Source organism: Aminobacter sp. LjRoot7 (assembly GCF_964252895.1).
GTDB lineage: Bacteria > Pseudomonadota > Alphaproteobacteria > Rhizobiales > Rhizobiaceae > Aminobacter > Aminobacter aminovorans_B.
In genome coordinates this window covers 112,894-169,448 of sequence record NZ_CAXUPX020000008.1, presented here as the reverse complement: position 1 = coordinate 169,448, position 56,555 = coordinate 112,894, and the positions used below count along the sequence as shown (strand labels likewise).

General features: G+C 65.3%; 52 protein-coding genes and 1 pseudogene (1 of these 53 running past the window's edge). 38 read left to right on the top strand and 15 right to left on the bottom strand.

Going from position 1 to position 56,555, the window contains the following annotated elements; all coding sequences use genetic code 11:
- From ACSQ3E_RS21645 to trxA, 6 genes are all read left to right on the top strand, one after another.
- Positions 1–1,223, top strand: the end of a protein-coding gene (locus tag ACSQ3E_RS21645) for an ATP-binding protein (RefSeq protein ID WP_436124277.1). Its footprint begins 1,327 nt before the window's first position; only the last 1,223 of its 2,550 coding nucleotides appear in the window; its start codon lies beyond the left edge, outside the window; it ends in the stop codon at positions 1,221–1,223.
- 5 nt (positions 1,224–1,228) lie between these two features.
- Positions 1,229–2,737 (top strand): tRNA (adenosine(37)-N6)-threonylcarbamoyltransferase complex ATPase subunit type 1 TsaE, encoded by a 1,509-nt coding sequence (gene tsaE, locus ACSQ3E_RS21640; protein ID WP_436124276.1) that lies wholly within the window; start codon positions 1,229–1,231, stop codon positions 2,735–2,737.
- 35 nt (positions 2,738–2,772) lie between these two features.
- On the top strand, positions 2,773–3,477 hold the full coding sequence (locus ACSQ3E_RS21635; protein ID WP_436124368.1) for a nucleotidyltransferase family protein: 705 nt from the start codon (positions 2,773–2,775) through the stop codon (positions 3,475–3,477).
- On the top strand, positions 3,474–6,599 hold the full coding sequence (gene addB / locus ACSQ3E_RS21630; protein WP_436124275.1) for a double-strand break repair protein AddB: 3,126 nt from the start codon (positions 3,474–3,476) through the stop codon (positions 6,597–6,599). Before ACSQ3E_RS21635 ends, addB begins: the two co-directional genes overlap by 4 nt.
- On the top strand, positions 6,596–10,132 hold the full coding sequence (gene addA, locus ACSQ3E_RS21625; protein WP_436124274.1) for a double-strand break repair helicase AddA: 3,537 nt from the start codon (positions 6,596–6,598) through the stop codon (positions 10,130–10,132). Before addB ends, addA begins: the two co-directional genes overlap by 4 nt.
- Positions 10,133–10,206: 74 nt before the next feature.
- On the top strand, positions 10,207–10,527 hold the full coding sequence (trxA, locus tag ACSQ3E_RS21620; protein WP_067955731.1) for a thioredoxin: 321 nt from the start codon (positions 10,207–10,209) through the stop codon (positions 10,525–10,527).
- Positions 10,528–10,597: 70 nt separating this feature from the next.
- Here the strand turns inward: trxA and ACSQ3E_RS21615 are convergent, their stop codons facing one another.
- The 5 genes from ACSQ3E_RS21615 to ACSQ3E_RS21595 are packed head-to-tail and all read right to left on the bottom strand — an operon-like array spanning position 10,598 to position 15,679.
- Positions 10,598–11,929, bottom strand: coding sequence for a bifunctional folylpolyglutamate synthase/dihydrofolate synthase (locus tag ACSQ3E_RS21615; RefSeq protein WP_436124273.1), 1,332 nt, complete (start codon positions 11,927–11,929; stop codon positions 10,598–10,600).
- A gap of 35 nt (positions 11,930–11,964) precedes the next feature.
- A complete protein-coding gene (gene accD, locus ACSQ3E_RS21610) occupies positions 11,965–12,888 on the bottom strand; it encodes an acetyl-CoA carboxylase, carboxyltransferase subunit beta (RefSeq protein ID WP_310325550.1) in 924 nt (307 codons plus the stop codon).
- A gap of 36 nt (positions 12,889–12,924) precedes the next feature.
- The gene (gene trpA, locus ACSQ3E_RS21605) at positions 12,925–13,767 is read right to left on the bottom strand and encodes a tryptophan synthase subunit alpha (protein WP_310325548.1); all 843 of its coding nucleotides are present in this window, start codon (positions 13,765–13,767) and stop codon (positions 12,925–12,927) included.
- Positions 13,768–13,769: 2 nt separating this feature from the next.
- The gene (trpB, locus tag ACSQ3E_RS21600) at positions 13,770–14,990 is read right to left on the bottom strand and encodes a tryptophan synthase subunit beta (protein WP_310325546.1); all 1,221 of its coding nucleotides are present in this window, start codon (positions 14,988–14,990) and stop codon (positions 13,770–13,772) included.
- 29 nt (positions 14,991–15,019) lie between these two features.
- On the bottom strand, positions 15,020–15,679 hold the full coding sequence (locus tag ACSQ3E_RS21595; protein WP_436124272.1) for a phosphoribosylanthranilate isomerase: 660 nt from the start codon (positions 15,677–15,679) through the stop codon (positions 15,020–15,022).
- Between the two features lie 296 nt (positions 15,680–15,975).
- On the opposite strand from ACSQ3E_RS21595, the gene ACSQ3E_RS21590 reads away from it, so the two are divergent.
- Positions 15,976–16,863, top strand: a complete 888-nt coding sequence (locus ACSQ3E_RS21590) for a LysR substrate-binding domain-containing protein (RefSeq protein ID WP_436124271.1) — start codon at positions 15,976–15,978, stop codon at positions 16,861–16,863.
- A 30-nt stretch (positions 16,864–16,893) separates the two neighbouring features.
- Here the strand turns inward: ACSQ3E_RS21590 and ACSQ3E_RS21585 are convergent, their stop codons facing one another.
- The 4 genes from ACSQ3E_RS21585 to ACSQ3E_RS21570 all read right to left on the bottom strand — a co-directional run bounded on the left by ACSQ3E_RS21585 (position 16,894) and on the right by ACSQ3E_RS21570 (position 20,225).
- Positions 16,894–17,652 (bottom strand): M48 family metallopeptidase, encoded by a 759-nt coding sequence (locus ACSQ3E_RS21585; protein ID WP_436124270.1) that lies wholly within the window; start codon positions 17,650–17,652, stop codon positions 16,894–16,896.
- A 91-nt stretch (positions 17,653–17,743) separates the two neighbouring features.
- Positions 17,744–18,184: a DUF2852 domain-containing protein gene (locus ACSQ3E_RS21580; RefSeq protein ID WP_436124269.1), complete on the bottom strand. Its 441-nt coding sequence runs from the start codon at positions 18,182–18,184 to the stop codon at positions 17,744–17,746.
- A 120-nt stretch (positions 18,185–18,304) separates the two neighbouring features.
- Complete coding sequence (locus tag ACSQ3E_RS21575) at positions 18,305–19,447, bottom strand: benzoate/H(+) symporter BenE family transporter (protein WP_436124268.1); 1,143 nt, start codon at positions 19,445–19,447, stop codon at positions 18,305–18,307.
- Positions 19,448–19,451: 4 nt separating this feature from the next.
- On the bottom strand, positions 19,452–20,225 hold the full coding sequence (locus tag ACSQ3E_RS21570; protein ID WP_436124267.1) for an alpha/beta hydrolase: 774 nt from the start codon (positions 20,223–20,225) through the stop codon (positions 19,452–19,454).
- Between the two features lie 199 nt (positions 20,226–20,424).
- Here ACSQ3E_RS21570 and infC point away from each other — a divergent pair, with 199 nt between their 5' ends.
- From infC to ACSQ3E_RS21510, 12 genes are all read left to right on the top strand, one after another.
- Complete coding sequence (gene infC, locus ACSQ3E_RS21565; RefSeq protein ID WP_109578358.1) at positions 20,425–20,961, top strand: translation initiation factor IF-3; 537 nt, start codon at positions 20,425–20,427, stop codon at positions 20,959–20,961.
- A gap of 129 nt (positions 20,962–21,090) precedes the next feature.
- Positions 21,091–21,717, top strand: coding sequence for a methyltransferase family protein (locus ACSQ3E_RS21560; RefSeq protein ID WP_436124266.1), 627 nt, complete (start codon positions 21,091–21,093; stop codon positions 21,715–21,717).
- Positions 21,718–21,926: 209 nt separating this feature from the next.
- A complete protein-coding gene (rpmI, locus tag ACSQ3E_RS21555; protein WP_018430570.1) occupies positions 21,927–22,130 on the top strand; it encodes a 50S ribosomal protein L35 in 204 nt (67 codons plus the stop codon).
- Between the two features lie 34 nt (positions 22,131–22,164).
- Positions 22,165–22,566 (top strand): 50S ribosomal protein L20, encoded by a 402-nt coding sequence (gene rplT / locus ACSQ3E_RS21550; RefSeq protein ID WP_067955711.1) that lies wholly within the window; start codon positions 22,165–22,167, stop codon positions 22,564–22,566.
- A gap of 114 nt (positions 22,567–22,680) precedes the next feature.
- The gene (gene pheS, locus ACSQ3E_RS21545; protein ID WP_436124265.1) at positions 22,681–23,766 is read left to right on the top strand and encodes a phenylalanine--tRNA ligase subunit alpha; all 1,086 of its coding nucleotides are present in this window, start codon (positions 22,681–22,683) and stop codon (positions 23,764–23,766) included.
- Positions 23,763–24,194 (top strand): ASCH domain-containing protein, encoded by a 432-nt coding sequence (locus ACSQ3E_RS21540; RefSeq protein ID WP_436124264.1) that lies wholly within the window; start codon positions 23,763–23,765, stop codon positions 24,192–24,194. The genes pheS and ACSQ3E_RS21540 overlap by 4 nt, the downstream gene beginning before the upstream one ends.
- Positions 24,191–26,596, top strand: a complete 2,406-nt coding sequence (gene pheT / locus ACSQ3E_RS21535) for a phenylalanine--tRNA ligase subunit beta (RefSeq protein WP_436124263.1) — start codon at positions 24,191–24,193, stop codon at positions 26,594–26,596. Before ACSQ3E_RS21540 ends, pheT begins: the two co-directional genes overlap by 4 nt.
- 18 nt (positions 26,597–26,614) lie before the next feature.
- The gene (locus ACSQ3E_RS21530; RefSeq protein ID WP_436124262.1) at positions 26,615–27,214 is read left to right on the top strand and encodes a nucleotidyltransferase family protein; all 600 of its coding nucleotides are present in this window, start codon (positions 26,615–26,617) and stop codon (positions 27,212–27,214) included.
- Positions 27,215–27,270: 56 nt separating this feature from the next.
- A complete protein-coding gene (locus ACSQ3E_RS21525) occupies positions 27,271–27,849 on the top strand; it encodes a cytochrome b (RefSeq protein WP_436124261.1) in 579 nt (192 codons plus the stop codon).
- 69 nt (positions 27,850–27,918) lie between these two features.
- Positions 27,919–28,497: a YceI family protein gene (locus ACSQ3E_RS21520; RefSeq protein ID WP_436124260.1), complete on the top strand. Its 579-nt coding sequence runs from the start codon at positions 27,919–27,921 to the stop codon at positions 28,495–28,497.
- 90 nt (positions 28,498–28,587) lie between these two features.
- Positions 28,588–29,574 (top strand): Gfo/Idh/MocA family protein, encoded by a 987-nt coding sequence (locus ACSQ3E_RS21515; RefSeq protein WP_436124259.1) that lies wholly within the window; start codon positions 28,588–28,590, stop codon positions 29,572–29,574.
- A gap of 108 nt (positions 29,575–29,682) precedes the next feature.
- A complete protein-coding gene (locus tag ACSQ3E_RS21510) occupies positions 29,683–30,417 on the top strand; it encodes a spermidine synthase (RefSeq protein WP_436124258.1) in 735 nt (244 codons plus the stop codon).
- A 387-nt stretch (positions 30,418–30,804) separates the two neighbouring features.
- Here ACSQ3E_RS21510 and ACSQ3E_RS21505 read toward each other — a convergent pair whose 3' ends face one another.
- Complete coding sequence (locus ACSQ3E_RS21505) at positions 30,805–31,917, bottom strand: zinc metalloprotease HtpX (RefSeq protein WP_436124257.1); 1,113 nt, start codon at positions 31,915–31,917, stop codon at positions 30,805–30,807.
- Between the two features lie 214 nt (positions 31,918–32,131).
- Between ACSQ3E_RS21505 and dnaK the strand changes: the two genes are divergently transcribed.
- From dnaK to ACSQ3E_RS21460, 9 genes are all read left to right on the top strand, one after another.
- A complete protein-coding gene (gene dnaK, locus ACSQ3E_RS21500) occupies positions 32,132–34,048 on the top strand; it encodes a molecular chaperone DnaK (RefSeq protein ID WP_436124256.1) in 1,917 nt (638 codons plus the stop codon).
- Between the two features lie 168 nt (positions 34,049–34,216).
- Positions 34,217–35,308 (top strand): acyltransferase family protein, encoded by a 1,092-nt coding sequence (locus tag ACSQ3E_RS21495; protein WP_436124255.1) that lies wholly within the window; start codon positions 34,217–34,219, stop codon positions 35,306–35,308.
- A gap of 165 nt (positions 35,309–35,473) precedes the next feature.
- Positions 35,474–36,607 carry a molecular chaperone DnaJ gene (gene dnaJ, locus ACSQ3E_RS21490; protein ID WP_436124254.1) on the top strand — a complete coding sequence of 378 codons (1,134 nt, stop codon included), beginning with the start codon at positions 35,474–35,476 and terminating at the stop codon, positions 36,605–36,607.
- A gap of 99 nt (positions 36,608–36,706) precedes the next feature.
- Positions 36,707–37,312, top strand: coding sequence for a phospholipid N-methyltransferase PmtA (gene pmtA, locus ACSQ3E_RS21485; RefSeq protein ID WP_436124253.1), 606 nt, complete (start codon positions 36,707–36,709; stop codon positions 37,310–37,312).
- A gap of 90 nt (positions 37,313–37,402) precedes the next feature.
- Positions 37,403–37,999, top strand: coding sequence for an NADPH-dependent FMN reductase (locus tag ACSQ3E_RS21480; protein WP_436124252.1), 597 nt, complete (start codon positions 37,403–37,405; stop codon positions 37,997–37,999).
- Complete coding sequence (gene pyrF / locus ACSQ3E_RS21475; protein WP_310325493.1) at positions 37,996–38,697, top strand: orotidine-5'-phosphate decarboxylase; 702 nt, start codon at positions 37,996–37,998, stop codon at positions 38,695–38,697. Before ACSQ3E_RS21480 ends, pyrF begins: the two co-directional genes overlap by 4 nt.
- A 147-nt stretch (positions 38,698–38,844) precedes the next feature.
- Positions 38,845–39,132, top strand: coding sequence for a DUF1330 domain-containing protein (locus ACSQ3E_RS21470; protein WP_395449073.1), 288 nt, complete (start codon positions 38,845–38,847; stop codon positions 39,130–39,132).
- A gap of 292 nt (positions 39,133–39,424) precedes the next feature.
- Entirely contained in the window at positions 39,425–40,696 is a 1,272-nt protein-coding gene (locus ACSQ3E_RS21465) for a polyhydroxyalkanoate depolymerase (protein WP_436124251.1), read from the top strand.
- A gap of 301 nt (positions 40,697–40,997) precedes the next feature.
- On the top strand, positions 40,998–41,627 hold the full coding sequence (locus tag ACSQ3E_RS21460; RefSeq protein ID WP_409014668.1) for a transglutaminase-like cysteine peptidase: 630 nt from the start codon (positions 40,998–41,000) through the stop codon (positions 41,625–41,627).
- A 290-nt stretch (positions 41,628–41,917) separates the two neighbouring features.
- Here ACSQ3E_RS21460 and ACSQ3E_RS21455 read toward each other — a convergent pair.
- Positions 41,918–43,359, bottom strand: a pseudogene (locus tag ACSQ3E_RS21455) (YifB family Mg chelatase-like AAA ATPase).
- Between the two features lie 395 nt (positions 43,360–43,754).
- On the opposite strand from ACSQ3E_RS21455, the gene ACSQ3E_RS21450 reads away from it, so the two are divergent.
- Together ACSQ3E_RS21450 and cml are read left to right on the top strand one after the other, a co-directional pair.
- Positions 43,755–44,795 (top strand): diguanylate cyclase domain-containing protein, encoded by a 1,041-nt coding sequence (locus ACSQ3E_RS21450; RefSeq protein WP_436124250.1) that lies wholly within the window; start codon positions 43,755–43,757, stop codon positions 44,793–44,795.
- A 332-nt stretch (positions 44,796–45,127) separates the two neighbouring features.
- Positions 45,128–46,315: a CmlA/FloR family chloramphenicol efflux MFS transporter gene (gene cml / locus ACSQ3E_RS21445; protein WP_436124249.1), complete on the top strand. Its 1,188-nt coding sequence runs from the start codon at positions 45,128–45,130 to the stop codon at positions 46,313–46,315.
- A gap of 130 nt (positions 46,316–46,445) precedes the next feature.
- On the opposite strand, the gene ACSQ3E_RS21440 is transcribed toward cml, so the two are convergent.
- From ACSQ3E_RS21440 to ACSQ3E_RS21430, 3 genes are all read right to left on the bottom strand, one after another.
- On the bottom strand, positions 46,446–46,847 hold the full coding sequence (locus ACSQ3E_RS21440) for a VOC family protein (protein ID WP_436124248.1): 402 nt from the start codon (positions 46,845–46,847) through the stop codon (positions 46,446–46,448).
- A gap of 70 nt (positions 46,848–46,917) precedes the next feature.
- On the bottom strand, positions 46,918–47,862 hold the full coding sequence (gene gshB, locus ACSQ3E_RS21435; RefSeq protein ID WP_436124247.1) for a glutathione synthase: 945 nt from the start codon (positions 47,860–47,862) through the stop codon (positions 46,918–46,920).
- 147 nt (positions 47,863–48,009) lie between these two features.
- Complete coding sequence (locus ACSQ3E_RS21430) at positions 48,010–48,663, bottom strand: TetR/AcrR family transcriptional regulator (RefSeq protein ID WP_436124246.1); 654 nt, start codon at positions 48,661–48,663, stop codon at positions 48,010–48,012.
- 105 nt (positions 48,664–48,768) lie between these two features.
- Between ACSQ3E_RS21430 and ACSQ3E_RS21425 the strand changes: the two genes are divergently transcribed.
- From ACSQ3E_RS21425 to ACSQ3E_RS21395, 7 genes are all read left to right on the top strand, one after another.
- Positions 48,769–49,410, top strand: coding sequence for a hypothetical protein (locus tag ACSQ3E_RS21425; protein WP_436124245.1), 642 nt, complete (start codon positions 48,769–48,771; stop codon positions 49,408–49,410).
- A 192-nt stretch (positions 49,411–49,602) separates the two neighbouring features.
- Complete coding sequence (locus ACSQ3E_RS21420; RefSeq protein ID WP_310325468.1) at positions 49,603–50,946, top strand: putative bifunctional diguanylate cyclase/phosphodiesterase; 1,344 nt, start codon at positions 49,603–49,605, stop codon at positions 50,944–50,946.
- Between the two features lie 250 nt (positions 50,947–51,196).
- A complete protein-coding gene (locus ACSQ3E_RS21415) occupies positions 51,197–51,964 on the top strand; it encodes an SDR family NAD(P)-dependent oxidoreductase (protein WP_436124244.1) in 768 nt (255 codons plus the stop codon).
- Positions 51,961–52,902, top strand: coding sequence for a 2-dehydro-3-deoxygalactonokinase (locus ACSQ3E_RS21410; RefSeq protein ID WP_436124243.1), 942 nt, complete (start codon positions 51,961–51,963; stop codon positions 52,900–52,902). The genes ACSQ3E_RS21415 and ACSQ3E_RS21410 overlap by 4 nt, the downstream gene beginning before the upstream one ends.
- Positions 52,899–53,534 (top strand): 2-dehydro-3-deoxy-6-phosphogalactonate aldolase, encoded by a 636-nt coding sequence (locus ACSQ3E_RS21405; RefSeq protein WP_436124242.1) that lies wholly within the window; start codon positions 52,899–52,901, stop codon positions 53,532–53,534. The genes ACSQ3E_RS21410 and ACSQ3E_RS21405 overlap by 4 nt, the downstream gene beginning before the upstream one ends.
- Position 53,535: 1 nt before the next feature.
- Positions 53,536–54,405 carry an SMP-30/gluconolactonase/LRE family protein gene (locus tag ACSQ3E_RS21400; RefSeq protein WP_436124241.1) on the top strand — a complete coding sequence of 290 codons (870 nt, stop codon included), beginning with the start codon at positions 53,536–53,538 and terminating at the stop codon, positions 54,403–54,405.
- A 162-nt stretch (positions 54,406–54,567) separates the two neighbouring features.
- Positions 54,568–55,623, top strand: a complete 1,056-nt coding sequence (locus ACSQ3E_RS21395) for a D-alanine:D-lactate ligase-like protein (protein WP_436124240.1) — start codon at positions 54,568–54,570, stop codon at positions 55,621–55,623.
- A gap of 28 nt (positions 55,624–55,651) precedes the next feature.
- Here the strand turns inward: ACSQ3E_RS21395 and ACSQ3E_RS21390 are convergent, their stop codons facing one another.
- A complete protein-coding gene (locus tag ACSQ3E_RS21390; RefSeq protein WP_310325457.1) occupies positions 55,652–56,008 on the bottom strand; it encodes a septal ring lytic transglycosylase RlpA family protein in 357 nt (118 codons plus the stop codon).
- A gap of 227 nt (positions 56,009–56,235) precedes the next feature.
- Between ACSQ3E_RS21390 and ACSQ3E_RS21385 the strand changes: the two genes are divergently transcribed.
- Positions 56,236–56,502, top strand: a complete 267-nt coding sequence (locus tag ACSQ3E_RS21385) for a hypothetical protein (protein ID WP_436124239.1) — start codon at positions 56,236–56,238, stop codon at positions 56,500–56,502.
- The last annotated feature ends 53 nt before the right edge of the window (positions 56,503–56,555 follow it).

Sequence of the window (56,555 nt, the reverse complement as noted above, 5' to 3'; positions counted from 1 at the left end):
GGCACCTGCCCGACGGCCGCACCATCCGTGTGGTTGCCAATCCGCAGCCCAAGGGCGGCGTCACCTGGGTGTTCGAGAACCTGACCGAAAGGATCGATCTCGAAAGCCGCTACACGACAGCCGTGCGTGTGCAGGGTGAAACCCTCGACAACCTGGCCGAAGGCGTCGTCGTCTTCGGGCCTGATGGTCGTATCCGCCTGTTCAATCCCGCTTTCGGCCTGCTCTGGGGCGTCTCGCCTGAAGCGCTGCGGCAGAGCACGCATATCTCGGCCATCCGCGCCGAATGCGATACCCGTGCCGATAACAGCCCGTGGGGCGATTTCGTCTCCGCCGTCACCGGCTTTGACGAGCGCAGCGACCGTCACGGCCAGACCGAGCTCAAGAACGGCTCGGTGCTGCAGCATGCCGTCATCCACCTGCCCAACGGCCAGGTGATGCTGACCTTCGTCGACGTCACCGACAGCGTCAATGTCGAGCGCGCGCTGAAGGACAAGAACGAGGCGCTGCAACGCGCCGACCAGATCAAGAACGAGTTCGTCCAGCACGTGTCCTACGAGCTGCGTTCGCCGCTGACCAACATCATCGGCTTTACCGAGCTGTTGTCGCTGCCCGGCACCGGGCCGCTGTCGCCGCGCCAGCGCGAATATGTCGAGCATATAGGGTCGTCGTCTGGCGTGCTGTTGACCATCGTCAACGACATCCTCGACCTTGCCACCGTCGACGCCGGCATCATGCAGCTCGACATCTCCGAGGTGCATGTCCACCGCGCCATCGAGGCCGCCGCCGAGCTGGTTGCCGACCGGCTGGAGGAGCACTCCATCAAGCTCGCCATCGAGGTCAAGAGCGCGCCCAAGAGCTTCAACGGCGACGAAACCCGCGTGCGCCAGATCCTCTACAATCTGCTCAGCAACGCGGTGAATTATGCGCCGGCTGCGAGCACCATCACGCTTGCCTGCCGCCAGCGCGCCGAGGGCATTGAATTCTCCGTCCATGATGACGGCCCGGGCGTGCCTCCCGAAGTGCTCGACACCATGTTCCAGCGCTTCGAATCCCGCGTCAACGGCGGCCGCAAGCGCGGCGCCGGCCTCGGCTTGTCGATCGTCAAGAGTTTCGTCGAGCTGCATGGCGGCACTGTCCGCATCGACAGCGGCAAGGATCTTGGCACCACGGTCATCTGCCTGTTCCCAGACGTGCCTGCCGGCGTCCGGGTCGCGGCGGAGTAGCACGTTTGACGACGGCCAGATCGCTGGAACGATTCCTGCCCGACGAGGCCGCCACCACGCAGCTGGGCGAGGACCTTGCCATGGCCGTGCGGCCAGGCGATGTGTTCCTGCTCGATGGCGACCTTGGCGCCGGCAAATCGACTCTGGCGCGCGGCCTGATCCGCGCCCTGGTCGGTGATCCCGTGCATGAGGTGCCGAGCCCGACTTTCACGTTGGTTCAGAGCTACGACACGCCAGTCCCTGTCCATCACTTCGACCTCTATCGCCTGTCGTCGTCGGAAGAGCTGGAAGAGCTTGGTTTTGACGAGGCGGTGAACTCGGGCGTGGCGCTGGTCGAATGGCCGGAGCGCGCCACTGATGCCATGCCGGCAACCAGCCTGCGCATCGCGTTCCAGCATGAAGGCGATGGCCGTCGCATCACGATTACAGGCGATGGCCCGGCCCTCGACCGCATTGGCCGTTCGCTCGCCATGCGCGACTTCCTCGTGGCTTCAGCCTGGGGCGACGCCCATCGCACCCGTTTCATCGGCGACGCTTCGGCGCGGTCCTATGAGACGGTGACGCTGGAAGGCCATGCGCCGCTGGTGCTGATGAACTCGCCGCGCCTGGTGCTCGGCCCGCCTGTCCACGACGGCAAGCCCTATGCCGAGATTGCGCACACCGCCCAGACCGTCGCTGCCTTCGCCGCCATCGACAGGGCTTTGGCAGCGGGTGGCGTCACCGTGCCCGGCATAGTCGCCCAGGACCTCGACCAGGGCTTCCTGTTGCTCGAACATCTCGGCTCAGGCGCTTTCCTCGATCCCGCGGGCAAGCCTTTCGCCGAGCGCTACGCCGCAGCGGCCGAACTGCTGGCGATGATTCACGGGAAACACTGGGGTGACCGGCTCGAGGCAGCATCAGGCGTGATCCACCAAGTGCCGCCCTTCGATCGCGATGCGCTGATGATCGAGGTCGACCTCCTGCCTGCCTGGTACGTGCCGGCAGTCACTGGCGCGCCGGCCTCGGATGCGCTGCGCGACGGTTACCATGCCGCCTGGAACGCCGTCTTCGACCGCCTTGCCGACAAGCAGTATGGTCTGGTGCTTCGCGACTATCATTCGCCCAACATCATCTGGCGCGGTGATCGCCAGGGCCACGACCGGCTCGGCATCGTCGACTTCCAGGACGCGCTGATCGGCCCGGTCGCCTATGACGTCGCCTCACTCGCCATGGATGCGCGGGTGACCCTGTCGCCCGACATCGAGCGCAGCACCGTCGATGCCTATGTCGCCGCTCGTTATGCCGCAGGCAGCTTCGACGAGGCGGCGTTCCGCGAGGCCTACGCCATCATGGCAGCACAGCGGAACTCGAAGATCCTCGGCATTTTCGTCCGCCTCGACCGGCGCGATGGCAAGCCGCAATATCTCAGGCACCTGCCGCGCATCAGGGACTATCTGCACCGCGCGCTCTCTCACCCGGCACTCGCGGAACTGCGCGACTTCTACCGCGACAACCGCCTGCTCGAGGAGTTCTGACGGTGAGCGGAGCATCCACCATTCCTTCCGTCGCCATGGTTCTCGCCGCCGGCCTGGGCAAGCGCATGCGGCCGATCACCGACACGATCCCCAAGCCGCTGGTGCGCATATCGGGCAAGACCCTGCTCGACTGGGGCCTCGACAGCCTCGCCGAGGCGGGCGTCGAACGGGCCGTGATCAACGTCCACTATTTGCCCGACCAGATCGTCGAGCACGTGGCTTCCCGCCAGGCGCCGCGCATCGAAATCTCCGACGAACGCGACGGGCTGCTCGATTCCGCCGGCGGAATCGTCAGGGCGCTGCCCCTGCTTGGTGCGGCGCCGTTCTACATCGTCAACGCCGATACCTTCTGGATCGACGAGGGCGTGCCCAACCTGACCCGCCTCGCCCTTGCCTGGGATGCCGGGCGCATGGATATTCTCCTGATGCTGGCGGACCTCGAACAGGCGACCGGACACTCCGGTTGCACCGATTTTCTCGTCGCCTCGGACGGGACGTTGAGCCGTGCCAAGGGCGCACCCGAAGGGCTGATCTATGCCGGGGCGGCGATCGTCCACCCGCGCCTGTTCGACGAAGCCACCGAGACCCCGCACTCGCTTAACCGCTACTTCGACGAAGCCATCACGACGGGCCGGCTCCATGGCATGCGCATGTCGGGCAGCTGGATCACTGTCGGCACGCCCGATGCTATCGCACCCGCCGAGGCTGCGGTGAAGAGGGCATCGGCGGAGGCGCAATGAGCGGCCGCGCGTCGCCACGTGTCTTTTCCATCCCGCCCGGCACCCCCTTCCTGCCGACGTTGGCGGCATCGCTGCTCGACGGCAGCCTGATCCCCGACTTCCGTTTCGACGGCGATCCGCTGGCCCTGGCCGACGTCACCATCTACGTGCCGACGCGCCGCGCCGCGCGCGCCCTGCGCGGCGTCTTTGTCGACGCCGGCGGCGGCAGTTCGGCGATCCTGCCGGTCATCAAGCCGCTGGGTGAGTTCGACGAGGACGAAGCTGCCTTCGAGGACGAGGGTGGCGGCGCGCTCGACCTCGCCCCGCCGGTTTCGGCCACCGACCGCCTGCTCCTGCTCGCGCCGCTGGTGCGCGCCTGGAAGCGCCGCCTGCCCGCCCACGTCGCCGCCCTGTTCGAGGAGGAGATCGTCGTGCCAGCCTCGGCAGCGGACGCTATCTGGCTGGCGCGCGACCTGGCCGGACTGATGGACGAAATCGAGACCGAAGGCTCCGACTGGTCGCGGCTTGCCGGCCTGGTGACGGGCGAGCTGTCGGGTTGGTGGCAGGTGACGCTCGACTTCCTCTCCATCGTCACCAGCGCCTGGCCGGAAATGCTGAAGGAGCGCGGCCAGTCCAACCCCGCCGCCCACCGCAGCGCCCTGATCCGCCTTGAAGCCGAGCGGCTGAAACGCAACCCGCCGGCCGGACCGGTCATCGCGGCGGGTTCCACCGGCTCGATCCCTGCTACCGCCGAGCTCCTCGCCGCCATCTCGCGCCTGCCGCGCGGCGCAGTCGTCCTTCCGGGACTGGACGCCACGCTCGACCAGCGCGCCTATGAGACGATCACCGAGATCGGTGCCAGGGCCTCGGTGCTCGGTCATCCCCAGTACGGCCTCGCCAAGCTGATCGGCAAGATCGGCATCCTGCGCGACGACGTTGACGAGCTGGGCGCACCAACCCGCGCCATGGCCCGCCGTGCCGCCATCGTCGGCGAAGCGCTGCGGCCGGCCGAGACCACCGACGCCTGGGCTGAAAAGCGTGGCGACGTCGATGACGCCGAGATTGCGGACGCCTTCGCTGGTGTCACGCTTCTCGAAGCAGCCCATGAGCGCGACGAGGCGGCGGCGATCGCCATTGCGCTTCGCCAGGCGGTGGCCCAGCCTGGCCATCGCGCGGCACTGGTCACCAGCGACCGCAACCTTGCCCGCCGCGTCGCCTCCGAGCTTCGCCGCTTCGGCATCCAGGCCGACGATTCCGGTGGTTTGCCTCTGGCCAACACGCCGCCGGCGGCACTTCTGCGCACAATGCTCGCTGCCGCCTTCCGCCCGGGCGATCCCGTGGCTGTGCTGTCGCTGCTCAAGCATCCGCTGCTGCGCCTTGGCCGCGAGCGTTCGGCGGTCCGCCGCGCCGCCGAGACCATCGAACTCGTCGTGCTGCGCGGCGGTGTCGGCCGGCCAGATATTGCCGGGCTCGCCGAGGATTTCGAAGCGCGCCTTACCGGCATTGGCGATGCCTCGCGCAAGCCCTTCTGGTTCGACCGCATCAGCGTACGCCGCATCGAGGAAGCCCGCGACGTCGCCAACAGGCTGGTCTCCGGCCTGGCGCCGCTGTTTGCCTTCCGCGGCGACGCGCAGGTCGAGCTGGCAGCGATCGTCAGGGCTACAGTCGAGGCACTGGAAAATTTCGCGCGCGACGAGCATGGCGGCCTGGGCACGCTCTATGACGGCGATGCCGGCGCCAAGCTCGCCGAGGCGCTGCGTTCGCTTGTTGCCGCGCAGGCGTCGTTCAGCTTCGCCGCCGACGAGTGGCCTGACGTCATGGATGCGCTGGTGGCGCCCGAGGCGGTCAAGCCGGCGCAAGGTGCCGACCGCGCCATTGCCATATGGGGCGCGCTCGAAGCCCGCCTGCAGACCGTCGACACGTTGGTCATCGGCGCCCTCAACGAAGGCAGCTGGCCGCGCAAGGCCGAGGCCGACCGCTTCATGTCACGTGTCATGAAGACCGGCATCGACCTTGAGCCGCCGGAACGCCGCATCGGCCTTGCCGCCCATGATTTCCAGATGGCGATGGGCGCGAAGAATGTGGTCTTGTCGCGCTCCGCCCGCTCGGGCGATGCGCCCGCCGTGCCGTCGCGCTGGCTGCAGCGCCTGCTCACCTATCTCGGCCCCGACCATGCGGCGGTGCTGCGAAAACGCGGCGAAAGCCTGCTTCATTGGGCACGCCAGCTCGATGCCGGCCAAAAAACCGATTTCGCATCGCGTCCCGAGCCCAGGCCGCCGGTGGAGGTCAGGCCGCGCCGCTTCAGCATCACCGAGATCGAGACGCTGCGCCGCGACCCTTACGCCGTCTATGCCAGGCGCATCCTCGGCCTGTCGGCGATCGACCCGCTGGTGCGCGATCCAGGTGCCGCCGAGCGGGGCACGCTGTTCCACGACATCCTGCATCTGTTTTCCGCGACCATCGTCGATCCGCGTGCTCCCAATGCGTTCGACGCGCTGATCGCCGCCGGCCGCCATTGCTTCGCCGAAGCGGCCCTGCCCGCCGACGTCGAGGCTGTCTGGTGGCCGCGCTTCGAGCGGCTGGCGGTCAACATCATTGAATGGGAACGCAGCCGCGCCGATGCGGTGGCCTCGCGCCACGCCGAGGAAGGCGCTTCAGCCGTCGAGGTCGGACTCAGTGGCGCGACGCTGTCGGGCCGCGCCGACCGCGTCGACCTGCTCGCTGGCGGCATGGCTGACATTCTCGACTACAAGACCGGCTCGTCACCATCCAAGGCGCAGGCGCACACGCTGATCTCGCCGCAGCTGGCGCTCGAAGGCGCGCTATTGCGGCGTGGCGCCTTTCGGGAGCTTGGCAAGCGCGAGCCCTCGCAGCTCGCCTTCGTCAGGCTGAAGCCGAATGGCGAGGTGTTCGAGGAATCCATCCTCGAGCACAACCGCAAGCCCAAATCGGCCATAGAACTGTCGGAAGAGGCCTGGGAGCGGCTGGAGCAACTCCTGCTGCACTACAACGACCCGACGACAGGTTATCTCTCTCGCGCCCTGCCCTTCCGCGAAGGCGAGACCGACGGCGACTACGACCATCTCGCCCGCGTGCTCGAATGGTCGGCCGGCGGTGACGGCGGCGCGGAGGGCGAGGAATGAAGAAGAAGTTCTTCGTCCCCACCGAGACCGCCGAACGCCAGGCGCGCGCCTCCGATCCCGCCAATTCCGTCTGGGTGTCGGCCAATGCCGGCTCGGGCAAGACGCACGTGCTGTCGCAGCGCGTGATGCGGCTTTTGCTGCGCGGCACCGACCCGTCCAAGATCCTCTGCCTGACCTATACCCGCGCCGCCGCCGCCAACATGTCGAACCGCGTTTTCGCCAATTTGTCCGAGTGGACAATGCTGCCGGATGCGGAACTGGCCGAGCGGATCACCGCCCTCGATAGCGCGCGCCCTGATGCGGCCAAGCTGCGGCGTGCCCGCCGGCTGTTCGCCGAGGCGCTGGAAACGCCGGGCGGATTGAAGATCCAGACCATCCACGCCTTCTGCGAGTCGGTGCTTCACCAGTTCCCGCTCGAGGCCAACATCGCCGCCCATTTCGAGATGCTCGACAGCCAGATGGAGGCAACTTTGTTCGCCACCGCGCGGCGCGACATGGTCACCGGCGCTGGCGAGCACAATCCGGAGCTGGCCGAGGCCTTTGCTAAGGTGCTGGAGCGTGGCGGCGAGGCCGGGCTCGATGCGCTGCTGGCCGAGATCGTGCGCAAGCGCGATGGGCTGCGCGCCTTCATCGCCCAGATCCAGGACTTTTCCTGGCCGTTCGGCGCGCTCTACGAGGAGTTCCGCTTTTCGCCTGACGACAGCGCCGAAGCCATCGCCGCGTCGATCTGGCCGCTGCCTAGTTTCGAGCCGGCCTTCTTCAATGCCTTCGCTGCGGCAGCCGAAGTCACCGACGCGCGCAGCGTGCTCAACAACATCCTGCCCTATGCCCGCCTCGCTTATGCCGAAGCCGACCCGATCCGTCGGCTGTCGCTTCTGACGGACGCCTTCCTCAAGGCCGATGGCGATCCTTACAATCCATCGAGTGCCTTCAAGAAGGCGCTGCTCGACCGGTTGCCCGATCTTCCCGAGCGTTATGCGGCCACCGCAGCGGCCATCACCGAGGCCGCCGATCGGCTCGCCCATTTCCGCATGCTGGAGGCAACGCAGGCAGCGCTGACCATCGCCGACTGGCTGATCGCCCGCTACGAGCGGCTGAAGACCGGCCGTGGCTTCCTCGACTTCAACGACCTGATTACCCGCACCGTTAACCTGCTGGCGCGCCCCGATGCCGGGCCTTGGGTGCAGTACAAGCTCGACAAGGGCATCGACCACATCCTGCTCGACGAGGCACAGGACACCAGCCCCGACCAGTGGGAAGTGGTGAAGCGGCTGGCGGAAGAGTTCTTCTCCGGCTTCAGCGCCCGCGACAATGTCCACCGCACGGTCTTTGCCGTCGGCGACGAAAAGCAGTCGATCTATTCGTTCCAGGGCGCAGCACCCGAATCCTTCGACAACTCCAAGCATGAATTCGCCGGCCGCATCCGCGATGCCGATGCACGTTTCGAGGATGTCACGCTGACCTGGTCGTTCCGCTCGACAGACGACGTGCTGTCGGCCGTCGACCGCGTCTTCGAGGATACCAGCGTCCGTCGCGGCGTCACCCGCGCGCCCGAGCCGCCGAGCCACAAGGCGATCCGCGCTGGTGCGGCAGGTTACGTCGAGGTCTGGCCCTCCGTCGGTGCCGACGCCGTCGACGAGCCCGACGACTGGCGCAAGCCTATCGACCATGCCCATGCGCCCGCAGTGGTCGTCGCCGAACAGGTTGCGGCGACGATCCGCAAATGGCTCGACGAGCGCGAGATTATCGAAGGCACGGGCAAGCGCCTGCGCGCCGGCGACGTCATGGTGCTGGTGCGCAAGCGCGACCGCTTCGTGCACGCCCTGTCGCGGGCGCTGAAGCGTCGCGACATTCCCGTCGCCGGCGCCGACAGGTTGAGCCTGCCCGGCCATATCGCGGTCAAGGACCTGATCGCGCTTGGGCGTTTCCTGATCCAGCCTGAGGACGACCTGTCGCTGGCCGCCGTGCTGCGCAGCCCGATCTTCGGCCTGTCGGAAGATGCGCTGTTTGTGCTCTCGGCCGATCGCGGCAAGGGAAGGTCACTGATCGCCTCGCTGCGCGACCATGCGGCGGGCGATGCCGCGTTCGCCGAGGTCGCGGCGACCCTCGAAGCCTGGTCGACCGAGGCTGCCTTCCGGCCGATCTTCGAGTTCTATTCCGGCGTGCTTTCGGGTGGTCCGAACCGCGACGGCGTGCGCCGGAGGATGATCTCGCGCCTCGGCCAGGAGGCCGGCGACATCCTCGACGAGTTCCTGAATTTCTGCCTGGCCGAGGAGCGGACCGGCCTGCCCGGTCTCGAATCCTTCCTGTCGACGCTCGAAAGCGCCGGTCCCGAGATCAAGCGCGAGATGGACCAGACGCGCGACGAGGTCCGCATCATGACCGTGCACGCGGCCAAGGGCCTGGAAGCTCCCGTCGTGTTCCTGGTCGACAGCGGCTCGGCGCCGTTCAGCGACCAGCATCTGCCGCGCCTGATGCCCTTCGTCCCCCGGGAGCGGCATTGGCAGGGCAAGGGATATCTCTGGCGCGCCGGGGCCGATGTCGCCAACGTCTTCTCCAAAGGTGCCAGCGCGCTGGCCCGCGATCTCGCCGACGACGAGTACCGGCGTCTGCTTTATGTCGGCATGACCCGCGCCGAGGACCGACTGGTCGTCTGCGGCTATCACGGCAAGCGCCAGCCCGGCCTCAATACCTGGCATTCGATCGTCAGCCGTGCGCTGTCGGTGGCGCCCGAGAGCGAGGAGCGCGGCCATCCCGTCACTACAGACAGGGTTGTCCACCGCTTCCGCGTCACACCATTGCCGGCAACTCCGCTGTCGGCGCCGGAACCGGCGGCCGGCGACAGGTCGCGTGTCGAACCCTTGCCGGACAGCCTCTATGCCGAGCCCCCGCCCTTCGAGGACCTGCCGCGGCCGCTGTCGCCGTCGGGTGCTTCGGCGCTGATCGAGGAGACGCAGGAAGTCGTCATCTCCGGTCGCTCGCCGGTGCTCGATGCTGAAGGCGAACCGGGTTTTGCCATCGCCCGCGGCTCGGCCCTGCATCGCCTGCTGCAGATGCTGCCGCGCCTTGACCCGGAAGCACGCCAGCCCGCCGCCGAGCGCTACCTCGCCCGTACAGGTCGGGGCTGGCCGGAGGCGGAGCGTGCCGGCGCGCTGGCCTCGGTCCTTGCCGTGCTTGGCGACCCGCGATTTTCGCCGCTGTTCTCGCCTTCCTCGCGCGCCGAAGTGTCGATCATGGGCAGCCTTGATGTCAGGGGAAAGCCGCGCTCGGTGTCTGGCAAGATCGACCGCCTGGCGGTCACCGACAGCGAGGTGTTGATCGTCGACTACAAGACCAACCGGCCGCCGCCCGCCTCCTTCGAGCAAGTGCCGAACGCCTATGTCGTGCAGCTTACGCTCTACCGGGCGCTGCTCCAGCCGCTCTATCCCGGCAAGGCGGTTTCGGCGGCACTGCTGTTCACCGACGCAGCGCGGCTGATCGCTGTACCGGCCGAGGCGATGGATGCCGCCCTTGTTCGACTCACCCAAGCGTGACACAACGGGTGCTTGACCAAGGGTCCGCGCACTACCACATATGGCGCGACAGACAACTCCAAGAGGATCGCATCATGGCCACCGTCAAGATCGACAACAGCAATTTCAAGTCCGGCGTGCTCGAGGCCAAAGAGCCTGTCGTCGTCGATTTCTGGGCTGAATGGTGCGGCCCCTGCAAGATGATCGGCCCGTCGCTCGAAGAGATTTCCAACGAGCTCGCCGGCAAGGTCAAGATCACCAAGGTCAACATCGACGAGAACCCTGAGATCGCCGCCCAGTTCGGCGTGCGCTCGATCCCGACGCTGATGATCTTCAAGGACGGCGAAGTCGCCGACATCAAGGTCGGCGCGCTGCCCAAGACGGCACTGTCGCACTGGATCAGCGGCAACGTTTGATCGCTCGTATCATCCAACTGAAAAAGCCCGGCTTTGGCCGGGCTTTTTTGTATCCGAGATTCTGTTGGCCTCAGGTCGGCGGCGTGCCGTTTGCCGCCAGCACCTCGCCCACCAGATAGAGCGAGCCGCCGATCAGGATGCGCGGCGCCGGCTCGTTCTCGTCCCAGGTATCGCGCAAGAGCATCAGCGCGTTGGCAACCGAGCTCACCGGCTCGGCCGACAGCCCGGCCTCGGTGGCGCGCACCGCCAGCTCCTCGTTGGGAACGCCGGCATCGCTCATCGTCACCGGTACGGTGTAGACATGGCGCGCCATGCCATGGAACGGCTTGAAGTAGCCGGTCTGGTCCTTGGTGTTGATCATGCCGGAGATCAGGAACAGCGGCCGCGGGAACTTCTCTTCCTGTTCGGTCAGCGCCTCGGCAATGACAGTGCCGGCGCCGGGATTGTGGCCGCCGTCGACCCAGACCTCGGCGCCCTTTGGCGCCAGCTCGCTCAGCGCGCCCTGCGGCAGGCGCTGCATCCGCCCGGGCCAGGTCACCGACGCCATCGCCTTGTCGGCGGCGCGTTCGTTGACCGGGAAACCGGCTGCCTTCACCGCGGCAATTGCCGCTGCGGCGTTGGCAAACTGGTGACGGCCAGGCAGGCGCGGCGGCATGAGGTCCATCAGGCCGGTCTGGTCCTGGTATATCATGCGGCCGTTTTCCTCGAAGGCGACGAAATCCTGGCCATAGACCTCGAGCGGGCAATTCAGCCGCTCGGCGGTGTCGATCAGCACCTGCTGCGCTGCCTCGGTTTCCTGCGCGCCGACGACGACTGGGCAGCCGCGCTTGATGATGCCGGCCTTCTCGGCGGCGATCAGCTCGACCTTGTCGCCGAGATAGGCTTCATGGTCCATCGACACCGGCATGATCACCGACACGGCCGAGCGCTTGATGACATTGGTGGCGTCGAAACGTCCGCCGAGGCCAACCTCGATGATGCAGGCGTCGGCCGGATGCTCGGCAAACAGCACGAATGTGACTGCGGTGAGGATCTCGAAGACGGTGATCTTCTCGCCGCGATTGGCTTCGCCGACGCGGCGCACGGCGTCCGCCAGCGCGTCGTCGGCCACAAGCTTGCCGCCACCCGGTGCTGCAAGGCGATAGCGCTCATGCCAGTTCACCAGATGCGGCGAGGTATGGACATGGACCAGCAGGCCCTGGGCTTCCAACAGTGCGCGCGAGAATGCGGCACAAGAACCCTTGCCGTTGGTGCCGGCGATGTGGATCACCGGCGGCATGTGGTCCTGCGGATTGCCCAGCCTTTCGAGCAGGCGCGTGATGCGGTCGAGCGAAAGGTCGAAGCCCTTCGGATGGAGCGCCAACAGGCGCTCGATTTCGAGATCGGCTTCGAGCGTGGTCATGGCATTCCCCCGGGCGCTACGCTGCTGCGGTCAGATCAGGCTTGCGGGCGGCGTTCCGGCACAGGCACGACGGGCGGCAGGATCTCGGCCTCGACAGCCTTGGCCGCCACCGGCGCCTTGGTCAGGATCTTGAGCAGGTTGGCAACCGTCGACTTCATTTCGAGACGCGACACCACCATGTCGACCATGCCGTGGTCCATCAGGTATTCGGAGCGCTGGAAGCCTTCCGGCAGCTTTTCGCGGATCGTCTGCTCGATGACGCGCGGGCCGGCAAAGCCGATCAGCGCGCCTGGCTCGGCGATGTGGACGTCGCCCAGCATCGCATAGGAGGCGGTGACGCCGCCGGTCGTCGGGTTGGTCAGCACCACGATGTAGGGCAGGCCTGCTTCCTTCAGACGATCGACGGCGACCGTCGTGCGGGGCAGTTGCATGAGGGACAAGATGCCCTCCTGCATGCGCGCGCCGCCGGAAGCGGCGAACAGGATCAGCGGGCGCTTCTTCTCAAGCGCAACCTCGAAGGCGCGGATGATGGCGTCGCCGGCAGCCATGCCGAGCGAACCGCCCATGAAGGCGAAGTCCTGCACGGTGACGACGACGGGCAGGCCTTCGATCTTGCCGGTACCCGACAGGATCGCGTCGTCCATGCCGGTCTTGGTCTTGGCGTCCTTCAGGCGGTCGACGTAGCGCTTCTCGTCGCGGAACTTCAGCGGGTCGGTGACGACCTTGGGGTTCTCGATGGCCTCATAGCGGCCGTCGTCGAAGAAGAAGCGCAGCCGCTCCTTCGCCGAAATCTTCATGTGGTGGCCCGAGGACGGGATGACGTACTGGTTTTCCTCGAGGTCCTTGTGGAACACCATCTCGCCGCTCTCGGGATCCTTGATCCAGAGATTGTCGGGCATTTCCCGGCGGCCAAGCATCGAGTTGATCTTGGGGCGGACGTAATTGGTAATCCAGTTCATGGCAGTGGTCCTCTTCGAGCCCAGGACATGGGGTATTTATTGGGCGGGAGCAAGGCGTGCGGCGCGAACGCCTTGGGACAAGCCGGTGACCAGCGTTGCCACGGCCTCGGCCGGGTCGGCGGTCTTTTCGCCCTTCGGTCCAATGACATTGGCCACCGCATTGACGATTGCCGTGCCGACAACCACGCCGTCGGCGGAGGCGCCGATGGTGCGCGCCTGCTCGGCGGTCTTGACGCCGAAGCCGACGCAGACAGGCAGGTCGGTGTGTGCCTTGATGCGGTTGACCGCCTCGGCGACCTTCGAGGTGTCGGCCAGCGCCGAGCCGGTGATGCCGGTCATTGACACATAATAGACGAATCCGGAGGTGTTCTCGAGCACCTTGGGCAGGCGCTTGTCGTCGGTCGTCGGCGTTGCCAGGCGGATGAAGTTGATGCCGGCCTTCAGCGCTGGGATGCACAGCTCGGCATCCATCTCCGGCGGCAGGTCGACGACGATCAGGCCATCGATGCCGGAGGCGACTGCCTCCTCGAGGAAGCGGTCGACGCCATAGATGTAGATCGGGTTGTAGTAGCCCATCATCACGATCGGCGTGTCGTTGTCGTCCTTGCGGAACTCGCGCGCCATCTGAAGCGTCTTGGCCAGCGTCTGGCCCGCCTTCAGCGCGCGCAGGCCGGCGGCCTGGATCGCCGGGCCGTCGGCCATCGGATCGGAAAATGGCATGCCGAGCTCGATGATGTCGCTACCCGCCTTGGGCAGCGCCTTCATGATCGACAGCGACGTCTCGTAGTCGGGGTCGCCGCCCATGAAATAGGTCACCAGCGCCGGGCGTCCCTCGGCCTTCAGCTTCGCCATGCGGCGGTCGATGCGGGTGGTCGTCATGATCAGATCTCCATGCCCAGCATCTTGGCCACCGTATGCACGTCCTTGTCGCCGCGGCCGGACAGGTTGACGATCATCACCTTGTCCTTGCCCATCGTTGGCGCGACCTTGACCGCATGCGCGATCGCATGGGCGGATTCGAGCGCCGGGATGATGCCTTCCACCTTGGTGGTCAGCTGGAACGCGTCGAGGGCCTCGTCGTCGAGGATCGGAACATAATCGACGCGGCCGCTGTCGCGCAGCCAGCTATGCTCGGGGCCGACGCCGGGATAGTCGAGACCGGCCGAGATCGAGTGGCCGTCGAGGATCTGGCCGTCGTCGTTCTGCAAAAGATAGGTGCGGTTGCCATGCAGCACGCCCGGCTTGCCGGCGCTCATCGAGGCGCAGTGCTCGATGCCGTCGAGGCCGCGTCCGCCGGCTTCGATGCCGACGATCTTGACGCTGCGGTCGTCGAGGAACGGATGGAACAGGCCGATCGCATTCGAGCCGCCGCCGACAGCGGCGACGATCATGTCGGGCAGGCGGCCTTCCTGTTCGAGGATCTGGGCGCGTGCCTCGGTGCCGATCACCGACTGGAAGTCGCGCACCAGTTCCGGATAGGGGTGCGGGCCGGCAGCCGTGCCGATCAGGTAATAGGTGTCGTGCACGTTGGTGACCCAGTCGCGCAGCGCCTCGTTCATCGCGTCCTTCAGCGTGCCGTGGCCGGCGCTGACCGGGCGCACTTCGGCACCGAGCAGCTTCATACGGAACACGTTCGGCTTCTGCCGCTCGACGTCGGTGGCGCCCATGTAGACGAAGCACGGGAAACCGAAGCGCGCGGCAACGGTGGCGGATGCCACGCCGTGCTGGCCAGCACCCGTCTCGGCGATGATGCGGGTCTTGCCCATGCGCTTGGCGAGCAGGATCTGGCCGAGGCAGTTGTTGATCTTGTGCGAGCCGGTGTGGTTCAGGTCCTCGCGCTTGAAATAGATCTTGGCGCCGCCGAGATGGCGGGTCAGGCCTTCGGCGTAATAGAGCTTCGACGGCCGGCCGGCGTAGTAGGTCGACAGCTCGTTGAGCTCCGCCTTGAAGGCCGGGTCATTCTTGGCCTCGTCCCAGTGGCGCTGCAGCTCAAGGATCAGCGGCATCAACGTCTCGGCGACGAAGCGTCCGCCAAAGATGCCGAACATGCCCTGTTCGTCGGGACCGGTACGGAAGGAATTGGGCTCTGCCGGCTGGTTCAAGGCCGATCTCCTTGCGGCTGGAGGCTCACTCAGGCGGCGCTGTCTTCGCGCGCGGCCCGGACGGCCCTGAAGAAATTGTCGATCAGCGCCGCATCCTTGACGCCGGGTGCGCTTTCCACGCCCGATGAGATGTCGATGCCGGGCGGGTTTGCGAGCCTGAGGGCGTCGCCGATATTGGCGGCGTTCAAGCCACCGGAAAGCATGTATTCGACGGAGGCGTCAAGGCCCGCGAGCAACCGCCAGTCGAAGGAAACGCCATTGCCGCCGGGCAATTCGGACCCTGCGGGCGGCTTGGCGTCGAAAAGCAGGCGGTCGGCGACCCCCGCATAGGGCACGATGGCGTCGAAATCCCGGGCCTCGCGAATGGAAAAGGCCTTCATCACGGGCAGGCCGTGGCGCACCTTCACCTCGGCGACGCGCTCGGGCGTTTCCTTGCCGTGCAGCTGCAGCATATCGGGCTTCACTTCAGCCACGATCGCATCGAGAAAGGCGTCGTCGGCATCGACGGTGACGGCTACTGCCTCCGCACGGCCCTTCGCGGCCTGGCGTAACTGCCCGGCGAGTGCGGGCGACACGTTGCGCGGGCTCTTGGCAAAGAAGATAAACCCGACATGGCTCGCACCATTGCCTAGCGCGGCTTCAAAGGTTTCGGCGGTGCTGAGGCCGCAGATCTTGATGTCGAGTGCCATGGGCCGGAATTGACACGAAAAGGCGGCGAAGTCGAGAACAGCTTGCGAAAGGCAAGCGTCAGCCAGCGACGCACCGCGCCGGGGAATGCTGAAATGGCCTTGCGGCGCTCATATGCGGCGATCGCCCGGAAGCGGTCGTAGTCAATCGGCTCGCGCGATGAAGGACTGAATGCTGGCGGTTGTCGGTCGGGCTGCATGGCAGGTCCCTCGGTGAAGACATGCCGAGGAACTATCATTTCCCTCACTGCCAATAATCAGCTAGATTGCCCATTCATTCATGAACTGAGATCACGAATATGGCATCCTCGGATGACATGAAGGCCTTTGTGCGCGTCGTCGACCTAGGCTCTTTTGCAAAGGCGGCAGATGACCTGCGCGTCACCCCGTCGGCCCTGTCCAAGCTGGTGTCGCGGCTCGAGGACAGGCTGGGCGTCCGGCTTTTGACACGCACAACACGCCGGCTGGCGCTGACCTCGGAAGGAACCTTGTTCCTCGAGCGGGCACGCGAAGTTCTTGAACTCATCGACCTCGCCGAGGCCGACGTCGCGTCGGCGCGGGCGAAGCCCAAGGGCCTGCTGCGCGTCAATTCCAGCACCGGTTTCGCCCGGCAGACCCTGCTTCATGCGGTGCCGGAGTTCCTGCGACGCTACCCGGAGGTCTCAGTTGACCTGACCCTGATCGACCGCCTCATCGATCCTGTCGCCGAACAGGTCGATATCGTTCTCCGCGGCAGCCCGACGTCGGGTTCGGAGATGGTGTCGCGGCAGCTGGCCGAAGGCCGCCGCCTGATCTGCGCCGCGCCTTCCTATCTGGCCCGTGCAGGCACGCCGCGCTCGGCCGCCGAACTCGTCGGGCACAATTGCGTCCCGCTTTCGGGCCAGTCGGCGCCGACCACCTGGCCGCTGGCAAGCGGCGACAGCATCGTCCGCTTCCAGCCCTCGGGCAATTTCACCTGCGATAATGTCGGCATGCTGTTCGACCTCGCCGTCGAAGGCCACGGCATCGTCCGCCTTGCCGACTTCGTCCTCGGCCAGGCGGTGCGCGACGGGCGGCTGATCGAGATCCTCGCCGACATCAACCGCTCGGATACGATCTCGCTCTGGGCGCTGATGCCCAAGGGCCGCTTCCGCGTGCCGCGCGTGCAGGTGTTTCTCGATTTCATGGAGCAGTGGCTGAGGGCGTAGTTACCCTCCCCCTTGTGGGGAGGGTCGGCCTCATTCAAACACGATCGCCTGCAGTGCCCCGCCATTGCGCTTGAGCCAGGCCTTGCAGCGCTCGGTGTCGGGGCACAGCTCTTCGCACAGCTTCCAGAATTTCGGGCCGTGGTTCATCTCGCGGAGATGCGCGACCTCGTGGGCGACGAGGTAATTGATGACCGGTGTCGGCGCCATCATGATCCGCCACGAGAACGACAGCACGCCGTCGGAGGTGCAAGAGCCCCAGCGGCTCGTCGTGTCGCGGAAGCGGATCGCCTTGGCGCGGCGGCCGGCGGCCTCGCAGTGCCTGACGACCATCGCTTCGATGTCGCGTTTGGCCTCGCGCTTGAGGAAGTCGGCGATGCGGCGCGGCAGGTGCATCCGGTCGCCATGGACGACCAGCGTCGGACCGCTGTCGTCCTGCGACTGGCGCACGGTGCCGCGCGTGCCGCCTTCATGGACGATGAGATGCGGCACGCCGCGGATCGGGATCTTGATGCCGGGGCGCACCTGCGGCCGGTCGGGCACCTTGGCGAGGCGCTGTTCCAGCCAGCCCTGGTGGCGGTCGAGAAAGCGGTCGACTTCGCCCTGGCGCAGGCCGGGCGGCACGGTGATGCGCAGGCCGCGGCCGCCGGCGTCGATGCGCAGCGTCAGCCGGCGCGCCCGGTCGTTCTCGACGATCCTGAGCGGCAACGTGCGGCCGGCCACGACATGGTCCCGTTCCAGGACGGGTGTCGGCGCCGGCTTGGTCAGCTTGCGGAAGAAGCCAAAGGACATGGTGCGAGACTAGATGATTCGAGTGACATCGGCGCAATAGAAACGGCGCCGCGTTCACGGCGCCGTTGGCATTCAGCAGTTTGGGCTGGCCTTAGTCGTCAAGCAGGCCCGACTTGCCGCCCTTCTTGGGCGTGACGGTGGGGGCCGTTGGCTTGTTGCGGTTGGCCATGAAGCGGTCGAAGTCGTCCTGGTCCTTGGCCCGGCGCAGTTCGCGGGCATAGGAGTCGAATTCGTCGCGCATCTCGTCGAGCTTGCGACGCTCTTCGTTCAGGCGCTCGAGTTCCTTCTCGCGCCAGTCGTCGAAAGCGACGTTGCCGGTATGGGCGCTGGCCCGGTACGAAGCCTTGCGGCAGCCGGCGAAGATGCCGTCGGTCGCACGGTTGACGTCGCGCTTGAAACCGTCAAGCCGGTCGCCCCAGATGATGTAGGCAAGCATGGCGAGGCCGAGCGGCCAGAACACCATGAAGCCGATCACCATCAACGCGATGGTTGCCGGCGTCCAAGCCGGACGGATCAGTGCAGTCGTGTTCATAGTAGATTGCCGTTCCTTTGTTCGAGGCAGCAGGGAAAAATGCTGCTCATATCGACATGGGAAAGCAAAAATGGCGATTCAAGACGGTGCCGGCCAAAACCGGACAAGACCTTGTCAAACCTAGCCTTTTTTGAAGTTCTCGAGCACCAGTACGACAACCCCCGCGACCAGCCCCCAGAAGGCCGAGCCGACGCCGAGCAAAGTCAGCCCCGAGGCGGTGACCACGAAGGCGATCGTCGCCGCCATGCGGTGGTGGTCGTCCTTGAGCGCGATGGCGAGGGCGTTGGCCAGCGACGACACCAGCCCCAACCCCGCCACCAGCACGATCAGGCTCGGCGGCAGCACGGCAAACACTGCCACCAGCGACGCGCCAAAGGCAGCGAAGACCAGATAGGCGAACGCATAGAACGGCCCGGTCTTCCAGCGCTCCTTCATATCAGGGTGCACGTCGGGACCGGTGCAGATCGCAGCCGAGATCGCGGCGAGATTGGTGGTCGAGGCACCGAACGGCGCTGATAGCACTGAAAACAGCCCGGTCACGCCGATCAGCGGGCCGGGCTCCGGGTTGTAACCAGCGGCGCGCAGCACGGCGAGGCCCGACAGGTTCTGCGAGGCCATGGTGACGAGATAGAGCGGCAACGCCAGGCCGATCGTGGCGGTCAGCGTGAACTCCGGCGCGATCAGTGTCAGCGTCGACAGTTCCGGCACGGGCAGGGTGCCGACACGGCCGGTCAGGAACGCAGCCAACCCGCCGCCAACCAGCACCACCAGCACCGACAGCGCCGGATTGTAGAGCCGAACCAGGAAGAATGCGCCGATCAACGGCAGGATCAGCCACGGGTCAGAGGGCACGGCCTTGGCCGCATTGATGGCGAAGGTGACGACGATGCCGGCCAGCATGCCCGAGGCGACCGAGGCCGGGATGCGCGAGATCAACTGCGTCAGCGGCTTGATCAGCCCGGTCAGCACCAAAAGCACGCCGGCAACCAGGAAGGCTCCGACCGCCTCGTTGATGGTAAAGCCGCTGCTCGCCGCGATCAGCGCCGCACCCGGCGTCGACCAGGCCGAGATAACAGGCATCTTCGTCTGCCACGACAGCCAGGCGGTCTCGAACGCCATGGCAAGGCAGATAGCGGTGACCCAGCTGGCGGTCTGGATATGCGTCGCGCCCACTGCGTCGGCGGCGGCAACGATGATGGCGAGCGTGCTGCCGAAGCCGACAATGGCCGCGACGAAGGCCGAGATCGGGATCGAGATGCGCATCGGCTCAGCCAGCCCGTGCGATGGTTTCGCCGACCGCCCGCGTCAGAAGATCGAGATCCTCCGGCCGCGACAGGCGGTGGTCGCCGTTCGGCACCAAGGACAGCGTCGCGTCGTCGGCGGGCAACAGGCTCATCAGCTTGAGCGCATGGCTGTGCGGCACGTCGGGGTCGGCAAGGCCCTGGATGATGTGGACGGGGCAATGCGTGTGGATCGGTCCGGTCATGACCAGATTGTTGCGGCCGTCCTCGATCAGGGCGCGGGTGTAGATGTAGGGCTCCGGCGAATATTCCGACGGCTCCTCGAAATAGCCCTTCTCGGCCAGGTCCTTGCGCTGGGCCTCGGTCAGCTCCGGCTCGATCAGCTCGGCGGTGAAGTCGGGCGCCGGCGCTAGCAGCACCAGCCCGGCGACGCGGTCGCCCTCGCCTGCCTTGTTGAGCTCGGCATTCATCCGGAGCGCGATCCAGGCGCCCATCGACGAGCCGACAAGCACTTGCGGTCCGGTGGTGACTTTGCGGAACACAGCGAGGCTCTCGGCCAACCATCTGGAGATCGTGCCGTCGGCGAATGCGCCGCCGCTCTCGCCATGGCCGGAATAGTCGTGGCGCAGGAAGGCGCGGCCCTCGCCCGCGGCCCATGCCGCCAGCGTCTCGGCCTTGGTGCCCAGCATGTCGGACTTGTAGCCGCCGAGCCAGACGACGCCGGGCGCAGCCCCATCCTGATGCCTGAAGGCAATGCGGGTGTTGTCGACCTCGATGAAGTCCGGCGCGCTTGCAGTCATGTCAAATCCCCTCGGCAGCGACTTGTGGCACAGCCGGCCTGATGCGGAAAGTGCCCCAAGAATCGTTCTATTGGGGCAGTTCGCATGCGCAGAAGCAGGTGATTTGTTGCGAGTGCTGTGTTATTGACTTCGCCCGCGCGCTACCCACATTGGCGCGTCAGACATTCAACAACGTCAATGGCTCGAGGAGACAACGACCATTCGCAGACCTTTTAAAGCAGCCGCGCCTACCAAGGACGGCCCGCGCTCCAACCGTGACATCCGGGTTCCCCGGGTCCAGCTGATCGACGTCGACGGTTCCAACCGTGGCGATGTTTCCATCAACGACGCACTCCTGGCCGCCGAAGAGGCAGGCCTCGATCTCGTAGAAATTTCCCCCAACGCCACGCCGCCCGTCGTCAAGATCCTTGACCTCGGCAAGCTGAAATACGCCAACCAGAAGAAGGCGGCTGAGGCGCGCAAGAACCAGAAGGTCATCGAGATCAAGGAGATCAAGATGCGCCCGAACATCGACAGCCACGACTACGAGACCAAGATGAAGGCGGTCCGCCGCTTCTTCGAGGAAGGCGACAAGGTCAAGCTGACGCTGCGTTTCCGTGGCCGCGAAATGGCGCATATGGAACTGGGCATGCAGCTCCTCAACAAGGTGCGCGAGGAAACCGCCACCATCGCCAAGGTCGAAGCCGAGCCCAAGCTCGAAGGCCGTCAGATGATGATGGTGCTCGCGCCACGCTGATGCCATCTTGCGCGCCCAGACGGACGCGCAATGCACCGATGCCCCGGCGTTCGCCGGGGCAATCCTTCCCGACAGAGGTGCCGAAAGGCTGACCTGCCCGCGCAGGGGCGGCTGGAGAGTTTGGCCGCCATGAGCAGCAACGACACGTCAGGCCTGGGCCGATACCAGAGCATGCGCCGGCTTGTGCTGGCCGTGCTGGTGGTTGCGATGTTCGCGGCCTTGCTGTTCGGCCAGTCGACCTTCCCGCCCGATACCACCGTCCACGAAGTCGTGGAGATGGTTGGCATCCTGCTGATCTTCCTCGGCATCGTCGGCCGTCTGTGGTGCACGCTCTATATCGGCGGGCGCAAATCGGGCGAGGTCGTCATTGGCGGCCCCTACTCGATCACCCGCAACCCGCTTTATGTCTTCTCGACGCTGGCTGCTGCCGGCGTCGGCGCGCAGATGGGCTCGATCGTCGCCACGGTCGGCTTTGCCGTGTTGTGCGCGGCAGCCTTCCACGTTGTCATCCTGCGCGAGGAACGGCACCTCGGCGAGCTGTTCGGTCGCGCATATCAGGCCTATGTGGCCCGGGTGCCGCGCTTCTTCCCGAAGCTCTCGCTTTATCAGGAAGGCGACACCGGCAGTTTCCGGCCAAAGCTTTTGCTCAACACCTTGCTCGACGGCCTGGTGTTCCTCGTCGCGCTGCCGGTTTTCGAGCTGATCGACCACGCCCAGGTCACGGGCGCACTTCCGGTGCTGTTCCGCATCCCCTGAGGCCGCGGAAACATTGCGGTTGCGGCTGTTTCAGGGTGTTGCGCTGCGTCAAACTTCCGCGTATATAGCCGCGTCCCAGAACCGCCCGGCAGGGCATGCCGTGGCGGTTTCATTTGCTTTTCGGGCTTTGGTCGGCCTGAAAACAACAACATGAAGGGATTTCGAAGCACTTTCGGGTGCTGCGCGATCCTGAAGAACGGAGTAGCAAAATGCCCAAGATGAAGACCAAATCGGCTGCCAAGAAGCGGTTCAAGGTTACCGCGACTGGCAAGGTCCTGGCGGCTGCCGCTGGCAAGCGCCATGGCATGATCAAGCGTTCCAACAAGTTCATTCGCGATGCTCGCGGCACGATGGTTCTGGCTGAACCGGATGCCAAGAAGGTCATCAAGAATTTTCTGCCGAACGGCCTCTGAGCCCGGCCTGGACAACGTTTAAGGAGATCATGACATGGCACGCGTCAAAAGGGGCGTAACCGCCCACGCCAAGCACAAGAAGGTTCTCGAGCAGGCCAAGGGTTTCTACGGCCGCCGCAAGAACACCATCCGCATTGCCAAGCAGGCGGTGGAAAAGTCGAAGCAGTACGCTTACCGCGACCGCAAGAACCGCAAGCGCAACTTCCGCGCCCTGTGGGTCCAGCGTATCAACGCCGCGGTCCGCGAGCACGGCCTGACATATGGCCGCTTCATCGACGGCCTGAACAAGGCCAACATCGAGATCGATCGCAAGATCCTCTCCGACATGGCCATCCATGAGCCGCAGGCATTCGCCGCACTCGTGGCCAAGGCCAAGGTTGCTCTTGAGTATCTCAAGAACACCACCCCGAATGCTTTTGAAAGCGCTGTAGCTTAACCAGCGCCTTCCCAAGCATCACAGACTTGATTTGGGGAACCCGCGCTGGCACGGCTGGCGCGGGTTTTTCTTTTGCAGCAACGAAGGGCCGTAGGGCCGCAACGGAACTGGACCATGAGCGATCTTGAAACTCTCGAACAATCGCTGCTGAGCGACATCGCTTCCGCCTCTGACGAGCAGGCGATCGAGGCGGTGCGCGTCGCCGCCCTCGGCAAGAAGGGCTCGGTCTCGGAGATGCTGAAGACCCTTGGCGCGATGAGCGCCGAAGAGCGCCAGACCAAGGGTCCGGCGATCAACGGTCTGAAGAACCGCGTCACCGATGCGCTCTCGGCCCGCAAGAGCGAACTGCGCGATGTCGCCATCACCGCTCGCCTCATCGCTGAAAAGGTTGACGTCACCTTGCCGGTGCGCCAGTCGCCGGCTGAACGCGGCCGCATCCACCCGATCAGCCAGGTCATCGACGAGATCGCTGCGATCTTCGGCGATCTCGGCTTCGCCATTGCCGAAGGTCCCGATGTCGAGACCGACCATTACAATTTCACCGCGTTGAACTTCCCCGTCGGCCACCCGGCGCGCGAGATGCATGATACCTTCTTCTTCCCGCCCGACCAGAATGGCGAGCGCAAGCTTCTGCGCACCCATACGTCGCCGGTGCAGATCCGCACCATGGAGACGCAGAAGCCGCCGATCCGCATCGTCATTCCCGGCAAGACCTATCGCCAGGATTCGGACGCCACGCACTCGCCGATGTTCCATCAGGTCGAGGGCCTGGTGATCGACAAGACCGCCAACATCGCCAACATGAAGTGGGTGCTGGAGGAGTTCTGCAAGGCGTTCTTCGAGGTACCCTCGGTTAAGATGCGCTTCCGCCCATCCTTCTTCCCGTTCACCGAGCCGAGCCTCGAGGTCGACATCCAGTGCGACCGTTCGCGGCCCGGTGAAGTGCGCTTCGGCGAAGGCAACGACTGGATGGAGATCCTCGGCTGCGGCATGGTTCACCCGAACGTTCTGCGCCATGGCGGTCTCGATCCGGATGAGTACCAGGGCTTCGCCTGGGGCATGGGCATCGACCGCATCGCCATGCTGAAATATGGCATGCCCGACCTGCGCGCCTTCTTCGACGCCGATGTCCGCTGGCTGCAGCACTATGGCTTCCGCCCGCTCGACATGCCGACGCTGTTTGGTGGCCTGAGCGCATGACCGAAGCTGCTGACCGATATGCCAATGCTGTGACCTTCGCTTTCGGCGACAGCCCGGAGCTCGCCGACGAGCTGTTGGCGCTGGTGCTGTCGGGCAAGAAGACCGCGACCTGCGGCGCCTTGCGCGACTACGGCGGCGACGAGCCGATGCCTGAGGTCGGCCGCAGGGATGTCGTGCTCGACGGCCAGGGCCGTCGCGCCGCGGTCATCGAAACCGTCGAGGCGATCCAGCGTCGCTTCGATGAGGTCGATGCCGAGTTTGCTGCTGCGGAAGGCGAGGGTGACCTGTCCTATGAATACTGGCGTGAGGCCCACGAGGCCTACTTCGCCCGCAATGGTGGCTTCTCGCCGGACATGATTTTGGTTTGTGAGCGGTTCCGCGTGGTGGAAGTGCTCGACCGCAACGACACGAAACGAGTGAACCCATGAAATTCACCCTCTCCTGGCTCAAGGACCATCTCGACACCGACGCTTCGCTCGAACAGATCGTCGAGCGGCTGACCTCGATCGGCCTCGAAGTCGAGTCCGTCGACGACAAGGCAGCCCTCAAGCCCTTCGTCATCGCCAAGGTGCTGACGGCAAGCCGGCATCCAGACGCCGACAAGCTGCAGGTGCTGACTGTCGACACCGGCGACGGCAAGCCCGTCCAGGTCGTCTGCGGCGCGCCCAATGCACGCGCCGGCCTTATCGGCGCCTTCGCCGCTCCCGGCGCCTACGTGCCCGGCATCGACGTGACGCTGTCGGTCGGCAAGATCCGCGGCGTCGAAAGCCACGGCATGATGTGCTCGGAGCGCGAGCTGCAGCTGTCTGACGAGCATAACGGCATCATCGACCTGCCGGCCGACGCACCCGTCGGCACGTCCTTCGCCGCATATGCCCATCTCGACGATCCCATGATCGAGATCAACCTGACGCCGAACCGCCCCGACGCAACCAGCGTCCACGGCATCGCTCGCGATCTCGCTGCTTCCGGCCTCGGCACGCTCAAGGGCGGCGCAGTTGCCCCGATTGCTGGCGAAGGCGAATGCCCGGTCAAGGTGACGATCGAGGCACCCGAGCTCTGCCCCGGCTTCGCGCTGCGTCTGGTGCGCGGCGTCAAGAACGGCCCCTCGCCCAAGTGGATGCAGCAGCGCCTGATGGCCATCGGCTTGCGCCCCATCAACGCGCTGGTCGACATCACCAACTACGTTACCTTCGACCATGGCCGCCCGCTGCACGTCTTCGATGCCAAGAAGGTTGCTGGCAATCTCGTCGTCCGCCGCGGCCGCGAAGGCGACAAGGTGCTGGCGCTCGACGGCCGCGAATATGCGCTGACTCCTGAGATGTGCGTCATCGCTGATGACAACGGCGTCGAATCCATCGCCGGCGTCATGGGCGGCGAGCATTCAGGCTGTGACGAGAACACGACTGACGTGCTGATCGAGTCCGCACTCTGGGCCCCGCTTAACGTTGCCCGCACCGGCCGCACGCTCGGCATCATCACCGATGCGCGCTACCGCTTCGAGCGTGGCGTCGACCCAGAATTCATGGTTCCGGGCGTCGAGCTGGCGACCAAGCTGGTGCTGGAGCTTTGCGGCGGCCAGCCGACAAAGACCGACGTCGTCGGCTACGCTGGCCACACCGCCAAGGTGGTTTCGCTGCCGCTGTCCGAGATCAAGCGCCTGACCGGCATCGAGGTGCCGAAGGCCGAGAGCCTGGATATCCTCACCCGCCTCGGCTTCGGCGTGAACGGCACTGGCGACGTCGTCGAGGTGTCAGTGCCGTCCTGGCGTCCCGACGTCGACGGCAAGGCCGACCTGGTCGAGGAGGTCATGCGCATCCACGGCGTCGACAACATCGCGCCGCAGCCGCTCGGCGCGCATGACGCGGTCAACGGCAAGATCCTGACCATGCTGCAGATCCGCACCCGGTCGGCGCGGCGCGCGCTTGCCGTGCGCGGCATGATGGAGGCCGTCACCTGGTCGTTCATTCCGGCCAAGCACGCCGAGCTGTTCGGCGGCGGCCAGGACAGCCTCAAGCTGTCGAACCCGATCGCGGCCGACATGTCCGACATGCGTCCGTCGCTGCTGCCCGGCCTGATCGCCGCTGCCCAGCGCAATGCCGACCGCGGCCTCAGCGACGTCGCCCTGTTCGAGGTCTCCGGCACCTATGAGAACGACACGGCCGAAGGCCAGCGTCGCGTCGCCGCCGGCGTCCGCCGCGGTACGGCCAAGCTCGAGGGCTCGGGCCGCAACTGGTCGGGCAATGCGGCCAATGTCGGCGTGTTCGACGCCAAGGCCGATGCGATTGCGGCACTCGAAGCCTGCGGTGCGCCTGTCGACCGGCTGCAGATCGAAACCGGCGCTCCGGCCTGGTATCACCCGGGCCGCTCCGGCGTGATCAAGCTCGGCCCCAAGGTCGTGCTCGGCACCTTCGGCGAGTTCCACCCCAGGACGCTGGAAGGCCTCGACGTGTCGGGCCCGCTCTGCGGCTTCGAGGTCTATGTCGATGCAATCCCCGAGCCCAAGGCCAAGCCGACCAAGACCAAGCCGAAGCTGGAGCTGTCGGCCTTCCAGGCGGTCAAGCGCGACTTCGCTTTCGTCGTCGACAAGGCCGTCGAGGCCGGCACGCTGACGAAAGCCGCCCTCGCCGCCGACAAGAAGCTGATCACCGGCGTCTCGGTCTTCGACATCTTCGAGGGCGCGTCGCTCGGCGAAGGCAAGAAGTCGATCGCCATCGAGGTGTCGATCCAGCCGGTCGAAAAGACCCTGACCGACCAGGACTTCGAGGCGCTCGCGGCCCGCATCGTCGAGAACGTCAAGAAGCAGACCGGCGGCGCGCTGCGGAGCTGATCGTCTTCGGGGTGCGGCATGAAGCATCTGCGATACAAGGGCCTGCCGTTTGACGACCAGCGGCAGGTCCTCCTTGACGTCCTCCTTGCCGACCCGATCGTCCGCCCGGCGCTTGCGACGGCGGAAAAGCTCGACCTGCCGCAGTGGATGCTGGTTTCTGGCGCGCTCTACAACAGCGTCTGGAACCATCTGACCGGCCGCCCCGCCGGCTATGGCATCAAAGATGTCGACCTGTTCTATTTCGACGGCGCCGACCTCTCCTGGGAGGCCGAGGACGTGGTCATTCGCCGTGGCGCTGATGCCTTCGCGCATCTGCCGCTGCCGGTCGAGGTCCGCAACCAGGCCCGCGTCCATCTCTGGTTCGAGGATCATTTCGGCTCGCCGCGCGCCCCGCTCGCTTCCAGCGCCGAGTCGCTCGAACACTTCGCCTCGCGCACCCACGCCGTCGGCCTCGCCCTCGTCGACGGCGCTCCACAGGTCTGGGCGCCGTTCGGCCTCGACGACATTTTTGCCTTCCGGATCACGCCCAATCACCGCAACGACAACCGTGCCACCCACGAAGCCAAGGGCCGGCGCGCCAGGGAGATGTGGCCGGAGGTCACTGTCTTCGACTGGTAGACCCTGTTCCGGGACGAATTCCGCCCCAGATTCGTTGTGCGACGGAGGTGCCGTCGATGCTGCGCAACACCACTACCCGTTACGGCTGGGCCGCGATCATCCTGCACTGGCTGATCGGGCTGATCTTCATCGGCCAGTTCTTGCTCGGCTGGACGATGGTTCGCATCGCCAGCCAGCGCACATCCTTTGAACTGATCCAGCTGCACAAATCCTTCGGCTTCCTGCTGCTCGGGCTGGTGCTGATCCGCATCGGCTGGCGCCTCGGCAATCTGAGCCCTGAACTTCCCGAGGAGGTCGGCCCGGTCGAACGCCGCGCCGCCCCAGCCGTGCATCTGGGGCTCTATGCAGCGCAGCTCGTCGTGCCGCTGTCGGGCTGGGTGCTGGTGTCGGTCTCAGTGCTCGAAATCCCGTCGGTGCCGTTCAACCTGTTCGTCATGCCGCATCTGCCGCTGCAGGTTTCCGAGGCTGCAGAGAATTTCTGGATCTTTGGCCACAAGTGGCTGGCCTATGCCGGCATTGCGCTGGTTGTGCTGCACATTCTGGCAGCGCTCAGGCACCATTTCTGGCTGCGTGATGTCGTGCTGGTCCGGATGATCTCGCCCTTTTTTGTGAGGTCCTCGCGAAAGCCGGAATAGCCGCAGCTTTCCGTTCGTTTGTCTCGGTGCGTGGCCCGGACGGGCCTTGCCATCAGGGAGTATGATGAAATGTCCTTGCGTGTTTTGGGCGCTGCAACCCTTATTGCTGTCGGCCTTCTTGGCGACACTGCCTCGGCGGTGGCGCTGTCCGATGCGGCCGGGCGTTATGCCATTTCCAACAACGGTTCGAGCATCCGCTTTGCCATCGGCAAGATCGGCGGTGGCGGGCTCGCCGGCGCCTTCGGCCAGTTCAAGGGCACGATCCGCATCGACGGCGGCGACATCGCCCGCTCGAAGGTCGACATCACCATCTTCCCCGACAGCGTCGGCACCGGTCAGGGCCGCATCGATGCCTTCCTGAAGTCGGATGCCGTCTTCGACGTCGCCAATTCGCGCCAGATCACCTTCCGCTCGACGAGCGTCCAGCGCACCGGCGACAACTCGGCCATCATCACCGGCCAGCTGACGGCACGCGGCCACACCAACACCGAAAAGTTCACCGCCGAGCTGCAGGGCCTGAAAGGCGGGCAGATCCGCTTCCGGGTCAGCGGCCAGGTGTTCCGCTCGCGTTACCAGATGGATGTCGGCACACCGATCTATTCCAACATCGTCGCCTTCGACATGGAGTTCAGCGGCCGGCGCGGCTGAACGAGATAGGCTCTGGCATTTGGCGGCCGCTTCCGCCAATCTCCCGAAGCGGCCAGGTTGGCCAGCTTTTTCCTTGTGTCCGGAGGCCAGATGTTTCGTTGGGGCGTACTTTCGACAGCCAAGATCGGCCGTGACCAGCTGTTGCCGGCGATCGCCGATTCCGACAATGGCGTGCTGGCGGCGGTCGCCAGCCGCGATGTCGGCAAGGCACGCGCCCTGGCCGACCGCTTTGGTGCTGCGCACGCCTTCGGCTCCTATGGCGAGCTACTTGCCTCCGACACCGTCGACGGCGTCTACATCCCGCTGCCGACCTCGCAGCATCTCGAATGGGCGGCGAAGGCCGCCGAGGCCGGCAAGCACGTGCTGGTCGAAAAGCCGTTGGCGCTGGAGGCCGAAGACATTGCGCCGCTGATCGCCATCCGCGACCGCAAAAAGGTGATCGTTTCCGAAGCCTTCATGGTCACCTATCACCCGCAATGGCTGAAGGTGCGCGACCTGATCGCTGGCGGTGCCATCGGCAAGCTCAAGCACGTCCAGGGTGCGTTTTCCTACTTCAACGTCGACCCCAACAACATGCGCAACCAGCTCGATCTCGGCGGCGGCGCCTTGCCCGACATCGGCGTCTATCCGACTGTCACAACGCGGTTCTCGACCGGCAAGGAGCCGGTGCGGGTGCAGGCGAGCATCGAGCGTGATCCGAAATTCGGCACCGACATCTATTCCAGCGTCCGCGCCGATTTCGGCGATTTCGAGCTGTCCTTCTATCTCTCGACCCAGCTCGCCAACCGCCAGCTGATGGTCTTCCACGGCGACAAGGGTTTCATCGAGATCCATTCGCCGTTCAATGCCGGGCTCTACGACCACCACCGCGTCGAGTTGCACAATGCCGGCCACAACGAGGCGACGGTGTTCCGCTTTCCCGGCGCCCAGCAGTACCGGCTGCAGGTCGAGACTTTTGTCCGCGCGGCCCGGGGCAGCGGCGAGCACGTCTTTTCGCTCGAGCAGTCGGTGCTCAACCAGAAGGTCATCGACGCCATCTTCCGCGCCGGCGAGCATGACGGCTGGGAGGCGGTTTAGGCTTTCAAGCCTGCGGGCCGGCCCGCCATCAGCGGGGCGAAGGCTGTCGTTTCCGCCTTGCTGTGCTAGGGAGCGCCGCATGACGTTGGACAATGAAGGCGCGCGGCGATGATTCCCTGGGTAGTGCTCGACACGGCGAAGATCCCCGGTGGCGGCGAACTGCGCTTGAAGCAGCGCGGCACCGAATTCTCGATCATGCTCGGCTCCAACGAGCTGATGAACAGCCGGCTGAGCGGCTCCGAGGAGGCGCTGGCCAAGCTCGCCCATGAGCGCATCGGCGGCCGTTCCAAGCCGACGATCCTGATCGGCGGCCTCGGCATGGGTTTTACCTTGCGCGCGGCGCTTGCCCTGTTTGGCAAGGATGCCCGCATCGTCGTCGCCGAACTGGTGCCAGAGGTCGTTGCCTGGGCGCGCGGGCCGATGGCCGAACTCTTCGACGGCTGTCTCGACGATCCGCGCGTCGATGTGGTGGAGGGCGATGTCGGCAAGCTCATCCGCGATGGCATGGGCAGCTATGACGCCATCCTGCTCGACGTCGACAACGGCCCCGAGGGCCTGTCGCGCGACGCCAACGACAGCCTCTACAACTACACCGGCCTCTATGCCGCGAAGACCGCGCTGAAGCCGGGAGGCGTGCTCATCGTCTGGTCGCAAGGTCCCGACAAGTCGTTCTCCCGGCGCCTGCATGAGAGCGGCTTCGTCACCGACGAGGTCAAGGTCCGCGCCAGCACCAAGGGCAGTGGCGCACGGCATGTCGTCTGGGTGGCGGCCAACAAAGTGCAGCCGGTGGCGAAGGATGGGCCGGCTGCCCGGCGTCCGGCCGCTGCGAAAGGGCGGCGCTAGGCGCGGTCTTCCCACTCGCCCCGTTTACGGGGAGAGGGTGGCCCGGAGGGCCGGGTGGGGGGCAGAGCCAAGTCCTGCAAGATCGAGCTGCCCCTCATCCCCCTGCCGGGACCTTCTCCCCGACAAGGAGGGAGATTAGTCGCGTCGCCGGCGGCGCCCACTCTGCCGCGTTATGAGGAAAAGTCCGGCGACAATGGCGAAAATCGGCGATTGGCGGCGGGGCAGATGCAGGCCTGATCTCCCCCCTTGTGGGGGAGATGCCCGGCCCCGGGCAGAGGGGGGTGGGAAGGATCGCGACTTGAGCGATTGGCGGGAGTTCCCCGTAGCGATTGGTCTTCAGAAAAAATGGTGATCGTGAAAAACCTCTCCACGCCCGTAGCTAAAATCTCACCACCACACGCCGCCGCGTGTCACCCGGATGCGGGGGCGGCCTTTGTCGGGCGGGTTGAGCGAGGCGTCGCAGGCGGGGCGGGAGTCGTCGGCGAAGTCGGTGTTGGCGGCGTTGATGAAGCCGCGCGCGCCTTGCGGCAAATAGGTGCCGGGATGGGCGCGGATCTTGGGGATGATCGAGGGGCGCGCAACATGCGGCTGGGGCGCGCCGTCGGTGGCGACGATCGGCTCCGGTGCTTCGGCGGTCCTCAGTGCCTTGAGCCGGGCGACGCGGTCGGCGGTGAGCGGATGGGTGCGCAGCACCGAGGGGTCGGGGATGCGGCCGCTGGGCAGCAGGATGTTTTCCCACACCCTGCCCTGGGCGCGTTCGAGCTTGGCCAGCGCTGAGGCGAGCCCATCGGGATCGCCGGTGAGGATGGCGGCACCGAGGTCGGCGTCGAATTCGCGGGTGCGCGACAGCGCCATCTGCAGCAGGCCGCCGACGGTGGGGGCGGCAAGCAGCACCAGCACCGCGAGCCACGGCACCTGGGTGCCGAAACCGCCGGCAAAGCCGAACAGGTTGAGAAACAGCGACACCAGGCCGACAGTCGACATGAACGAGGTGAAGCGCGACACCATGTCGGCGAAGGCCATGACCTTTACGTCCTCATGGGCGATGTGGCTGATCTCATGCGCCAGCACGCCGGCCAGCTCGCGCGGGGTCAGATTGCGGGCGAGCGCGTCGGTGACGGCGATGGCCGCATCGTCGCGGCGGCCGACGGCAAACGCGTTCATCATCTTGGAGGGGATGACATAGAGTTTTGGCACCGCAGGCAGCTCGGCGCGGCGGGCGAGCTCCTCGACGATGCGGAAGCCGGCGGGGAAATCGGCCGGAGTGACCTGCCGCGCCTTGTACATGGACAGCACCATCTGCGGGCTGATGCGCCGCACCGCCCACATGGAAAGTGCACCAAAGACAAGGGCATAGAGGATGCCGGTGCTGCCGGCGAAGGCCCAGGCCGTGACCCCGAGCAGCAGCAGGCTGCCGGCGCCGAGCAGCCATGTCTGCGCCATGTTCAGCGCGCGGTTGCGCCGGTGTTCGAAAAGGTTGATGGATTGTAGCTCGCTCATGCCCCAAATATGAGCGTGCCACAGGCTTTTGCCGAGTCCCCTGCACGGAAAGTTGCAGAACGCTTGCGCTGTCAGGAGCCTGTTCTTATATACGCCGCAACACCGCTTCGGCCCGGAAAACCGGTATCTGGAGCGGCATTTCGAGTGAACAGGGGCTTTCGTCGGAACGCCTTCATGGGTCCAGAGAGCCTGCTTAGCGGAGAGAAGTAGTAAAATGGCAAAAGTTATCGGTATCGACCTGGGAACGACAAATTCCTGCGTCGCCGTCATGGACGGCAAGGACGCGAAAGTCATCGAGAACGCGGAAGGCGCGCGCACGACCCCTTCCATCGTCGCTTTCAGCGGCGACGGCGAGCGTCTCGTCGGCCAGCCGGCCAAGCGCCAGGCGGTCACCAACCCTGAAAACACCGTCTTCGCGGTCAAGCGCCTGATCGGCCGCCGCTATGACGATCCGGTCACCGAGAAGGACAAGAAGCTGGTCCCCTATCACATCGTGAAGGGTGACAACGGCGACGCCTGGGTGGAAGCCGGCGACAAGAAGCAGTCGCCCAGCCAGATCTCGGCGATGATCCTGCAGAAGATGAAGGAGACGGCGGAAGCCTATCTCGGCGAGAAGGTCGAGAAGGCCGTCATCACCGTTCCGGCTTATTTCAACGACGCCCAGCGCCAGGCCACCAAGGACGCCGGCAAGATCGCTGGCCTGGAAGTGCTGCGCATCATCAACGAGCCGACCGCTGCGGCGCTGGCCTATGGCCTCGACAAGACCGAAGGCAAGACGATTGCGGTCTATGACCTTGGCGGCGGTACCTTCGATATCTCGGTTCTCGAGATCGGCGACGGCGTGTTCGAGGTGAAGTCGACCAACGGCGACACCTTCCTCGGCGGCGAAGACTTCGACATGCGCCTGGTCGAGTACCTGGCGGCCGAGTTCAAAAAGGAACAGGGCATCGACCTGAAGAACGACAAGCTTGCCCTGCAGCGCCTCAAGGAAGCTGCGGAAAAGGCCAAGATCGAGCTGTCGTCGACGACCCAGACCGAAATCAACCTGCCCTTCATCACCGCTGACGCGACCGGCCCGAAGCACCTGACGCTGAAGCTGTCGCGCGCCAAGTTCGAGCAGCTGGTCGACGACCTCGTCCAGCGCACGATCGAGCCGTGCAAGGCAGCGCTCAAGGATGCCGGCCTCAAGGCTGGCGAGATCGACGAAGTGGTGCTGGTCGGTGGCATGACCCGCATGCCCAAAATCCAGGAGATCGTGAAGCAGTTCTTCGGCAAGGAGCCGCACAAGGGCGTCAACCCCGATGAGGTGGTTGCACTCGGTGCCGCGATCCAGGCCGGCGTTCTCCAGGGTGACGTCAAGGACGTACTGCTGCTCGACGTGACCCCGCTGTCGCTGGGCATCGAGACGCTGGGCGGCGTGTTCACCCGCCTGATCGAGCGCAACACCACGATCCCGACCAAGAAGAGCCAGGTCTTCTCGACGGCTGAAGACAGCCAGTCGGCAGTGACCATCCGCGTCTTCCAGGGCGAGCGTGAAATGGCTGCCGACAACAAGATGCTCGGCCAGTTCGACCTCGTCGGCATTCCGCCCGCACCGCGCGGCGTGCCGCAGATCGAAGTGACCTTCGACATCGACGCCAACGGCATCGTCAACGTCTCGGCGAAGGACAAGGGCACCGGCAAGGAGCACCAGATCCGCATCCAGGCATCTGGCGGTCTGTCCGACGCCGACATCGAGAAGATGGTCAAGGACGCCGAGGTCAATGCCGAGGCCGACAAGAAGCGCAAGGCGCTGGTCGAGGCACGCAACCAGGCCGAAAGCTTGCTGAACTCGTCGGAGAAGTCGCTGAAGGAATATGGCGACAAGGTCACCGAGGCAGATCGCACCGCCATTTCGGATGCGATCGCCGCGCTGAAGACCGCGACCGAAGGCGACGACGCCGAAGCGATCAATGCCAAGTCGCAGGCGCTTGCCGAAGCTTCGATGAAGCTCGGCCAGGCCATGTATGAGGCTTCGCAGAAGGAAGCGGCCGAATCCGACGCCGCGGCTGATGCAGCCAAGGACAGCGACGTGGTCGACGCCGATTTCGAAGAGATCGACGACAACGACGACAAGAAGAAGTCGGCCTGATCGGCTCGACATCCAGTCTAATCGGAAAGCCCGGTCATCGCGCCGGGCTTTTCTTTTGCACCGAATACAGAGGCTTGCGGCGTTTAAGCTTAAGGAAAGAAAGTACAGGCAGGCTGTGGCTGGACCCGGCCGACAATTGACCTCGGCCGCGCGGTGGCGGAGGGCAGCATGCACTTCAGGACACTCGAAGTCTGGCGGCTGGCAGCGGCGCTTACCGTGATGATGTGGCATTTCCTGCGCTATGCGCCGCCCGGACATGAGGCGGCCAGTGCGGCGCTCTACCGGCTGATGCCGCTGATGGAGATGTTCTTCATGATCTCGGGCTTCCTGATCATGCTGCGTTATGCCGACACGCTGATGGCCGAGCCCGGCTCGTTCCGCCGCTTCATCGTCCGCCGTCTGGCCCGGCTCTATCCGCTCTATCTCGTCACGCTGCTGTTTTTCTGCATCGTTGCCGCAGCACTGCATTTCGACCTGGTGCAGACGCAGCAGCCCGAGCGCTACGCCTGGACGGCGCTGCCGGCCAATCTGATGCTGGTCCAGGCCTGGGGGCTGACCGACAATCTGACCTTCAACTATGTCAGCTGGACGCTGTCGGCCGAGTGGTTCTGCTATCTCGCCTTGCCAGTCATCGTCTTGGCCTATCGCCGCCATGGCATGTGGGGACTGGTGGTCGTGGCGGCATCCGCCGTTACCGTGCTGGAATTCGCAGTGATGCTGGGCTGGATCCCGTTTCCGAGCTGGCTCGAGGCCAACACCTGGGGCGCCTATCGCGCCTTTGCCGATTTCGCGCTTGGCGCGATGGTGGCGGTGGCGGTGCGCGACTCCAGGCTCACACTTTCGAGCCACCTGCCCGGCTGGCTGGCCTTTGTCCTGGCGATCGCTGCGATGGCGACGCAGCAGAACGCCTATGTGATCGTGCTTTTGCTCGCGGCAGCGACGTTTCTCGCCGCCCTTGCCGAGCGCAACAATCCCGATGGCGCGCTTTATCTCAAGCCGCTGCATCCGCTCGGACGCGTGTCGTTCGGCATCTATATGATCCATCCCGTCATCGAGACGCTGCTGCTGGCGCTTGTCTGGCGCAAGCTGGTCGAGCCGCTCGAGGTTGTCGGCTTCTACACCTTCTGGCTGGTGCCCGCGGTGACCGTGATGGTGGTGGCGATGGCCTCGGACCGCTACTTTGAGGGGCCGGTGAGCCAGTATCTCAATTCCCGGTTGGGGGCGGAAAAGCCCAAAGCCACCCGGCGCCGCATCGCCTGAGCGGCCCCAAGGCCACAACCGCTGCAAATTTAGCCGATTTTCTGCCGAAATCTGCCGCTTCGGCCGCCCGGCCTATGGCATACCGGCGCATGGTTTACTAAATCGGGGCCTATTACCACCGATGGCGCAGTCCGGTGGATAGCGCCGAGGCAGTGACGGGAAGATATGAAAGCTGATTTCTACGAAACGCTGGGCGTCCAGAAGGGCGCTGACGAGAAGGAGCTGAAATCGGCCTTCCGCAAGCTTGCGATGCAGTTCCACCCCGACCGCAATCCGGGCGATGACGCGTGCGAGCACAAGTTCAAGGAAATCAACGAAGCCTACGAGACGCTGAAGGACCCGCAGAAGCGCGCCGCCTATGACCGCTTCGGCCACGCCGCCTTCGAGAATGGCGGCATGGGCAATGGCGGTGGCCAGGGCTTTGGCGCCGGCGGTTTCGCCGACATCTTCGAAGACATCTTCGGCGACATGATGGGTGGCGGCAGGCGCCGTTCCTCGGGTGGCCGCGAGCGCGGTGCCGACCTGCGCTACAACATGGAAATCACGCTTGAGGAGGCTTTTGCCGGCAAGACCGCGCAGATTCGCGTGCCGACCTCGATCCTGTGCACCGAATGCGCCGGTTCGGGCGCCAAGCCCGGCACCCAGCCGGTGACCTGCTCGATGTGCCAGGGCCACGGCAAGGTACGCGCCAGCCAGGGCTTCTTCTCGATCGAGCGCACCTGCCCGCAATGCCAGGGCCGCGGCCAGACGATCAAGGACCCGTGCGGCAAGTGCGCCGGTCAGGGCCGCGTCACAGAAGAGCGCTCGCTGTCGGTCAACATTCCCTCGGGCATCGAGGACGGCACCCGCATCCGTCTCGCCAATGAAGGCGAAGCCGGCCTGCGCGGCGGCCCTTCGGGCGACCTCTACATCTTCCTGTCGGTCAAGCCGCACGAGTTCTTCCAGCGCGATGGCGCCGACCTCTATTGCAAGGTGCCGATCTCGATGACCACGGCGGCCCTTGGCGGGCAGTTCGAGGTGGCGACGCTCGATGGTACCCAGACGCGCGTGAAGGTGCCTGAGGGCACCCAGAACGGCCGTCAGTTCCGCCTCAAGGGCAAGGGCATGCCGATCCTGCGCCAGCCGCAGGTCGGTGATCTCTACATCCAGACGGCGGTCGAGACGCCGCAGAACCTGACACGGCGGCAGCGCGAGCTGCTCGAGGAGTTCGAGAAGCTGTCGTCGACCGAGAACTCGCCGCAGTCGAGCGGTTTCTTCTCGCGCATGAAGGACTTTTTCGAGTCCTTCGGCGATAAATGAGGATGTTTCTGCCGTAACGGAAATTGAGCCAGCTTTCTGCTTGCGCTGGCCCACTTTGCTGTTATTTCTCCCCCCAGAAGCGGTGAGGAGATCGAAGCGATGCCACGCGGTTCCGGATTGCGCAAAACCCTTGCGGCCAAGTTCGATGACGAGCTGAAGTTCTTCAAGGGTTGGATCGACAAGCCCAAGGCCGTCGGTTCGATCGTGCCGACGAGTTCGGTCACCGCCAAGCGCATGGCCTCTGTCATCAACACCCGCTCGGGCCTGCCGGTCCTGGAAGTCGGGCCCGGCACCGGCGTCATCACCAAGGCGATCCTCGCCCACGGCGTCAAGCCGGAGGATCTCTACACGGTTGAATACTCAGCCGATTTCGTCCAGCACCTGCGCCGCCTCTATCCGGCCGTCAACGTCATCGAGGGCGATGCCTTCGACCTCGACAACACGCTGGGCGTCAACAAGGACCTGACCTTCGACTCGGTCGTCTCGGGCGTGCCGCTGCTCAACTTCCCGGTTACCAGCCGCGTCGCCTATCTCGAGGGCCTGCTCAAGCGCATCCCCGCCGGCCGGCCGGTGATCCAGCTGACCTACGGCCCGAAGTCGCCGATCCCGCCGGGCCTCGGCAACTACACCGTCGAGCATTTCGACTTCATCATCCGCAACATTCCGCCGACGCAGCTCTGGGTCTATCGCCGCGCCAAGCACTGAGCGCTGCGGCCTTGATTTGGCCGGCTGATCGCCCCTATACCGTCGCCACGATGTTGGGCACGCCTTGCCGGGCGTGCCACAGGATGGATGATGCCGCTCGTTCCCAGAATTCTCGTCTTTGCCGGTTCGATCAGGACCGGCGCCTATAGCGGCCGCACGGCCGACATAGCGCAGAAGGAACTGGCGCTGCAGGGCGCCGACGTGACGCGCATCTCGCTGGCCGACTATCCGCTGCCGATCATGGACGAGGACCTCGAGGAACGCGACGGCGTGCCCGAAAACGCCATCAAGCTCGCCCGCCTGATCGACATGCATGACGCGGTGCTGATCGCGACGCCCGAATATAACGGCTCGATGCCGCCGCTGCTCAAGAACACCATCGACTGGGTCAGCCGCGTGCGCAGCGATGGCGGCAGGCGGCTGCAGCCCTATGCCGGCAAGCTGGTGGCGATCTGCTCGTCCTCCGACGGCCATTTTGCCGGCATCCGCAGCGCCACCCATCTGCGCGCGGTGCTATCGCACATCCAGATGGAAGTGATTTCACCGCAGGTTTCGGTGCCGCATGGCAGCGAGGCCTTCGACGACAACGGCGAATTCCGCGAGGAGCGCCTGCGCAAGGGCATGCAGCGGCTGTGCCATGCGCTGATCGAACGAGCCACAATGATGTCGCGAAGGGTAGAACCATGAGCAGCATAGACACTGTACGCGACCGGCTGATCGTCGGCCTCGACCTGCCGACCGTCAAGGAAGCGGAGAGGGCGGTGCGCGAACTCGAAGGCACAGCCAGCTTCTACAAGATCGGCTACCAGCTGGCCTTTGCCGGCGGGCTCGATTTCGCCCGCGAACTGGCGAGCGGCGGCACCAAGGTCTTCCTCGACATGAAGCTGCTCGACATCGACAACACGGTCGCCAAGGGCGTCGAGAACATTGTCAAGATGGGTATGACCATGCTGACGCTGCATGCCTATCCCAAGGCGATGAAGGCAGCCGTCGAGGCCGCCAAAGGCAGCGACCTGTGCCTGCTCGCGGTGACGGTGCTGACCTCGATGGACGAAAAGGACATGATCGACGCGGGCTACGAATACGACCCGCACACGCTGGTGCTGCGCCGCGCCGAGCAGGCGCTGCAGGCAAAGATGGGCGGCATCGTCTGCTCGGCCAGCGAAGCCTCCGCCGTGCGCCGCATCGTCGGGCCGAACATGGCCGTCGTAACGCCGGGCATTCGCCCCACAGGCAGCGACCATGGCGACCAGAAGCGCGTCGTCACCCCGGCTGACGCCATGCGCAATGGCTCGAGCCACCTCGTCGTTGCCCGCCCGATCGTCGGCGCGGTTGACAGGAAGGCCGCAGCCCAGGCTATCCTTGAGGAAATGGCAAAGGCCTAAAATTCTACTGTGACGGCCGCCTGCCGCGGTTTTCTCCGCTTCCGGTGCTCACGGACCCGAATGTCCGCTGCGCCCCGGTTCTCGAAACCCGCACCAGACGACTCGTCACAGCGAATTTTTGGAGATGTGGCAGCCCGGGAGGAAAGAATGACCAAGGCTTACTGGATCGCACGCGTCGATGTTCGCGACCCCGAGGGCTACAAGGGCTATGTCGCCGCGGCGAAGCCGGCTTTCGAGCGCTTCGGCGCGAAGTTCATTGCCCGTGGCGGCGCCCATGAGGCGGTCGAGGGGCCGGGCCGGGCCCGCAACGTGATCATCGAATTCGCCTCGATGGAAGACGCGCGCAACTGCTACTTCTCGCCCGAATACCAGCACGCCAAGTCGATCCGCCAGCAGTTTGCCGATGGCGAAATCATGCTGGTCGAAGGCATCTAGCACCACGCAACGCACTGAATCGCGTTACTGCGCTGCGCCGCAAGGCTCCGCGCGGCGATGGCGTTTGTCCGCAAGACTGATTCGGGGTCTTTCGGCGCTGCACAACGTCAAGTCAGGCAGATGCTGAGCCGGCGGCGCCATTGGAAACGGATTTTCAACAGCTTGGACTAAACAATGACCCTGTTTCACACCAAGTGAGATATTGCATCGCAGCAGATGTTTGTTAACTTCGCTGCATTGCATGACGGGCCTCCGGCCGGCTCGCCTCCCCGAATGGCCGTATGAGGACATCATGTTTTACCAGCTTTATGAATCGACCCATGCTGCTCTGCAGCCGGCGCGCGCCTATGCCGACGCCGTCAAGCTGTTCTATTCCAACCCGCTCAACCCGTTCTCGCACATGCCGCTCGGCCGCTCGGTGGCGGCGATGGCCGAGCTTTTCGAGCGCACGACGCGCCGCTACGGCAAGCCTGCCTTCGGCCTCGGCAAGACGGTCGTCGACTTCCAGCCGGTGGCGGTGACCGAGAAGGTCGCCTGGTCCAGGCCGTTCTGCAACCTGATCCGCTTCGAGCGCGACCTGCCCGCCGGCCGCCGTCCCGACCCCAAGCTGCTGATCGTGGCGCCGATGTCGGGCCACTATGCGACGCTGTTGCGCGGCACCGTCGAGGCGATGCTGCCGCATGCCGACGTCTACATCACCGACTGGGCCGACGCCCGCATGGTGCCGGTAACCGAAGGCAAGTTCGATCTCGACGACTACATCGACTATGTCATCGACATGTTCCACGCGTTGGGACCGGATACCCATGTGATGGCGGTGTGCCAGCCTTCGGTGCCGGTACTTGCAGCCGTCGCCGTGATGGAAGCGCGCGGCGACCGCTTCGCGCCGTCGACCATGACGCTGATGGGCGGCCCGATCGACACCAGGCGCAATCCGACCGCCGTGAACGAGCTCGCCGAGAAGAAGAGCATCGAGTGGTTCCGCGACAACGTCATCATGCAGGTGCCGTGGCCAGCACCCGGCTTTGCCCGCGAGGTCTATCCGGGCTTCCTGCAGCTGTCGGGCTTCATGACCATGAACCTCGACCGCCACATCATCGCCCACAAGGACTTCTTCATGCACCTCGTGAAGAACGATGGCGACGGCGCCGAGAAGCACCGCGACTTCTACGACGAATATCTGGCGGTGATGGACCTGACCGCCGAGTTCTACCTGCAGACCGTCGACACCGTCTTCGTGCGCCACGCTTTGCCCAAGGGTGAGATGACCCATCGCGGCCAGCCGGTCGACACCTCTGCGATCCGCAACGTGGCGCTGTTCACCGTCGAGGGCGAGAACGACGACATTTCGGGCCTTGGCCAGACGCAGGCCGCGCACGATTTGTGCGTCAACGTTCCCGACGACATGAAGGCGCATTACATGCAGCCGGCTGTCGGCCATTACGGCGTCTTCAACGGCTCGCGCTTCCGCGCCGAGATCGTGCCGCGCATCGTCGACTTCATGGCGAGCTATGGCGCCTCCGCGCGCAAGGCGGCCAAGCCGCGGCTGGTGCGCAAGGCCTGACGGCCGCCGCCTAGCCAGCTTCAGCTTTTCCACAGGCAAGGCCCGGTGCACAACGCCGGGCCTTTTTGCATTCCGGGCTCCCATCAGCCTGTACGGCACCCTAACCCGTTGAATTCTTGCGACGTGTCCGGAGAAAGCCGGCTCCGGCTGCCGGGTCGCCGCGCTGGAGGTCTGTTGCACAATTATCGCTTGGCCGCCGCTGCGGTAACCATGTCTGCAATCTGCCGCGAGCTTTGATTGACTCTGCCTGCCCCTCGCTCTTAACGTTTTGTTAACGATGTAAATGGGGCGAGCGGGGCAGATGATTTCCGCAGCAGGCGTACGGTGCGCGGCGGGGCGTGCCGGTGTGTTTTTCGGGCTGATGACGGGCGTGGTTTTGTCCGCCGGTGCAGCCTTTGCCGCTTCCCAGCCGATGATCACGGGCGGCCTGACGTCGCAGCCGATCGGCCATTATGATTTCTGCCGCCTCAACCCGGCCGAGTGCTCGATCAGGTCGCGCGACACCGGTCCCGAGGAGATGACGGGCGCGATGTGGCGCAAGATCGTCGCCGTCAACGTCTCGGTCAACGCCGCCATCAAGCCGATGAACGACATCGATATCTATGGCCGCGACGAGGTCTGGACCTACCCCGACAATGGCGAAGGCGACTGCGAGGACTATGTGCTGGAAAAGCGCAGGACCTTGAGCCGCGAAGGCCTGAAGCTGTCCAACCTGTTGATCACGGTTGTGCGCAAGCCCGATGGTGAGGGCCATGCCGTGCTGACCGTGCGTACCTCCAAGGGCGACTTCATCCTCGACAACCTGACCGACGCCGTGCGCCAGTGGGACGAGACCGGCTACAGCTATCTCAAGCGTCAGTCGAGTGAGAACACCGGCCGCTGGGTGACGATCCGCGAAGGCCAGCCGATGCTGGTCGGCTCGGTCAAGTAGGGCTTCGCAAGCGCAGTCCCTCTGGAATCCGCTGCAATACCGCGCAGGGCATTGCAGCGGTCGCCGGGCGTCGTTGCCGGCGGTTTCCGCCTCCTTCCAAGCGTCCACCTACTTCTCGAACTCCGGACGGACGATCGCGGCGTGCAATTTTCTTTGACGACGACCGGAGGCAGTGAGGTCCAGCCCTGCCGAAGCTGCGGCGTCGCGTCGGCCGTCCGCATGCCCATCACTCTTCGCCTGAAGCCCTCCTCTCCAGGCGATCACCCGGCTCGCGCTTGCGCTTTTTTCTCCTACGCCGCCTGCGCTATGCGCTCGGCGCTGATGCGGTAGGAAATCGCCTCGGCAAGGTGGATGCGGCCGACGGTGTCGTTGCCGTCGAGATCGGCCAGTGTGCGTGCCACCTTGAGCACCCGGTGATAGGCGCGGGCGGAAAAGCCGAGCTTTTCGCTGGCGTCGCGGAGCAGCGAAAGCCCAGCAGCATCGGGCGCGGCGATGTCTTCGATCAGGCCTGCGGCGCATTGGGCGTTGGTGGTGGCACCTGTGACGCCGCAGCGTTCGAGGCGCTCGCGTTGGATGCTGCGCGCCCGGGCGACGCGCAGGGCGACGTCGGCGCTGGCTTCCGAACGGCTGCCGCGAATGAGGTCGGAGGCGGAGACCGCCGGCACTTCGATACGCAGGTCGATGCGGTCGAGCAGCGGCCCGGAGATGCGCGCCTGGTAGTCGGACTGGCAGCGCGTGCCGCGCAGGCAGCGATAGCCGGGCTCGCCGGCCATGCCGCAGCGGCACGGATTCATCGCCGCGACCAGCTGGATGCGCGCCGGATAGGTGATGCGATGATTGGCGCGCGCGATCATGCACTCGCCCGCTTCGAGCGGCTGGCGCAGGGAATCGAGCACCTGCGGGGTGAATTCGGGGAATTCGTCGAGGAACAGCACGCCGTGATGGGCGAGCGACACCTCGCCGGCCGCGCCCGCAGGCCACCGCCGACCATCGCCGCCATCGAGGCCGAATGATGCGGCGCGCGGAATGGCCGCCGGTCGGTGAGCTTGCCCTCGGCGAGCTCGCCGGCGATCGAGGCGATCATCGATACTTCGAGCAGTTCCTTGGGCGACAGCGGCGGCAGGATCGACGGCAGCCTAGCGGCCAGCATCGACTTGCCGGCGCCGGGCGGGCCGACCATCAACAGGTTGTGGCCGCCGGCGGCGGCGACTTCGAGCGCGCGTTTGGCGCTTTCCTGGCCCTTGATGTCGGCGAGGTCGGGCAGGTCGTGCGCTGCCGCACGGATGCCTGGCTCAGGGCGTGACAGCACCTGGGTGCCGCGAAAATGGTTGGCGATGGCAATCAGGCTGCGCGGCGCCAGGATGTCGATGTCGGCACCGGCCCAGGCGGCTTCCGGCCCGCTGGCGGCGGGACAGATCAGGCCCTTGCCTTCCGCATTCGCCCCGATTGCCGCCGGCAATGCCCCGGCCACCGCCGAAATGGTGCCGTCGAGCGACAGCTCGCCGAGCACGACATAGGCGGCGAGCGCATCGCCCGGCAAGGCGCCGAGTGCCGCCATCAGCCCGAGCGCGATGGGCAGGTCGTAGTGGCTGCCTTCCTTGGGCAGGTCGGCAGGCGCTAGGTTGACCGTCACTTTCTTGGCCGGCATCGACAGGCCGGAGGCGTGCAGCGCCGCCTGCACCCGCTCGCGGCTTTCGGCCACCGCCTTGTCGGGCAGGCCGACGATCTGCATGCCGACCTTGCCGGGCGCCACCATCACCTGCACGTCGACGGGAACCGCCTCGATGCCCTGGAACGCGACAGTGCGCACGCGCGAAACCATGCTGCCCTCCCCTATGGCGCAGTGCGCCCTCGAGGACGCACGGATGCGCTGCGGCAATTCATGCACGTTGGTTCGAAATCAGGCAGGCGGCCCCTCGCCTGCGTCAGGCTGTATAAGTCCCAATCCAAGACAAGCATAGATTGCAGAAGTGCGCAAGAACAATTCAAGAACATGCGCGTCGGAGTGGTGTGTGTTCGCGATGTGTTAACCTTGGCGCCGGGCAATCTGCCGTTGCGGCATTAGAGAGAGGGAATATTAAGCGCCGCCGCGCGAAGCTGCACCGGAAACAGGGGCAACCAATCTTCATGCGCAGTCCGTCATCGCGGCATATTCGGCGGCGGGCCGTTCTCCGGCAGCACGACGCAACCATCGCCGGGCTCGAGGCCAGGCTGGAGGTGCAGGCAGCGCTGATCCGCGAGCAGGCGGCCTCGCTGGCGCATAGCCAGAAGATTTTCGACCGCTCCTCGGCCGCCGCCCGTATCGGCGTGTGGCAATGCAACCTTGCCGACCAGGCTCTGCACTGGACCGACGTGGTCTACGACCTGTTCGACCTGCCGCGCGGATCGCCGCTCGTCCGCGAAGAGATCGTCAAGTGCTACACGGCGGCTTCGGCCATCGAGCTGCAGGCCAAGCGCAGCAAGGGCATAGCCGAGCGCACCGGTTTCGGCTTGGACGCCGAGATCGTGACGGCGAAGGGCAATCGCCGCTGGATCCGCATCACCGCCAGCGTCGAATGCGAGGATGGGGTCGCCGTGCGCATCTTCGGCATGAAGCAGGACATCACCGAAGAGAAGATCCTCGCCGACCAGACCCGCTATCTCGCCGAGTATGACGTCATGACCGGGCTCGCCAACCGCAGCCGTTTCCAGACCAAGCTGGCGGAGCTGACTGCTGACGGCGACGACCGGTCGCCGCTCGGCGCGCTGCTGTTGGTCGACCTCGACGGCTTCAAGCAGATCAACGACACCTTCGGCCATGTTGCCGGCGACGAGTGCCTGAAGGAAGTGGCCCGGCGCCTGGAAAGCGCCTGCGCCGGCGTCGAGCTCGTCTCGCGCATCGGCGGCGACGAGTTCGCCGTGCTGGTGGGCCCGGGGCTCGATCTGGCTGGTATAGCGGAACTGGCGCGTGAGATCATCGACAAGGTCGGCAGGACCGTCGACCATGGCGGCCGCGCCCTGAAGCTCGGCGCCTCGATTGGCATCGCGCTCCATGACGACAGTGAGCCCTCGGACCTGCTGGTGCGAGCCGACACCGCGCTCTATGCCGCCAAATCGGCGGGCCGCAACACGTTCCGGATCTTCAAGACGCCAGAGGCGGCAGGCGTGAGAAACCCGCGCGCTGCATGAGGCGCGACGGGCGTTCTGCTGTCCGGCGGGCCTCGACGGCCAACCCCCATCTGACCCTTGGGGTTGTCCCTGGCCAGGCAGGCTGCTAGGAAGCCGCGAGCTTATCAAGGCGCGCCAAGGCGCCCTCCGCGAGACGAACATGGGTACAGCCAAGTCCGCAGACAGATAGGCCGCAACAACACCAAGACGTTGTTGCGGCGCCCTGCCCCACGTTTCCTGATCATTGACCAGCGCGGCTGCCGGAAATCGTTTCCTGGACATTCAGCCGATGTACTGGACATGCGAAGTGGCAGTCGCCGCCGAATGAAATTCATTTGTGCGGATGAAAAGTCATGCCCAATCGTAACTCTCCCCCTGCGTGGAGCTATTCTTTGCCAACGGCACTCCTGCTGATGGCGCCATTCGACATCCTGGCCTCGCTGGCCATGGACATCTACCTGCCGGTGGTGCCGGCGATGCCTGCAATCCTCGGCACGACGCCTGCCGTCGTCCAGCTGACGCTGAGCCTGTACATGATCGTGCTCGGGCTCGGGCAGGTCGTCTTTGGCCCGATCTCCGACCGGATCGGCCGGCGCCCGGTGCTGATATCGGGCGCGCTGCTGTTTGCGGCAGCTTCGTTCCTGCTTGCCATCACCAGTTCGGCGCCGCTGTTCGTCGTCCTGCGTGTCATCCAGGCGCTGGGCGCCTCCGCCGCACTCGTCGCTACTTTCGCCACGGTGCGCGACGTCTATGCCGAGCGGCCGGAAGGTGCCGTCATCTACGGCCTGTTCAGCGCCATGCTGGCCTGCGTGCCGGCGCTCGGACCCATCGCCGGTGCGCTGATCGCCCATGGTCTGGGCTGGCGGGCGATCTTCGCCACGCTCGGCGTGCTCGCCGTGGCGGCAACGCTGAACGCACTGCCACGCTGGCACGAGACCCGGCCGGAGACGGTCCAGTCGCGTCCGGCCTTCCGGTCGATCCTCAAAAGCCCGGCCTTCCTCGTCTACACGCTGGGCTTCAGCACGGCGATGGGGGCGTTCTTCGTCTTTTTCTCGACGGCGCCGCGCGTGCTCATCGATGGGGCCGGTTTCTCCCAGATCGGCTTTAGCCTTGCCTTTGCCACGGCGGCGCTTGCGATGATCGTCACCACGCGCTTCGCCAAACTATTCGTCGCGCGCTGGGGCATACCGGGAAGCCTGGCGCGCGGCATGGTCATGCTGCTCATTGGCGCCGTGTCGCTCGCCCTCGGGCAGCTGTTCGCAGCGCCTGGGTTCCTCGCCTTCATCGTGCCGATGTGGGTAATCTCAATCGGCATCGTCTTTGCCGGCGCGGTGACGGCGAATGGCGTACTCGAGGCGTTCGGCGATGCGGCGGGCACGGCCGTTGCGCTCTACTTCTGCGTCCAGAGCCTGATCGTCGGCGTCGTCGGCACGCTGGCGGTGGTTCTGCTCGGCGGCGACACGGCCTGGCCGCTGGTTGCCTATTGCACTGTCATGGCGCTGGCGACGCTGTGTGGGCTGAGGTGGCTGCAGGCGCGATAAGTTTGTGGCTCGTTCAGGCCCGCTTGCTTTTGCCGCGTCCCGGCATCCCGGGGCGCGGCGTTTGAAGCCGTGGTTGCCGGCCTTCCTGTCGGCGTGGGCGGCGTGCCGACGACGGGATCGTGCTACGTCCTTACGGAGCCCAAGTGATCGTCACGGCGTCGGCCGAGCGGTTGGCTGGGCCGTGAAATACCGCTTCGATGTTGTTGCCATCCGGGTCGTACAGGAAGGCTGCGTAGTAGCCGGGGTGATAGGCACGCTCGCCGGGCGCACCATTGTCCTTGCCGCCCGCTGCAAGACCGGCAGCGTAAAACCTGTCGACGGCGGCACGGTCGGCAGCCTGAAAGGCAACGTGCACGCGGCTGGACTGCTCGCCGACGTCGACCCAGAGTTCATCGGCATAGAAATGCTCGCCACCATCGGTGACCTGAATGCCAAGAACGCCAAGCACGGCGGTGTAGAACCGCTTGCTTGCCGCCAGGTCACGGGTGCGCAAATGCAGATGGTCGATGAGACGTCCGCGTTTCAGTTCCATGACCTTGTCTCCATGCTGGTCATTCCCCATCGAAGTGGGTCGTGAGGTCACAGGCGAAAGGGCGGGCCGTCTATTTCGCCCGCTTGCTCTCCACAGCGTCCCAGAACAGTGCTGCGATATCGGCGCCGCCGAACTTCTTGACCTCGCGAATGCCGGTCGGCGAGGTCACGTTGATCTCGGTCATGTAATCGCCGATGACGTCGATGCCGACGAGGATGAAGCCGCGCTCGCGCAGTGACGGGCCGATGCGGGCGCAGATCTCGCGCTCACGCTCCGTCAGCTCGGTCTTTTCGGCGCGGCCGCCGGCATGCATGTTGGAGCGAGCGTCATGCTCGGCCGGCACGCGGTTGATGGCGCCGGCGGGTTCGCCGTCGATCAGGATGATACGCTTGTCGCCCTTGCGCACATCCTTGAGGTAGCGCTGGACGATGTAGGGCTCGCGGAACAGCTGGCCGAACATTTCGAGCAGCGACGACAGGTTCCTGTCTGCCTCGTGCAGGTGGAAGATGCCGGCACCGCCATTGCCGTAAAGCGGCTTGACGATGATATCTCCGAACTCCTTGCGGAAGGCTGCCACTTCCTGCGGGTCCTTGGTGATCAGCGTCTCCGGCATCAGGTCGGCGAATTCGGTGACGAAGATCTTTTCCGGGCTGTTGCGCACCCAGGCCGGGTCGTTGACGACGAGTGTCTTCGGGTGGATGCGCTCGAGCATGTGGGTGGTGGTGATGTAGTTCATGTCGAAGGGCGGATCCTGGCGCAACAGGATGACGTCCATCTCCGACAGGTCGGTGCGGACCGGCTCGCCGAGGGTGAAGTGGTCGCCCTTGATGTCGCGCACCTCGAGCTTCTCGATGCGGGCAAAAACCTTGCCGTCGCGCATCGACAGACGGTCGGGCGTGTAGTGGTAGAGCTCATGGTCGCGCCGCTGCGCCTCCAGCGACAGCGCAAACGACGTGTCGCCGGCGATGTTGACGGTTGCGATGTGGTCCATCTGGACGGCGATCTTGAGGGCCATAAAGGTCTCCGGCGCGGCTGGCGGTGGTCTTGTCGCGCGGGCCGGGCTCCGGTCGCACGCTGCGGTGACGAGGATGTAGCAATTTGCCGGCCTTATGCAATGGCGGCGGGCGCGAAGAAATCCGCTCGCCGCGCTGGCCGGCCGAGGCTACAGCCCGGGCCGGCCCGTCGGCTGGTTGCCGCCGATCATGTCGATGAACAGCTCGACCGCTTCGGCCATCGCCTGCCCGGCGGGCTTCTCGACGTGCCATTCGGTGAAGTGGCCATCGATCCACATGCGGCACAGGCCGTAGATGAAAGCGCGGGCGGACAGCATCAGCGCGTCGGGGGCGAGGGCCGGAGATATCCGGGCGCTGGCCTGGCCGCGGGCGATCAGGTCGAGCATGATCAGGCGGATCGCTTCGGTTTCGCCTGTGAGCTTGGGCGAGCCGTGGAAGTCGATTAGGGTGCGCGAGGCGATGACGTCGAAATGCGTCGGGTTGGCCAGCGCCCAGGCGAGATAACCACGAGCGATGGCGCGCAGCCCTTCCAGCGGGTCGGTGTCGCCGGTCCCTGACAGCTCCTGCTGGACCGACAGGGTCAGGCGCCCCACGGCTTGCTCGGCCACTGCCGTCATCAGTGCCGTCTTGTTGGCAAAATGGCGGAAGGGCGCGGCCGGCGAAACACCTGCGCGCTTGGCGGCTTCCCGCACCGAAACGGCGTCGACGCCCTTTTCCTCGATCAGCCCGATGGTGGCGGCGATGAGCTCCTCGACGAGGTTGCCGTGATGATAGGCCGCGCGGGTTCCGGGAGATTTCGCCATGGCCTTTAGTAGCGGTTGGCCGGCAGGAATGTAAACGGCGTAAACATCCGCTTGACAGTTCTCCGCAATCATATGTAAGCAGTGATTACATATGGAGGAAACGTCATGCAGGTTTTACCCGAAAGTGTTTCCACCTGGCCGCCGAACGGTTGGAGGCTGACCGCCTGGCTCAGCGTCGCTGTGCTGGCGGCATGCGCCGCAGCGGCCAGTCTCGCAGGCGATCCGGCCGACGGCGCGCGCATGGTGATTAGGCTGACTGCGCGCACCTCGCTCATCCTGTTCGTGCTCGCCTTTACCGCGTCGAGCCTGGCGCAGGTCTGGCCCTCGGCGACGACACTGTGGCTTAGGACAAACCGCCGCAATTTCGGCCTGGCATTCGCCTTTTCGCACGGCGTCCATGCCGCAGCCATCTTCGCGCTGTCGCAGCTCGATCCGGTGCTGTTCGACGCGCTGACGGCGCCGGTTGCCTTCATCGCCGGCGGCACCGGCTATCTCGCCATCGTGCTTATGGCCGCGACATCGTTCGACCGGACGGCCGCAGCAGTCGGGCCGAAAGCCTGGCGCGTCATCCACACCGGCGGTGCTTGGTTCCTTGCCGTCTTCTTCGTCGTCAATTTCGGGCGGCGTGCGGTGCTGATGCCGGAGATGTACTGGCCCTACATGGCGCTGATCCTCGCCGCGATCGCGCTCCGTCTGATAGTCCGTTTTCGTGGCCGCAAGCGCGATAGGGCCAAGCTAGGCGCTTAGCCAGCGCGTCGTTCATTTCACGGATTGCTGCCGCTCGGCGGCTGCGTCCTGTGCCGAAATATAGCCTAGCGCTGAAACCGGTTTCGACGCGGTGTCAAAATCCGGACGGCAAGCTGATCGAATACAATTCCTAAACGCTTTGCTGGCACTGTGCTGCAACAGTTTCAAATATTAGCAGAACAGAGACAAAGCATGCCCATCGGCGTCAGCCATTCGGACAGGGAAACGGCGGATCTGGCCTTTACCGATGCCTTGACCGGGCTCGGCAACCAGCGCCGGTTCTTCGACAAGGTCGAGCGGCTGATCGGCGACCGCGCCGAGGACCCGGCACCCTTCACCGTCGGCATCCTCGATCTCGATGGCTTCAAGCCGATCAACGACCTGTTCGGCCATCGCGCCGGCGACGACATCCTGATCCAGGTGGCGATGCGCCTGCGTGCCGCCTGCGACGGCTATTCGGCCGTGGCGCGTATCGGCGCCGACGAGTTCGCCTTTCTCTACCCGCTGGTGTTTTCCGAGGATGCGGCGGCCGAAAAGGCGCGCATGCTGATCGAAATCCTGTCGGCCCCCTATGACGTCGGCGAACGCACGGCGCGCCTGTCGGCGTCGGTCGGCTGTTCGCTGTTCCATTCGAGCGACGACACCACCGAGACTCTGGTGCGCAAGGCCGAGACCGCGCTCTATCACGCCAAGCGTTCGGGCCGCGGCCGCGTCGTCGTCTACACCCGCGAGATGGAGGAGGCGGCCAAGCGCGTCACCCGCATCGAGCAGGCGCTGCGCCGTGCCGTTGCCGCCGGCGATGTCGCGCCGCATTTCCAGCCGATCGTCGATCTCAGCAGCCGCCGCACCATCGGCTTCGAGGCACTCGCCCGCTGGACCGACCGCGACCTCGGCTTCGTTTCGCCTGCGGTGTTCATTCCGATCGCCGAGGAGCGCGGCATCATCGGCCCGCTGTCGCAGCTGGTGCTGCGCAAGGCGGCGGAAGCCGCGCGCAGCTGGCCGAAGGAAATGTTCCTGTCATTCAACCTGTCGCCGTCTCAGCTGGTCGACCAGAACACCGGCCTGCATATCCTGTCGATCCTCGAACGCACCGGCTTCGACCCGCGCCGCCTCGAGATCGAGATCACCGAGACCGGCCTGATGACCGATCCCGCTTCGGCGGAAAAGATCGTCGAGGATCTGCGCCGCGTCGGCATCCGCGTCTCGCTCGACGATTTCGGCACCGGTCAGTCGTCGCTCGGGCGCCTGCGCGAGTTCCGCTTCGACAAGCTCAAGATCGACCGCGCCTTCGTTGCCTCGATCCTCGAGGACCGGCCGTCCGAACACATCATCCGCGCGATCCTGGCGATGTGCGAAGGCCTCGGCATGGACGTCGTCGCCGAAGGCATCGAGATGGAAGCGCAGGCGGAACGGCTGACGCAGTTCGGCTGCGCCGGCGGGCAGGGCTACCTGTTCGGCCGTCCGGCCGACGCCGACGCCACGCTCGGCTATCTCCGCGAGGCGCATCGCGGCGCAACCTACGCTGCGGCCGTCTGAAGGCCATTTCCTGACATCGCTTCTGGCCGCGCTGCGTCTACGCTGAACCCACTGCATGCACAGGATTGGCGTGGCAGGCCGCCAGGTTCGCTTGATCGGCTGTCCTCATCCAGGCCTCGGCTCAGCGCTCCGATTTTTCCGTGAGCGAGCACGATCTTTTCCGAAAACCGGTTCCCACTTTTCGCGATCTTGCTCTATGACGGAGGGCATGTCCGGCTTTGGGGGAAGCGGGCAAGGCGAGGGAAAGATCATGATGCCATCGGCACGATTTCCTGATCTCGAGGGCCAGTCGGTGCTGATCACCGGCGGCGGCACCGGCATTGGCGCCGCGCTGACTGAGGCGTTTGCCCGGCAGGGCGCCAAGGTCGCCTTCATCGACATCGCCCTCAAGCCAAGCCAGGAATTGTGCGACGAGATCGAGCAGGCGACCGGCAACCGGCCGCTCTATCTGCGCGCCGATCTGCGCGACATCGCCGAGCTGCGCCGGGCGGTTGCCCGCGCCGAGGAAGAGCATGGTCCGGTGACGGTGTTGGTCAACAACGCCGCCAACGATGTGCGCCACGAGGTGGCTGACGTCACGCCCGAGAGCTGGGACGAAAACCAGGCGGTGAACATCAAGCCGCATTTCTTCACCATCCAGGCGGTAGCCCCTGGCATGGTCAAGGCGGGCGGTGGCTCGATCATCAATTTCAGCTCGACCTCCTACATGCTGAACATCGGCGCCATGCCGGCCTACACGGCGGCGAAGGCGGCGATCGTCGGCCTGACCAAGGGGCTCGCCGGCCGCTACGGCCCCGACAACATCAGGGTCAATGCGGTGGCGCCGGGCTGGGTGATCACCGAACGGCAGCGCGAATTGTGGGTCAGCGAGAAATCGCTCAAAGCGCATATCTCGCGGCAATGCATCAAGCGGATGATGCTGCCGGAGGACATGGTCGGCCCGGTGCTGTTTTTGGCTTCCGACGCGTCGAAAATGCTGACGGCGCAGACGCTGATCGTCGATGGAGGTATCTTGTGAGTGCTGTGCCTAAGATAGCGGCGGTCGACTGGGGCACCACCAGGCTGCGTGTCTGGCTGCTCGATGCCAGGGGTGCGGTGCTGGATGAAAGGCGCAGCGACGAGGGCCTGCTGACGGCGCAGCACAAGGGTTTTGCCACTGTGCTCGACCGGCAGCTGCAGGACATGGCGGCACCTGAAAACCTGCCGGCGATCGTCTGCGGCATGGCCGGCGCGCGCCAGGGTTGGGTCGAGGCGCCTTATGTCGACGTGCCGTCGTCGCTGGGCGATATTCTCGGCGCCGCCGTGCCCGTGCCGGGTGCCGGCCGCGACGTCCGCATCGTGCCGGGCCTCGCCCAGCGCGACCCGCGCGCGCCCGACGTCATGCGCGGCGAGGAGACCCAGCTTGCCGGCATCGCCAAGCTGATCGGCTCGGGCAGCCATCTCGTCTGCATGCCCGGCACGCATTGCAAATGGGTGACCGCCGAGGGTGGTGCCATCAAGAGTTTCGGTACCTGGCCGACCGGCGAGATGTTTTCGGTGCTGGCGCAGCATTCGATCCTGCGCCACTCGATCGGCGACACGCCGGCGAAGGTGTCACCGGAAAGCCAGGTGTTCCGCGACTGGTGCAAGGAGGCGCTGTCCGACGGTGACGTTGGCGCGAGATTGTTCGGCATCCGCGCCGCCGGCCTGCTTTCCGGGCTCGGCCAGCAGAATGCGGCGGCGGCCCTTTCGGGCCTGTTGATCGGCGCCGAAGTTGCCTCGGCTGTCAGGCGTTTTGGCCGGCGCGACACACCTGTGGTGCTCGTCGTCTCGGGCGCGCTGGGCGCACTTTATGCCGAGGCGATGCGCCTCGACGGCATCGCTGTGACGATCGCCGATGCCGATGAAGCGGTGCTGGCCGGCCTGGTGGCTGCTGCGCGGCGCAATGGGATGCTGGCTGAAGGAGTGGCCGAATGAGCGTGACTGCACCGTTCCCCGAACTCGGCCGCGGGCTGGTCGCCATTCTGCGCGGGCTGAAGCCCGAAGAGGCGCTCGATGTCGGCCAGGCCGTATTCGATGCCGGCATCGAGGCGATCGAGGTGCCGCTCAACTCGCCCGACCCGTTCCGCTCGATCGAGATCCTGGCCCGGGCGCTGCCCACGGCACTTGTCGGCGGCGGCACGGTGGTGTGGGCAAAGGATGTCGACCGGCTGAACGATGCCGGTGGGCGGCTGCTGGTCAGCCCCAACATCGACGCCGAAGTGATGGGGCGTGCCGGCGTGCACCAGATGGTGACGATGCCCGGCGTGATGACGCCGACAGACGCATTCCTGGCGCTGCGGCTGGGTGCTTCGGCGCTGAAGTTTTTCCCGGCGAGCGTGCTCGGGCCGGGCGGCATTTCGGCGATCCGCGCCGTGCTGCCCAAGGAGACGCAGGTTGGCGTCGTCGGCGGCGTGTCGGAGATCGATTTCGCCGCCTACGCCAAGGTCGGGGTGCAATTGTTCGGGCTCGGCTCCAGCCTCTACAAGCCCGGCATGACTGCCGCCGAAGTCGGCGAACGCGCCCGGGCAGCCGTGGCCGGCTGGGACGCCATCGGCAAGGGGGCCTGACATGGCGGCCAGCATCCTGTCCGACGAGGCATGCGAGCTCGGTGAAGGCCCGACCTACGATCCCGCCACCGACACGCTCTACTGGTTCGACATCCTGAACAGCCGGCTCCTGGAGAAGAAGCTTTCCGGCGGGCAGACGCGCATACACCAACTGGGCGAGATGGCGAGCGCGATCGCCACGATCGACGGCGAGCGCCAGCTGCTGCTGACCGAGACCGGGCTGCATATTCGTGACGCTGCGACCGGCACGCTCAAGCTGCATATGTCGGTCGAAGCCGCCAATGCCGGCACCCGCTCGAACGACGCGCGCGTGCACCCGTGCGGGGCGCTGTGGTTCGGCACCATGGGCAAGAAGGCCGAGGCGGGGGCAGGTGCCATCTACTGGTTCTTCCGCGGCGAGCTCAGGTTGCTTTTGCCCGCGATCAGCATCCCCAATTCAATCTGCTTCAGCCCGGATGGCAAGACCGCCTATTACACCGACACAGCCGTCAACCTGCTCTATCGCCTCGACTGCGATGCCGATACCGGCCTGCCGCTCGGCGAGCCGAAACTGTTCGTCGATCGTCGCGGCGACAGAGGCGACATCGACGGTTCGGTCGTCGACCGCGACGGGGTGCTGTGGAACGCCAGCTGGGGCGGCGGCCGCGTCGACGCCTATGCGCCCGACGGCAAGCTGCTGCGCAGCGTGCCGGTGCCGGCAGTGCAGGCATCGTGCCCGGCATTCGTCGGCGCTGCGGCCGACCGGATGGTGGTGACCTCGGCCGCCGAAGGCATGAGCGCAAAGGCGAGGCGGGCCGACCCGCATGCCGGCAAGACCTTCCTGCTCGACATCAAGGTCAATGGCCGGCACGAGCCGAACGTCCTGATCTGAGGCGAGGCAAGCGCTAGCTATGCGCCCCCCAGCGGGCGGTCCTCTTGTCGCCGGGACGATGGCAACAGGTCGGTTTTCCTGCAGGTACAGCCTGTCGCGAATGCGATGGTTGGAGTGGGCGGCGATCGTCGCGTCGCCGCATGACAGCAGGAACAGTGCCCGATGGCCGGACAAAGACCGACGCTTTTTCTCGTCCACGAGCCGGAGCGCGCCTGTTCCGAGCGATTGCTTGATGACGGCTTCTCACGCCAGGCGGCGATGGAGATTTCGTCTTATCTGGCGCAATCGACCGACATGGCACCTGAGTTCGCTGCCCTTATTGAGGCATGCGCTGTGCGCAGCCTCGACTTTCGCGCCGTCGAGCTCGACGATGCCGCAACGGTGCTGGCGTCAGTGGATCGTGGCGCCAGTCTGGTGTGGACGCTGACCGACGGCATCGCCTATTTCCGCGGTGGTGCTGCACCGGCACTTGCCCGGCTCAATGGCCTGAAGACCGTCGGCGCCGACGACAGCCTGTTTGCGCTGTGCCAGGACAAGTTCCGGGCAGGCGCCGTGCTTTCGGCGCTCGGTCTGCCGGTGCCGACGGCGGGGCTTGTGCGCGGCGGCGAATGGCTGGTCGAGCCGCCGGCGTCTTCGTCGGGTTATTTCGTCAAGCCGAACCGGCTCGGCGCCAAGATCGGCATCTGGAAGGATTCGCGCATCGCCAAATCAGGGGATGCGTTGGCGCTCGGGCGCCGCGTGTTCGACGCCTATCGCGACGATGTCATCGTCCAGCCCTATGTCGCCGGCCGCAACGTGCGGGCGAGCTTCCTTGCGGTCGACCCCAAGGTTGGGCCCGAGGCGCTTGGCATCGTCTTTGTCGATTCAGGTGGCGACTTCCAGACCATGGCCGACAGTATGGCGCTCTATGGCGACACCGGCACGGCGGCCAGGGAAGCGGGCCAATATGTCGAGCCGGAGCTGGTGCAGGTGGCGTCGGTGCAACCGCGCGCGGCGGAAAGCATCAGGCGGATCGCGGCCAGGCTGATGGCCGGGCTCGGCCTGCGCGACGTCTTCTCGCTCGACTTCCGCGTCGAGGCCGACGACACCGTGCACCTCATCGAATTCGAGGTCTGCCCGGGCCTGCCCTGCTTCGATTTCCGTGCCTATTGCCGGACTGAATGGCAGCTCAGCCTCGCCGAGGCGATGGCCGAGACGGCGGCACGGCGCATCGGCTAGAGGTGCCGCGCCTTTGGCGGCGCAAGCGTCAGGTGCGCTGCATGCAGACGGAGGTATGTCCCGAGCGGATAAAACCGATCTGCTGGGCGGCACCCTTGGACAGGTCGAGCACGCGTCCCTTGATGAACGGGCCGCGATCATTGATGCGGACGATGACGCTCTTGCCGTTCTTCTGGTTCGTCACGCGGATCTTGGTGCCGAAGGGAAGCGAGCGGTGCGCCGCGGTCATGGCCGATGGGTTCATGCGTTCACCCGAAGCAGTCTTCGAGGTCAGCGCATACCAGGAGGCCTTGCCGCACTGGGCTGAGGCGGTGCCGGTAAAGGCTATCATCATGCCGGCGGCGATGGTGGCCGCCACGATCGCGGGCTTGGCGCGGTTCTTCATCTTCTGGTTAACGCTCTGTTGATAAACACACGGAGCGGTTTCACCCGAAATGTGGCAGCGAATGCGGCAAGCATCGGGCAGTTCCGAGGCGAGCGCACACATTTGGAGTCTCAAGGTAACAGTTTGTCAGGGCTGATGAGGTCGCAAGGAAGGAATATCTTCATAATTGCGGAGCGGTTGCTGAGATCATCGCGGAATCACGAGAATCGCTGCTGTCGCATGACATCTTGAAGATACTTGCTACCGAAAAGAAATATCAAGAAGCAGGTTGGCGTTGTGAAGATAATCAACAGGAAGGTGGTGTCGAGATGAAGTTATTGCCAACCATCGTTGCGGGGCTCGCCGTCGTCGTCGGCATCGTCTGGATCCTGCAGGGTGCCGGCCTGCTCGGCGGTAGCTTCATGACAGGGCGCACGGAGTGGTTCTGGATCGGGATCGCGACCGTATTGGCCGGCTGTGCCGCATTTTTGTGGCTCAGGCGTCGAAGCAGGTGAAGCTGCCGTTGCGTCGAGGGGAGCCAACGCGACCGAACTATTGTAGGCGGATG

Coding starts and splice junctions, on each gene's coding strand:
- ACSQ3E_RS21480 (WP_436124252.1), top strand. CDS start 37,403: ATGCCGCTCGTTCCCAGAATTCTCGTCTTTGCCGGTTCGATCAGGACC.
- ACSQ3E_RS21540 (WP_436124264.1), top strand. CDS start 23,763: ATGACCGAAGCTGCTGACCGATATGCCAATGCTGTGACCTTCGCTTTC.
- ACSQ3E_RS21635 (WP_436124368.1), top strand. CDS start 2,773: ATGGTTCTCGCCGCCGGCCTGGGCAAGCGCATGCGGCCGATCACCGAC.
- pyrF (WP_310325493.1), top strand. CDS start 37,996: ATGAGCAGCATAGACACTGTACGCGACCGGCTGATCGTCGGCCTCGAC.
- addA (WP_436124274.1), top strand. CDS start 6,596: ATGAAGAAGAAGTTCTTCGTCCCCACCGAGACCGCCGAACGCCAGGCG.
- ACSQ3E_RS21575 (WP_436124268.1), bottom strand. CDS start 19,447: ATGCGCATCTCGATCCCGATCTCGGCCTTCGTCGCGGCCATTGTCGGC.
- rplT (WP_067955711.1), top strand. CDS start 22,165: ATGGCACGCGTCAAAAGGGGCGTAACCGCCCACGCCAAGCACAAGAAG.
- ACSQ3E_RS21510 (WP_436124258.1), top strand. CDS start 29,683: ATGATTCCCTGGGTAGTGCTCGACACGGCGAAGATCCCCGGTGGCGGC.
- pheT (WP_436124263.1), top strand. CDS start 24,191: ATGAAATTCACCCTCTCCTGGCTCAAGGACCATCTCGACACCGACGCT.
- ACSQ3E_RS21440 (WP_436124248.1), bottom strand. CDS start 46,847: ATGGAACTGAAACGCGGACGTCTCATCGACCATCTGCATTTGCGCACC.
- dnaJ (WP_436124254.1), top strand. CDS start 35,474: ATGAAAGCTGATTTCTACGAAACGCTGGGCGTCCAGAAGGGCGCTGAC.
- ACSQ3E_RS21495 (WP_436124255.1), top strand. CDS start 34,217: ATGCACTTCAGGACACTCGAAGTCTGGCGGCTGGCAGCGGCGCTTACC.
- ACSQ3E_RS21530 (WP_436124262.1), top strand. CDS start 26,615: ATGAAGCATCTGCGATACAAGGGCCTGCCGTTTGACGACCAGCGGCAG.
- ACSQ3E_RS21590 (WP_436124271.1), top strand. CDS start 15,976: ATGGCATCCTCGGATGACATGAAGGCCTTTGTGCGCGTCGTCGACCTA.
- ACSQ3E_RS21415 (WP_436124244.1), top strand. CDS start 51,197: ATGATGCCATCGGCACGATTTCCTGATCTCGAGGGCCAGTCGGTGCTG.
- accD (WP_310325550.1), bottom strand. CDS start 12,888: ATGAACTGGATTACCAATTACGTCCGCCCCAAGATCAACTCGATGCTT.
- ACSQ3E_RS21450 (WP_436124250.1), top strand. CDS start 43,755: ATGCGCAGTCCGTCATCGCGGCATATTCGGCGGCGGGCCGTTCTCCGG.
- ACSQ3E_RS21580 (WP_436124269.1), bottom strand. CDS start 18,184: ATGAACACGACTGCACTGATCCGTCCGGCTTGGACGCCGGCAACCATC.
- ACSQ3E_RS21585 (WP_436124270.1), bottom strand. CDS start 17,652: ATGTCCTTTGGCTTCTTCCGCAAGCTGACCAAGCCGGCGCCGACACCC.
- gshB (WP_436124247.1), bottom strand. CDS start 47,862: ATGGCCCTCAAGATCGCCGTCCAGATGGACCACATCGCAACCGTCAAC.
- ACSQ3E_RS21470 (WP_395449073.1), top strand. CDS start 38,845: ATGACCAAGGCTTACTGGATCGCACGCGTCGATGTTCGCGACCCCGAG.
- pheS (WP_436124265.1), top strand. CDS start 22,681: ATGAGCGATCTTGAAACTCTCGAACAATCGCTGCTGAGCGACATCGCT.
- cml (WP_436124249.1), top strand. CDS start 45,128: ATGCCCAATCGTAACTCTCCCCCTGCGTGGAGCTATTCTTTGCCAACG.
- ACSQ3E_RS21460 (WP_409014668.1), top strand. CDS start 40,998: ATGATTTCCGCAGCAGGCGTACGGTGCGCGGCGGGGCGTGCCGGTGTG.
- addB (WP_436124275.1), top strand. CDS start 3,474: ATGAGCGGCCGCGCGTCGCCACGTGTCTTTTCCATCCCGCCCGGCACC.
- ACSQ3E_RS21400 (WP_436124241.1), top strand. CDS start 53,536: ATGGCGGCCAGCATCCTGTCCGACGAGGCATGCGAGCTCGGTGAAGGC.
- ACSQ3E_RS21420 (WP_310325468.1), top strand. CDS start 49,603: ATGCCCATCGGCGTCAGCCATTCGGACAGGGAAACGGCGGATCTGGCC.
- dnaK (WP_436124256.1), top strand. CDS start 32,132: ATGGCAAAAGTTATCGGTATCGACCTGGGAACGACAAATTCCTGCGTC.
- ACSQ3E_RS21395 (WP_436124240.1), top strand. CDS start 54,568: ATGGCCGGACAAAGACCGACGCTTTTTCTCGTCCACGAGCCGGAGCGC.
- ACSQ3E_RS21505 (WP_436124257.1), bottom strand. CDS start 31,917: ATGAGCGAGCTACAATCCATCAACCTTTTCGAACACCGGCGCAACCGC.
- ACSQ3E_RS21465 (WP_436124251.1), top strand. CDS start 39,425: ATGTTTTACCAGCTTTATGAATCGACCCATGCTGCTCTGCAGCCGGCG.
- ACSQ3E_RS21430 (WP_436124246.1), bottom strand. CDS start 48,663: ATGGCGAAATCTCCCGGAACCCGCGCGGCCTATCATCACGGCAACCTC.
- ACSQ3E_RS21560 (WP_436124266.1), top strand. CDS start 21,091: ATGAGCAGCAACGACACGTCAGGCCTGGGCCGATACCAGAGCATGCGC.
- ACSQ3E_RS21390 (WP_310325457.1), bottom strand. CDS start 56,008: ATGAAGAACCGCGCCAAGCCCGCGATCGTGGCGGCCACCATCGCCGCC.
- ACSQ3E_RS21595 (WP_436124272.1), bottom strand. CDS start 15,679: ATGGCACTCGACATCAAGATCTGCGGCCTCAGCACCGCCGAAACCTTT.
- ACSQ3E_RS21570 (WP_436124267.1), bottom strand. CDS start 20,225: ATGACTGCAAGCGCGCCGGACTTCATCGAGGTCGACAACACCCGCATT.
- ACSQ3E_RS21615 (WP_436124273.1), bottom strand. CDS start 11,929: ATGACCACGCTCGAAGCCGATCTCGAAATCGAGCGCCTGTTGGCGCTC.
- pmtA (WP_436124253.1), top strand. CDS start 36,707: ATGCCACGCGGTTCCGGATTGCGCAAAACCCTTGCGGCCAAGTTCGAT.
- trpA (WP_310325548.1), bottom strand. CDS start 13,767: ATGACGACCACCCGCATCGACCGCCGCATGGCGAAGCTGAAGGCCGAG.
- ACSQ3E_RS21525 (WP_436124261.1), top strand. CDS start 27,271: ATGCTGCGCAACACCACTACCCGTTACGGCTGGGCCGCGATCATCCTG.
- ACSQ3E_RS21405 (WP_436124242.1), top strand. CDS start 52,899: ATGAGCGTGACTGCACCGTTCCCCGAACTCGGCCGCGGGCTGGTCGCC.
- trxA (WP_067955731.1), top strand. CDS start 10,207: ATGGCCACCGTCAAGATCGACAACAGCAATTTCAAGTCCGGCGTGCTC.
- ACSQ3E_RS21520 (WP_436124260.1), top strand. CDS start 27,919: ATGTCCTTGCGTGTTTTGGGCGCTGCAACCCTTATTGCTGTCGGCCTT.
- ACSQ3E_RS21425 (WP_436124245.1), top strand. CDS start 48,769: ATGCAGGTTTTACCCGAAAGTGTTTCCACCTGGCCGCCGAACGGTTGG.
- rpmI (WP_018430570.1), top strand. CDS start 21,927: ATGCCCAAGATGAAGACCAAATCGGCTGCCAAGAAGCGGTTCAAGGTT.
- ACSQ3E_RS21515 (WP_436124259.1), top strand. CDS start 28,588: ATGTTTCGTTGGGGCGTACTTTCGACAGCCAAGATCGGCCGTGACCAG.